This is a genomic window from Phenylobacterium sp. RIFCSPHIGHO2_01_FULL_69_31, from assembly GCF_001824475.1.
Taxonomy (GTDB): Bacteria; Pseudomonadota; Alphaproteobacteria; order Caulobacterales; family Caulobacteraceae; genus Phenylobacterium.
In genome coordinates, this window is the sequence record NZ_MHXN01000007.1 from 226,243 (window position 1) to 282,057 (window position 55,815).

54 protein-coding genes, 1 tRNA gene and 1 pseudogene (2 of these 56 cut by a window edge) are annotated in these 55,815 nt (G+C 70.0%); 33 read left to right on the forward strand and 23 right to left on the reverse strand.

What is annotated here, in order from left to right; translation table 11 throughout:
* From A2790_RS04965 to A2790_RS04980, 4 genes are all read left to right on the forward strand, one after another.
* Positions 1-381: the 3' portion of a fumarylacetoacetate hydrolase family protein gene (locus A2790_RS04965; RefSeq protein WP_293388312.1), read on the forward strand. Its footprint begins 300 nt before the window's first position; 381 of the gene's 681 nt are visible here — the last part of the coding sequence; the start codon falls outside the window, past its left edge; its stop codon occupies positions 379-381.
* A complete protein-coding gene (maiA, locus tag A2790_RS04970) occupies positions 381-1,025 on the forward strand; it encodes a maleylacetoacetate isomerase (protein WP_293388315.1) in 645 nt (214 codons plus the stop codon). Before A2790_RS04965 ends, maiA begins: the two co-directional genes overlap by 1 nt.
* Positions 1,025-1,651 carry a carbonic anhydrase gene (locus A2790_RS04975; protein ID WP_293388318.1) on the forward strand — a complete coding sequence of 209 codons (627 nt, stop codon included), beginning with the start codon at positions 1,025-1,027 and terminating at the stop codon, positions 1,649-1,651. The genes maiA and A2790_RS04975 overlap by 1 nt, the downstream gene beginning before the upstream one ends.
* A gap of 96 nt (positions 1,652-1,747) precedes the next feature.
* Entirely contained in the window at positions 1,748-3,544 is a 1,797-nt protein-coding gene (locus A2790_RS04980; protein ID WP_293388321.1) for a M2 family metallopeptidase, read from the forward strand.
* Positions 3,545-3,596: 52 nt separating this feature from the next.
* On the opposite strand, the gene A2790_RS04985 is transcribed toward A2790_RS04980, so the two are convergent.
* Together A2790_RS04985 and A2790_RS04990 are read right to left on the reverse strand one after the other, a co-directional pair.
* Positions 3,597-4,550 (reverse strand): 2-oxoglutarate and iron-dependent oxygenase domain-containing protein, encoded by a 954-nt coding sequence (locus A2790_RS04985; protein WP_293388324.1) that lies wholly within the window; start codon positions 4,548-4,550, stop codon positions 3,597-3,599.
* Positions 4,551-4,571: 21 nt separating this feature from the next.
* Positions 4,572-6,452: a monovalent cation:proton antiporter-2 (CPA2) family protein gene (locus tag A2790_RS04990; protein WP_293388327.1), complete on the reverse strand. Its 1,881-nt coding sequence runs from the start codon at positions 6,450-6,452 to the stop codon at positions 4,572-4,574.
* Positions 6,453-6,560: 108 nt separating this feature from the next.
* On the opposite strand from A2790_RS04990, the gene A2790_RS04995 reads away from it, so the two are divergent.
* Together A2790_RS04995 and A2790_RS05000 are read left to right on the forward strand one after the other, a co-directional pair.
* Positions 6,561-7,271, forward strand: coding sequence for a CoA transferase subunit A (locus A2790_RS04995; protein WP_293388330.1), 711 nt, complete (start codon positions 6,561-6,563; stop codon positions 7,269-7,271).
* The gene (locus A2790_RS05000; RefSeq protein WP_293388333.1) at positions 7,271-7,924 is read left to right on the forward strand and encodes a 3-oxoacid CoA-transferase subunit B; all 654 of its coding nucleotides are present in this window, start codon (positions 7,271-7,273) and stop codon (positions 7,922-7,924) included. The genes A2790_RS04995 and A2790_RS05000 overlap by 1 nt, the downstream gene beginning before the upstream one ends.
* Positions 7,925-7,931: 7 nt before the next feature.
* Here the strand turns inward: A2790_RS05000 and A2790_RS05005 are convergent, their stop codons facing one another.
* Complete coding sequence (locus tag A2790_RS05005) at positions 7,932-8,576, reverse strand: DUF1109 domain-containing protein (RefSeq protein WP_293388336.1); 645 nt, start codon at positions 8,574-8,576, stop codon at positions 7,932-7,934.
* Positions 8,566-9,117 carry a sigma-70 family RNA polymerase sigma factor gene (locus A2790_RS05010; protein WP_293388339.1) on the reverse strand — a complete coding sequence of 184 codons (552 nt, stop codon included), beginning with the start codon at positions 9,115-9,117 and terminating at the stop codon, positions 8,566-8,568. The genes A2790_RS05005 and A2790_RS05010 overlap by 11 nt, the downstream gene beginning before the upstream one ends.
* Before the next feature lie 153 nt (positions 9,118-9,270).
* On the opposite strand from A2790_RS05010, the gene A2790_RS05015 reads away from it, so the two are divergent.
* From A2790_RS05015 to msrA, 5 genes are all read left to right on the forward strand, one after another.
* Positions 9,271-9,552, forward strand: a complete 282-nt coding sequence (locus A2790_RS05015) for a DUF2282 domain-containing protein (protein ID WP_293388342.1) — start codon at positions 9,271-9,273, stop codon at positions 9,550-9,552.
* A gap of 24 nt (positions 9,553-9,576) precedes the next feature.
* The gene (locus A2790_RS05020) at positions 9,577-10,407 is read left to right on the forward strand and encodes a DUF692 domain-containing protein (protein WP_293388344.1); all 831 of its coding nucleotides are present in this window, start codon (positions 9,577-9,579) and stop codon (positions 10,405-10,407) included.
* Complete coding sequence (locus A2790_RS05025) at positions 10,400-11,161, forward strand: putative DNA-binding domain-containing protein (RefSeq protein WP_293388346.1); 762 nt, start codon at positions 10,400-10,402, stop codon at positions 11,159-11,161. The genes A2790_RS05020 and A2790_RS05025 overlap by 8 nt, the downstream gene beginning before the upstream one ends.
* A complete protein-coding gene (locus tag A2790_RS05030; RefSeq protein ID WP_293388348.1) occupies positions 11,158-11,619 on the forward strand; it encodes a DoxX family protein in 462 nt (153 codons plus the stop codon). The genes A2790_RS05025 and A2790_RS05030 overlap by 4 nt, the downstream gene beginning before the upstream one ends.
* 76 nt (positions 11,620-11,695) lie before the next feature.
* Positions 11,696-12,268 (forward strand): peptide-methionine (S)-S-oxide reductase MsrA, encoded by a 573-nt coding sequence (gene msrA / locus A2790_RS05035; RefSeq protein WP_293388594.1) that lies wholly within the window; start codon positions 11,696-11,698, stop codon positions 12,266-12,268.
* On the opposite strand, the gene A2790_RS05040 is transcribed toward msrA, so the two are convergent.
* On the reverse strand, positions 12,243-13,781 hold the full coding sequence (locus A2790_RS05040) for a glycosyltransferase family 39 protein (protein ID WP_293388350.1): 1,539 nt from the start codon (positions 13,779-13,781) through the stop codon (positions 12,243-12,245). The genes msrA and A2790_RS05040 overlap by 26 nt on opposite strands.
* A gap of 203 nt (positions 13,782-13,984) precedes the next feature.
* On the opposite strand from A2790_RS05040, the gene A2790_RS05045 reads away from it, so the two are divergent.
* The 4 genes from A2790_RS05045 to A2790_RS05060 all read left to right on the forward strand — a co-directional run bounded on the left by A2790_RS05045 (position 13,985) and on the right by A2790_RS05060 (position 18,896).
* Entirely contained in the window at positions 13,985-16,366 is a 2,382-nt protein-coding gene (locus A2790_RS05045) for a TonB-dependent receptor (RefSeq protein WP_293388352.1), read from the forward strand.
* Between the two features lie 132 nt (positions 16,367-16,498).
* The gene (locus A2790_RS05050; RefSeq protein WP_293388354.1) at positions 16,499-17,491 is read left to right on the forward strand and encodes an agmatine deiminase family protein; all 993 of its coding nucleotides are present in this window, start codon (positions 16,499-16,501) and stop codon (positions 17,489-17,491) included.
* The gene (gene aguB, locus A2790_RS05055; protein ID WP_293388356.1) at positions 17,491-18,369 is read left to right on the forward strand and encodes an N-carbamoylputrescine amidase; all 879 of its coding nucleotides are present in this window, start codon (positions 17,491-17,493) and stop codon (positions 18,367-18,369) included. The genes A2790_RS05050 and aguB overlap by 1 nt, the downstream gene beginning before the upstream one ends.
* Entirely contained in the window at positions 18,369-18,896 is a 528-nt protein-coding gene (locus A2790_RS05060; RefSeq protein ID WP_293388358.1) for a GNAT family N-acetyltransferase, read from the forward strand. The genes aguB and A2790_RS05060 overlap by 1 nt, the downstream gene beginning before the upstream one ends.
* Here A2790_RS05060 and A2790_RS05065 read toward each other — a convergent pair.
* Positions 18,893-19,672, reverse strand: coding sequence for a phosphatase PAP2 family protein (locus A2790_RS05065; protein ID WP_293388360.1), 780 nt, complete (start codon positions 19,670-19,672; stop codon positions 18,893-18,895). The two genes, A2790_RS05060 and A2790_RS05065, sit on opposite strands and share 4 nt — an antisense overlap.
* 13 nt (positions 19,673-19,685) lie before the next feature.
* A complete protein-coding gene (locus A2790_RS05070) occupies positions 19,686-20,561 on the reverse strand; it encodes a MaoC/PaaZ C-terminal domain-containing protein (RefSeq protein WP_293388363.1) in 876 nt (291 codons plus the stop codon).
* Between the two features lie 181 nt (positions 20,562-20,742).
* On the opposite strand from A2790_RS05070, the gene A2790_RS05075 reads away from it, so the two are divergent.
* Positions 20,743-21,540 (forward strand): SapC family protein, encoded by a 798-nt coding sequence (locus A2790_RS05075; protein WP_068877796.1) that lies wholly within the window; start codon positions 20,743-20,745, stop codon positions 21,538-21,540.
* A gap of 35 nt (positions 21,541-21,575) precedes the next feature.
* Here the strand turns inward: A2790_RS05075 and A2790_RS05080 are convergent, their stop codons facing one another.
* A complete protein-coding gene (locus A2790_RS05080) occupies positions 21,576-21,968 on the reverse strand; it encodes an acyl dehydratase (protein ID WP_293388365.1) in 393 nt (130 codons plus the stop codon).
* Positions 21,969-22,097: 129 nt separating this feature from the next.
* Between A2790_RS05080 and A2790_RS05085 the strand changes: the two genes are divergently transcribed.
* The 10 genes from A2790_RS05085 (at position 22,098) to trxA (ending at position 36,490) form a co-directional block, all read left to right on the forward strand.
* A complete protein-coding gene (locus A2790_RS05085; protein WP_293388367.1) occupies positions 22,098-24,221 on the forward strand; it encodes a protein-disulfide reductase DsbD domain-containing protein in 2,124 nt (707 codons plus the stop codon).
* Positions 24,222-24,248: 27 nt separating this feature from the next.
* Positions 24,249-24,860: a thioredoxin family protein gene (locus tag A2790_RS05090; RefSeq protein WP_293388369.1), complete on the forward strand. Its 612-nt coding sequence runs from the start codon at positions 24,249-24,251 to the stop codon at positions 24,858-24,860.
* 10 nt (positions 24,861-24,870) lie between these two features.
* Positions 24,871-26,487, forward strand: coding sequence for a glucose-6-phosphate isomerase (pgi, locus tag A2790_RS05095; protein ID WP_293388371.1), 1,617 nt, complete (start codon positions 24,871-24,873; stop codon positions 26,485-26,487).
* 37 nt (positions 26,488-26,524) lie between these two features.
* On the forward strand, positions 26,525-27,397 hold the full coding sequence (locus A2790_RS05100) for a 1-acyl-sn-glycerol-3-phosphate acyltransferase (RefSeq protein ID WP_293388373.1): 873 nt from the start codon (positions 26,525-26,527) through the stop codon (positions 27,395-27,397).
* Entirely contained in the window at positions 27,394-27,837 is a 444-nt protein-coding gene (gene tsaE / locus A2790_RS05105) for a tRNA (adenosine(37)-N6)-threonylcarbamoyltransferase complex ATPase subunit type 1 TsaE (RefSeq protein WP_293388375.1), read from the forward strand. The genes A2790_RS05100 and tsaE overlap by 4 nt, the downstream gene beginning before the upstream one ends.
* Positions 27,821-28,915 (forward strand): N-acetylmuramate/N-acetylglucosamine kinase AmgK, encoded by a 1,095-nt coding sequence (gene amgK / locus A2790_RS05110; RefSeq protein ID WP_293388377.1) that lies wholly within the window; start codon positions 27,821-27,823, stop codon positions 28,913-28,915. Before tsaE ends, amgK begins: the two co-directional genes overlap by 17 nt.
* The gene (locus A2790_RS05115; protein ID WP_293388379.1) at positions 28,912-29,643 is read left to right on the forward strand and encodes a nucleotidyltransferase family protein; all 732 of its coding nucleotides are present in this window, start codon (positions 28,912-28,914) and stop codon (positions 29,641-29,643) included. Before amgK ends, A2790_RS05115 begins: the two co-directional genes overlap by 4 nt.
* Positions 29,640-32,594, forward strand: a complete 2,955-nt coding sequence (addB, locus tag A2790_RS05120; protein WP_293388382.1) for a double-strand break repair protein AddB — start codon at positions 29,640-29,642, stop codon at positions 32,592-32,594. Before A2790_RS05115 ends, addB begins: the two co-directional genes overlap by 4 nt.
* Positions 32,591-36,082, forward strand: a complete 3,492-nt coding sequence (gene addA / locus A2790_RS05125; protein ID WP_293388384.1) for a double-strand break repair helicase AddA — start codon at positions 32,591-32,593, stop codon at positions 36,080-36,082. Before addB ends, addA begins: the two co-directional genes overlap by 4 nt.
* A gap of 78 nt (positions 36,083-36,160) precedes the next feature.
* Positions 36,161-36,490 (forward strand): thioredoxin, encoded by a 330-nt coding sequence (gene trxA / locus A2790_RS05130; RefSeq protein WP_068877787.1) that lies wholly within the window; start codon positions 36,161-36,163, stop codon positions 36,488-36,490.
* Positions 36,491-36,504: 14 nt separating this feature from the next.
* Here the strand turns inward: trxA and A2790_RS05135 are convergent, their stop codons facing one another.
* From A2790_RS05135 to aroA, 12 genes are all read right to left on the reverse strand, one after another.
* Positions 36,505-36,711 (reverse strand): hypothetical protein, encoded by a 207-nt coding sequence (locus A2790_RS05135; RefSeq protein WP_293388389.1) that lies wholly within the window; start codon positions 36,709-36,711, stop codon positions 36,505-36,507.
* 12 nt (positions 36,712-36,723) lie between these two features.
* On the reverse strand, positions 36,724-38,067 hold the full coding sequence (locus A2790_RS05140; protein ID WP_293388392.1) for a folylpolyglutamate synthase/dihydrofolate synthase family protein: 1,344 nt from the start codon (positions 38,065-38,067) through the stop codon (positions 36,724-36,726).
* 164 nt (positions 38,068-38,231) lie between these two features.
* Positions 38,232-39,152 carry an acetyl-CoA carboxylase, carboxyltransferase subunit beta gene (gene accD, locus A2790_RS05145; protein ID WP_293388394.1) on the reverse strand — a complete coding sequence of 307 codons (921 nt, stop codon included), beginning with the start codon at positions 39,150-39,152 and terminating at the stop codon, positions 38,232-38,234.
* Between the two features lie 5 nt (positions 39,153-39,157).
* On the reverse strand, positions 39,158-39,991 hold the full coding sequence (gene trpA / locus A2790_RS05150) for a tryptophan synthase subunit alpha (protein WP_293388396.1): 834 nt from the start codon (positions 39,989-39,991) through the stop codon (positions 39,158-39,160).
* A gap of 13 nt (positions 39,992-40,004) precedes the next feature.
* On the reverse strand, positions 40,005-41,225 hold the full coding sequence (trpB, locus tag A2790_RS05155) for a tryptophan synthase subunit beta (protein WP_293388398.1): 1,221 nt from the start codon (positions 41,223-41,225) through the stop codon (positions 40,005-40,007).
* A gap of 9 nt (positions 41,226-41,234) precedes the next feature.
* Complete coding sequence (locus A2790_RS05160; RefSeq protein WP_293388401.1) at positions 41,235-41,879, reverse strand: phosphoribosylanthranilate isomerase; 645 nt, start codon at positions 41,877-41,879, stop codon at positions 41,235-41,237.
* A 43-nt stretch (positions 41,880-41,922) separates the two neighbouring features.
* Entirely contained in the window at positions 41,923-42,339 is a 417-nt protein-coding gene (gene mscL / locus A2790_RS05165; RefSeq protein ID WP_293388404.1) for a large-conductance mechanosensitive channel protein MscL, read from the reverse strand.
* Positions 42,340-42,368: 29 nt separating this feature from the next.
* The gene (locus tag A2790_RS05170) at positions 42,369-42,659 is read right to left on the reverse strand and encodes an integration host factor subunit beta (RefSeq protein WP_068877780.1); all 291 of its coding nucleotides are present in this window, start codon (positions 42,657-42,659) and stop codon (positions 42,369-42,371) included.
* Positions 42,660-42,811: 152 nt separating this feature from the next.
* Positions 42,812-44,767, reverse strand: a complete 1,956-nt coding sequence (locus tag A2790_RS05175) for a DUF3857 domain-containing protein (protein ID WP_293388407.1) — start codon at positions 44,765-44,767, stop codon at positions 42,812-42,814.
* A gap of 130 nt (positions 44,768-44,897) precedes the next feature.
* Positions 44,898-46,604, reverse strand: coding sequence for a 30S ribosomal protein S1 (gene rpsA / locus A2790_RS05180; RefSeq protein ID WP_293388410.1), 1,707 nt, complete (start codon positions 46,602-46,604; stop codon positions 44,898-44,900).
* A gap of 164 nt (positions 46,605-46,768) precedes the next feature.
* Positions 46,769-47,443, reverse strand: a complete 675-nt coding sequence (cmk, locus tag A2790_RS05185) for a (d)CMP kinase (RefSeq protein WP_293388412.1) — start codon at positions 47,441-47,443, stop codon at positions 46,769-46,771.
* On the reverse strand, positions 47,443-48,786 hold the full coding sequence (gene aroA, locus A2790_RS05190; RefSeq protein ID WP_293388414.1) for a 3-phosphoshikimate 1-carboxyvinyltransferase: 1,344 nt from the start codon (positions 48,784-48,786) through the stop codon (positions 47,443-47,445). Before aroA ends, cmk begins: the two co-directional genes overlap by 1 nt.
* A 124-nt stretch (positions 48,787-48,910) precedes the next feature.
* Between aroA and A2790_RS05195 the strand changes: the two genes are divergently transcribed.
* The 6 genes and pseudogenes from A2790_RS05195 (at position 48,911) to A2790_RS24405 (ending at position 51,237) form a co-directional block, all read left to right on the forward strand.
* Entirely contained in the window at positions 48,911-49,366 is a 456-nt protein-coding gene (locus A2790_RS05195; protein WP_293388417.1) for a TIGR02300 family protein, read from the forward strand.
* Positions 49,367-49,482: 116 nt separating this feature from the next.
* Positions 49,483-49,558: transfer RNA gene (locus A2790_RS05200), tRNA-Ala, on the forward strand.
* A 287-nt stretch (positions 49,559-49,845) separates the two neighbouring features.
* The gene (locus A2790_RS05205) at positions 49,846-50,082 is read left to right on the forward strand and encodes a hypothetical protein (RefSeq protein WP_068879392.1); all 237 of its coding nucleotides are present in this window, start codon (positions 49,846-49,848) and stop codon (positions 50,080-50,082) included.
* Between the two features lie 210 nt (positions 50,083-50,292).
* Positions 50,293-50,508: pseudogene (locus A2790_RS24400) on the forward strand (hypothetical protein); the annotation flags it as partial.
* A 28-nt stretch (positions 50,509-50,536) separates the two neighbouring features.
* On the forward strand, positions 50,537-51,154 hold the full coding sequence (locus A2790_RS05210) for a Fic family protein (protein ID WP_293388418.1): 618 nt from the start codon (positions 50,537-50,539) through the stop codon (positions 51,152-51,154).
* Positions 51,145-51,237 (forward strand): hypothetical protein, encoded by a 93-nt coding sequence (locus tag A2790_RS24405; protein WP_363080452.1) that lies wholly within the window; start codon positions 51,145-51,147, stop codon positions 51,235-51,237. Before A2790_RS05210 ends, A2790_RS24405 begins: the two co-directional genes overlap by 10 nt.
* Before the next feature lie 216 nt (positions 51,238-51,453).
* On the opposite strand, the gene A2790_RS05215 is transcribed toward A2790_RS24405, so the two are convergent.
* The 3 genes from A2790_RS05215 to A2790_RS05225 form a co-directional block, all read right to left on the reverse strand.
* Positions 51,454-52,695, reverse strand: coding sequence for a DUF3363 domain-containing protein (locus A2790_RS05215; protein ID WP_293388419.1), 1,242 nt, complete (start codon positions 52,693-52,695; stop codon positions 51,454-51,456).
* 340 nt (positions 52,696-53,035) lie between these two features.
* Positions 53,036-53,968 (reverse strand): DUF2493 domain-containing protein, encoded by a 933-nt coding sequence (locus tag A2790_RS05220; RefSeq protein WP_068876738.1) that lies wholly within the window; start codon positions 53,966-53,968, stop codon positions 53,036-53,038.
* A 457-nt stretch (positions 53,969-54,425) separates the two neighbouring features.
* Positions 54,426-55,241: an alpha/beta hydrolase gene (locus A2790_RS05225; protein ID WP_082765360.1), complete on the reverse strand. Its 816-nt coding sequence runs from the start codon at positions 55,239-55,241 to the stop codon at positions 54,426-54,428.
* 162 nt (positions 55,242-55,403) lie between these two features.
* On the opposite strand from A2790_RS05225, the gene A2790_RS05230 reads away from it, so the two are divergent.
* Positions 55,404-55,815 carry the start of a hypothetical protein gene (locus A2790_RS05230; RefSeq protein WP_156696744.1) on the forward strand. Its footprint extends 653 nt past the window's final position, so 412 of the gene's 1,065 nt are visible here — the first part of the coding sequence; it begins with the start codon at positions 55,404-55,406; the stop codon falls past the right edge of the window.

Genomic DNA, 55,815 nt, shown 5'->3' on the forward strand with positions numbered 1-55,815 from the left:
TTGGTCTACGGCTATGCGGTGGGGGTCGACCTGACCCGCCGCGACCTGCAGAGCGCCGCGAAGGACAAGGGCCAACCCTGGGACGCGGCCAAAGGCTTCGACGAGTCCGCCCCGATCTCGGCCATCCGCCGCTGGCAGGGACCGCCGCCGCAGGGCCGCATCGCGATCTCCGTGAACGGCGTCGTGAAGCAGGACGCCAGCGTGGCCGACATGATCTGGAACGTGGCCGAGATCGTCGCCGAGGCATCGGCGCTGTGGGCGCTGGCGCCTGGCGACCTGATCTACACGGGAACGCCGGAGGGTGTGGGCCCCCTGGTCAGGGGCGACCGGGTCGAAGGCGAGATCGAGGGGGTGGGCCGGCTCACCTTCACGGTGGCCTGATGGGCTGGACGCTGCATTCCGCCTGGCGCGCCGGGGCCCCGTACCGCGTCCGCATCGGCCTGAAGCTGAAGGGCTGCGAGTACGACTACCACCCGATCGACCTCGTCGCGGGCGAGCAACGCGAACCCGGCTACCGGGCCGTGAACCCCCAGGGCCTGACCCCGGCCCTGGGCCTGGGCGATGGAACGGTGCTGGCGCAAAGCCTGGCGATCCTGGAGTGGCTGGAGGAGACCCGGCCCCATCCGCCCATCCTGCCGCGCGCCGCGCTGGACCGGGCCGTCGTGCGGCGGATGGCCGGCATCATCGCCTGCGATATCCACCCGCTGAACAACACCCGCGTGGGCCGCAAGCTCAGCCAGATGGGCGTCGAGCAGGCGGCGATCACCCAGTGGATCCACGGCTGGATCCGCGACGGCTTCGACGCTCTCGAACCGCTCATCGAGCAGCATGGCGGCCAGTACGCGTTCGGCGACAGCCCCACGATCGCCGACTGCTGCCTGGTGCCCCAGGTTTATTCGGCACGCCGGTTCGAGCTGGACGTTTCACCCTGGCCGAAGCTGGCGGCCGCCGCGGACCGCGCGGCGGAACACCCAGCCTTCATCGCCGCCCATCCCAATCAGCAACCGGACGCAAAGCCCCTCTGATGCCGAAGTCCCTGAACGATCTGAAGGCCAAGAACGCCGCCTGGGCCGCCGGCAAGGTCGCCGCCGACCCGGGCTTCTTCAAGCGCCTGGAAGGCCAGCAGGCGCCCGAGTACCTGTGGATCGGTTGCGCAGACAGCCGCGTCCCGGCCAACGAGATCGTCGGCCTGGATCCGGGCGAGCTGTTCGTCCACCGCAACGTGGCCAATCTGGCCCCGCCGCAGGACGCCAACTACCTGTCCGTCCTGCAGTTCGCCGTGGACGTGATCAAGGTGAAGCACATCCTGGTCGTGGGCCACTATGGCTGCGGCGGTGTGGCGGCGGCGGTCGACGGCCAGCGGCGCGGACTGGTCGACCACTGGCTGCATCCGATCCGCGAAGTGCACCACGAGCATCGCCACGAGCTGGACGCCCTGCCCGGCGAGAAGGAAAAGTGGGACCGGCTGGTCGAGCTGAACGTCATCCGTCAGGTCCGGAACGTGGCCTCGGACGTTTTCGTGCAGGACGCCTGGGCCCGCGGCCAATCGCTCAGCGTGCACGGCTGGGTCTACACCCTGGGCACCGGTATCGTCACCGACCTGAACGTCAGCGTGGCGGGCCTGGAAGACCTGGCGGAACTGCCGAGCTGAGTTCGTCGCGGCCGGGTTGACCGCACGGCCGCGCCTCGCTTGTCTCGGATCCAGAGGCGGCGGCAGGCCGCCAACGGAAACGACCAGGAACAGTCGATGAAAATGAAGCTCATGGCCGCGTGCGCGCTGGCCGTTCTTGCGTGCGCCGCGCCGGCCGCGGCCCAGCAGCCCACCGCCGCCGACGCGAAGGCCTTCGTCGAGAACGCGGAAGCCCAGCTCGACCGGGTCAACGCCTTCGCCAACCGCGCCCAGTGGGTGCGGGCCAACTTCATCACCGAAGACACCCAGTGGCTCGAGGCGAAGGCCAACGCCGAGCAGAACGAACTGGTCACCCGCCTGGCCACCGAGGCGGCCCGCTTCAACGGCGTGCAGGTCGATCCCGTGACCGCGCGCAAGCTGAAGCTGCTGAAGCTCTACCTGGTCTCGCCGGCGCCGAACCGACCGGGCGCAGCCGAGGAGCTGGCCGGTCTCGTGACCAAGCTGGACAGCACCTATTCGTCCGGCAAGTTCACGTTCAAGGGCAAGCAGATCACCCTGAACGACGCCGAGGACGTGCTGGCCAAGAGCCGCGATCCGTCCGAGCTCAAGGCCGCCTGGGAGGGCTGGCACGGCGTCGCCACGGTCATGAAGCCGGACTACGCCCGGTTCGCCGCGCTTTCCAACGAGGGCGCCAAGGGGCTGGGCTTCAAGGACACCGGGGCGCTCTGGCGCTCGAACTACGACATGGACCCCGACGCCTTCGCCGCCGAGACCGACCGGCTGTGGACCCAGGTGGCGCCGTTCTACCGCAACCTGCACTGCTACGTGCGCGGCCGGCTGAACGAACAGTACGGCGACGCCGTGCAGCCCAAGACCGGGCCGATCCGGGCCGACCTGCTGGGCAACATGTGGGCCCAGCAGTGGGGCAACATCTACGACATCGTCGCCCCGAAGACGGCGGCCTCAAGCTACGACCTCGACAAGCTGTTGGAGGCCAAGGGCTACGATGCCGTGCGGATGGTGAAGACCGGCGAGAACTTCTATTCGTCGCTCGGCTACACGCCCCTGCCCCAGACGTTCTGGGACCGCTCGCTGATCACCCGGCCCCGCGACCGCGAAGTGGTCTGCCACGCCTCGGCCTGGAACCTCGACGACAAGGACGACATCCGCATCAAGATGTGCACCAAGGTGAATGCGGACGACTTCCGGACCATCCACCACGAGCTCGGCCACAACTACTATCAGCGGGCGTACCAGAACCAGCCGACGCTGTTCCGCAACGGCGCCAACGACGGCTTCCATGAGGCGATCGGCGATTTCGCCGCGCTGTCGGCCTCGACGCCCACCTACCTCAATCAGATCGGCCTGCTTGAGACCGTGCCCGGAGCGGAAGAGGACATCCCGTTCCTGCTGAAGATGGCCCTCGACAAGATCGCCTTCCTGCCCTTCGGCCTGCTGGTCGACCGTTGGCGCTGGGAGGTGTTCTCGGGCGAAGTCGCGCCGGACAAGTACAACGACGCCTGGTGGGCGCTGCGGCTCAAGTACCAGGGCCTGGCCCCGCCGGCGGCCCGTCCGGCCGATGCGTTCGATCCGGGCGCTAAGTATCATGTGCCGGGCAACACGCCGTACACGCGCTACTTCCTAGCCCACATCTACCAGTTCCAGTTCCACCGGGCCGCCTGCCAGCAGGCCGGCTGGAAGGGCCCGCTGCATCGCTGCTCGGTCTACGGACAGAAGGCCGTGGGCGAGAAGTTCAACCGGATGATGGAGCTGGGGCAGTCGCAGCCATGGCCGCAGACCCTGGCGGTCTTCTCCGGCGAGACCCGGACGGACGCGAGCGCGGTCGCCGACTACTTCAAGCCGCTGGACGCCTGGCTGACCAAGCAGAACAAGGGCCGCCCCTGCGGCTGGTAGTGGCGTGAAGCTCCTCCCCCGTCCCGTCGAGGACGGGGGAGCGACGCCGGACCTAGGCCAGCTTGATCTCGCGCAGCCGTTCCTTGAGGTAGTCGTCGGCGGTGATGGGCTCGGGGTAGCGGTCCGGGTGCTCGGCGTCGACCGTGCCGGGCAGGGTGCGGATCAGGTAGTCCGAGTTGAAGTGCAGGAAGAACGGCGTCGAGTAGCGCGGGAAGCCGCGGCGCTCGGGCGCCGGGTTCACCACGCGGTGGGTAGTGGACGGCAGGCGGTGGTTCACCAGCCTTTGCAGCATGTCGCCGATGTTGCAGACGAGACTTCCGGCCGGCGGGTTGATGGCGATCCAGCGGCCGTCGTGATCCTTCACCTCCAGCCCCGCCTCTTCGGCGCCGAGCAGCAGGGTGATGACGTTGATGTCCTCGTGCGCACCGGCCCGGATATGCGGCCCGTCCTTAGGCACAGGCGGGTAGTGCAAGAGGCGCAGGATCGAATTGCCGACGTCGACCTTGTCGTCGAAGAAGTGGCGATCGAGCCCGAGGTAGGAGGAGATGGCCTCCAGGACCTTCAGACCCATGGCGTCCAGGGTGTCGTACAGCCACTGAACCTTCTCGCGGAACTCGGGCAGCTCCGCATCGGGCCAGACATTGTCGGCCATGTGGTCGCGGAAGGGATGCCCGGCCGGCAGGTTGCGGCCGACGTGCCAGAATTCCTTTAGGTCGTAGTGAGTGTGCCCCTTCGCCGTCTCAACGCCGAAGGGCGTGTAGCCGCGCTGGCCGGCCAGCGGCAGCTTGTACTTCAGCTTGGTCTCTTCCGGCAGGGCGAAGAACTTCTTCATCTGATCGATGGCCGCATCGATCTTGTCCTGCGGCATGCCGTGGTCGGCGATCACGGCGAAACCCCAGCGCGCGTAGCTGTCGCCCAGCTTCTGGGTGAAGGCTTGGAAATCCTTCGCGTAGAGGTCGAAGGATACGGGCTCGATGGAGTCCTGGATGTGAAGGGCTTGGCTCATCGGCCCCTAATACACCGCCAGCTATCCGGCCTCCAGCCGGCGCGCCGCGGCGGCGTCGTTGTCCGCCTCCTCGGCCTCCTCCTTGCGCAGGCGGCGCATCTCGGCGGCCAGCAGCTTCTCCATGGTGTCGCGGCTGTCGCGGACGGCCATGATGTAGCGTTCCTCCTCCCCGTAGACGGGAGCCAGGCGCTTCAGCAGGGCCTTGTCGTGGTCGCGGAACAGGCTGGCGGCCTTGGCGGCGCGGCGCTCCGACAGGCCCAGGCGCAGCAGGGCCTTCTTGCCGAAGGCCAGGGCGCTTTCGAACGTCTCGCGCTCGATCTCGTCGGCGCCCACACGGATCAGCTCGTAGGCGTGGCGACGGTCGAAGGCGCGGGCGATCACGGTCAGGTTGGGGAAGTACTCGGTGGCGGCCTTGGCGAGGTCGACGGCCTTATCCTTGTCGTCGATCGCGATCAGCAGCAGCTTGGCCTTGTCGGCGCCCGCCGCGCGCAGCAGGTCCAGCCGGCTGGCGTCGCCATAGTGCACCTGCCACCCGAAGCGCCGGATCAGGTCGATCTGCTCGATGGACGATTCCAGCATGGTGACCTTGAAGTCGTTGGCGGTCAGCAGGCGGGTGGCGATCTGGCCGAAGCGGCCGAAGCCGGCGACGATGGCGTCGGGCGCACCGTCGGCGAACGGCAGGGCCTCCGGCTCGGCGAGGTTGCCGGTCCGGTTGAGAACCAGCTTCTCGTAGAGCGCGAAGGCGACGGGCGTCAGCGCCATGGACAGCGCCACAACGGCTGTGGCCAGAGCCGCCTCCTCGGCGCTGAGCACGCGGGCGGTGAGCACGAAGCCGATCAGCACGAAGGCGAACTCGCCCCCCTGGGCCAGGGAAACCGCGATGGTGGCCGCGTCGCGCCGGCTGCGGCGGAAGGCCAGGCCCACCGCCCACATCGCCACAAACTTCGCCACCATCAGTCCGAGCGTCAGCGAGACGATCAGCACCGGCTGAGCGGCCACCAGGCCGAAGTTCAGGCCGGCGCCGACGCTGATGAAGAACAGGCCCAGCAGGAGGCCGCGGAACGGCTCGATGTCGGTCTCCAGCTCGCGGCGGAACTCACTTTCGGCCAGCACGACGCCGGCCAGGAAGGCGCCTAGGGCCGGCGACAGGCCCACCAGTTCCATCAGCGCCGCCACGGCCACGACCAGCAGCAGGGCCGAGGCGGTGAAGATTTCCCGCAGGCGGGCTGCGGCGATGAAGCGGAACATCGGCCGGGTGAGGTAGCGGCCGCCGATGACCACGCCGGCCACGGCGCCGAAGGTGGCCAGGATGCGCACCCATTCCGGCTGGCCGGCCAGGACGCTCGCGCCATGGCCGGAGGCCTCGGCGACCACGGGACCGCTGCCCACCGCCAGCAGCGGCAGGAAGGCGAACAGCGGGATCACCGCCAGGTCCTGGAACAGCAGGACGCCGAAAGCGGATTGGCCGATGGGGCCTTGCCGCAGTCCCTTTTCCTCCAGGCTCTGCAGGACGATGGCGGTGGAGGACATCGCCAGGATCAGCCCGGCCGCCAGGGCGATCCGCCAGTCGGCGCCCAGCAAAAGGACGACGGCGCCCATCAATGCGGCGCTCGCCAGCATCTGCGCCATGCCCAGCCCAAAGATCGAGGTGCGCATTTCCCACAGCAGGGCCGGCCGGACCTCGAGCCCGATCAGGAACAGCAGGATGACCACGCCGAACTCGGCGAAGGCCATGACGTCGCCCGGCTCGCCCACGAGGTCGAGCACGAACGGCCCCACCAGCGCGCCTGCGATGAGGTATCCCAATACCGAACCCAGCCCCAGCCGCTTGGCGATGGGTACGGAGACGACGCCAGCGGTCAGATAGACCAGCGCCTGGATCAGAAGGGTGTCGGCGTGCATTGGGGCTCCAGCTCAGCCTGACACGTGGGTGTGGCGCTCAAATCATCAATCGATGAATTTTTCGGGCGACCCGTTCCCAACCTGCGTTTTGCGGCGTATTGGGCGGCCATGGCGGACAAGGTTTGCAAGGACGCTGTCGAGGCGCTCGCGGGTCGGCTCTTCGACGGCATGACGATCATGGCCGGGGGCTTCGGTCTCTGCGGCATTCCGGAAAACCTGATCGCGGCGATCCGCGCGGCGGGGGTCAAGGACCTGACCGTCGTCTCGAACAACTGCGGCGTCGACGACTTCGGCCTGGGCGTGCTGCTGGCCGGGGGGCAGATCCGCAAGATGATCTCGTCCTACGTCGGCGAGAACAAGCTGTTCGCCGAGCTCTACCTGTCCGGCAAGCTGGAGCTGGAATTCAATCCCCAGGGCACCCTGGCCGAGCGCATCCGCGCCGGCGGCGCGGGGATCCCGGCCTTCTTCACCAAGACCGGCGTGGGCACCCTGGTGGCCGAAGGCAAGGAAGTCCGCGAGTTCGACGGCGAGCTCTACGTCATGGAGCGCGGCCTGACCGCCGACCTGTCGATCGTCAAGGCCTGGAAGGGCGACGAGGAAGGCAACCTGATCTACCGGATGACCGCGCGGAACTTCAATCCGATGATGGCGACGGCCGGCAAGGTCTGCGTCGCCGAGGTCGAGGAGATCGTCCAGACGGGCGCGCTGGATCCCGACAACATCCACACGCCGGGAATCTTCGTCGATCGCATCGTCGAGGGAATGCACGAGAAGCGCATCGAGCAGCGCACCGTCCGCAAGCTTGAGGGAGCCGCCTGATGGCCTGGGACCGCAACCAGATCGCCGCCCGCGCCGCGCAGGAACTGCGCGACGGCTTCTATGTGAACCTGGGCATCGGCATCCCGACCCTCGTGGCCAACTACATTCCGCCGGGCATGTCGGTGACGCTGCAGAGCGAGAACGGCATGCTGGGCATGGGTCCGTTCCCCTACGAGGGGGAAGAGGACGCCGATCTGATCAACGCCGGCAAGCAGACGATCACCGCCCTGCCGTCCTCGAGCTATTTCTCCTCGGCCGACTCGTTCGCCATGATCCGCGGCGGGCACATCGACCTCAGCATCCTGGGCGCCATGCAGGTGGCCCAGAACGGCGACCTGGCGAACTGGATGGTGCCTGGCAAGATGGTCAAGGGCATGGGCGGGGCCATGGACCTGGTGGCCGGCGTCAAGCGCGTGGTGGTGGTGATGGAGCACACCGAGAAGTCGGGCGCGCCCAAGCTGCTCAAGGCGTGCACCCTGCCCCTGACCGGCGCGGGTGTCGTGGACCTAGTGGTCACCGACCTGGGCGTTTTCGACGTCAGCCGGGGCAAGAAGCCGCTTACCCTGCTGGAGTGCGCCCCCGGCGTCGGCGTCGATGAGATCCGCGCCAAGACCGAGGCGGAATTCCAAGTGGCGCAGACCGCGGCGGCCTGAGGCCCCCCTACCGCCAGCGCAACGCCCAGGGGCCGACAAGGGCGCCCAGGCCGGCGCTGAGCGCCATGCCAAGGCTGTACCAGGTCGCCAGGAACATCGGCGAGGTCTCGGTGCAGTGCAGGCCATACACCGTCGCCCCGACGCCGCCGGCGAACAGGCCCGCGGCGGCGCCGGCCAGCCGCAGGCGGGTCGGCGCGAGACGCCGCATCGCCCAGAGCGCGGCCGCAAGGGTCGGCAGCGACAGCGCAAGGATGTTCACGGGGCAACGCCGCCAGGAATGGCCCAGCCAGACGGCCGCGCGCTCCGACGGTTCGGCGGCCATGAGGGTAGCCGCGCCCAGCCCGCCCATGACCATCAAGGCCAGCAGGCCCAGGGCCGCGGCGCGGCGCGGCGAGGCCGCAGGCCTGGCGAGGCGTTCGGCGCACCAGAACCCCGCGACGCCGAGCACGGCGGCGTAGCCGGCCTTCATCCAGAACATCGGCCCCGTCACAGCGGCTGCGAGATCTTGGCGCAGGCCCAGCCAAGACAGCACGACGACCAGCGCGACAGCCCCGCCGACGAGCGCCGTCAGGGCGATCCGCCGCGACACGACCCCCGGCGAGACCGGCCGCAGGTCGGCCGCTAGCCCCTCGATAAGCCGATCAGTCTCCACGGGCCCCCACCTTCGCCATGAGGGCCTTCAGCGCCCGGTGCAGCGAGACCTTGGCCGCGCCCTCGGTCATGCCGAACCGCGCGCCCGCCTCCGCCAGGCTCAACCCCTCGATCTTCACGCCGCGCACAAGCTGCTCCTGCCGGGCCGGCAGGTCGCCCAGCAGGCGATCCAGGTCGGCCGCGGCTTCGGCGCCGCCGTCCGCCTCGGCCCACAGTGTCTCCGCCACCTCATCCAACGGCACGTGGCGACGCACCCGGCGGCGGCGCCAGTGGTCGATCAGCTTGTAGCGCGCCACCGCATAGGCCCAGGCCGTGAACGGCTGGCTCGGGTCATAGGTCATGCGGCGGCCATGAACAGCCAAGAGGGTCTCCTGCACCAGGTCGTCCGCTTCGTCAGCGAGGTCTGCGCCGAGCCGGCGGCGGAAGTACACGGCCAGCCGGGCGCTCAACAGGGTCAGCAGCTCGCGCCACGCCTGGCCGTCCCCGGCCTGGGCGCGCAGCATCAGAGCCTTCAGCCGCTGTTCGACCTCGTGAAACGCCATGTCACCGCGTCGGAATGAGTTCGCGCCACGCGCGGAAAAGTTACATCGGGGCGGCGAAGAAAAAGAGTCGGCGAAAGCTGTAACCTGCGCCGCGCCGCCCGCGAACTAGCTCCTGACTGCGCCGCTGTGGCCGGTCGCAACGAGGAGCTCTTCATGAAGACCGTTCAAACGACCCTGGCCGCCGCCGCCGTTCTCGCCCTGATGAGCGGCGCCGCCATAGCCCAGGACAACATGGCCAAGAAGCCGGCCGCCACCGAGAAGTGCTACGGCGTCGCCAAGGCGGGCCAGAATGACTGCAAGGCCGGCGCCGGCACGACCTGTGCGGGCACCTCCAAGGTCAACTACGACGGTAAGGCGTTCAAGGAGGTGCCGGTCGGAACCTGCGTCACCATGAAGACGCCCAAGGGCACGGGCTCGCTGACGCCCAAGGCCTGACGTCGCGTCTCGCGGATGCGCCTCATGACCCAGTCCTTCACCGCGGGCGTCAGCCTGAAACCGCAGCACTATGCGGATGCCCTCGCCTGCCGGGCCGAGGGACTATGGTTCGAGGCGCATCCCGAGAACTACATGGCCGCTGGCGGGCCACGGCTCGCCTGGCTGGACGCCATCGCGCGCGACCGGCCGGTCTCCCTGCACGGGGTCGGCCTGTCGCTGGCGGCGGACGAGGCGCCGGACGAAGGCCACCTGGCGGCGTTGAAGCGCCTGGTCGACCGCTACCGCCCGGCCCTGGTGTCGGAGCATCTGGCCTGGTCGATGCGCCGCGGCGTCTATGCCCCCGACCTGTTGCCCTTCCCGCGCACGCTTCGAGCCCTGTCGCGGATCGCGGACAACGTCGACCGGATGCAGGAGGTCCTGGGGCGCCGCGTCCTGATCGAGAACCCGTCCCTCTACCTGCCGCTCGGGGGGCACGATCTTGGGGAGGTCGAGTTCCTGGCCGAGCTCAGCCGGCGAACCGGCTGCGGCCTGCTGGTCGATGTGAACAACGTCTTCGTCAGCGCGCACAACCTGGGCTATTCGGCCGAGGCGTACCTGGACGCCCTCCCCGCGGCGGCGATCGGCGAGATCCACCTGGCGGGCCATGCGCCGGACGCGCGCGCCGATCTGCTGATCGACACCCACGGCGCGCCGGTGGCCGAGGCCGTATGGTCGCTGTACGCAAGGCTCGTCGAACGGATCGGCCCGCGTCCGACCCTGATCGAGCGCGACGACGACATCCCAGCCTTCGATATGCTGATGGCCGAGCGCGAGCGTGCCCACGGCCTGCTCCTCCGCGAGCCCGTCGATGCGTGACGCCTTTCATGAGCGCTTCCTGGCGGCGGTCGCCGGTGATGCCGCAGCGCTCGCGCCTTGGTGCGCGCCCAACGCCGCCGAGGCGGGCCTCAGCGTCTATCGCAACACGGTCGGAAAGGGCTGCGCCGACGCCCTGGCGGCGCAGTTTCCGACGGTCGAGCGCGTGGTGGGCCCGGCGTGGCTGGCCGCCGCCGCGACCGCACATGCCACAGCCTGCCCGCCGCGCACGGCCAGCCTGCTGGCCTACGGCGAGGCCTTCCCGACCTGGCTGGCGGACTTCCCCCCGGCGGCGGACATGCCGTACCTCGCGGGACTCGCGCAGCTCGACTGGCTGTGGACCTGCGCCCACCTGGCCGCCGACGCGCGCCCGCTCGCGCCGGAGGCGGCGGCCGCCCTTTCGCCGGCGGCGTTCTCGACTCACGCCCTCGTCCTGCACCCCGCCACGCGGTTCGCGGACTTCGAGGACGGGACGCCATCGCTCTGGCGCGCCCTGCAGTCGCCGGACGCCCCGCCGAAGACCCTGGAACTGAACGACGCGCCCGAGGGCCTGCTGCTCGTCCGCCCCGGCCTCGACATCCGCCATCAACTCATCGGCCCCGGCGAGCTGATGTTCCTGGCCGCCTCCTCGGCCGGCGCCAGTCTCCTCGAAGCCGCCATGGCCGCCCTGGCGGCCGAGCCCGGCCTCGACCTCTCCACAGCGTTCGCCGGCCTTGTCGCCGCGGGCGCCTTCACCGCCCTGAGGAAACACCCATGAACACCCTGACCGCCCCGCTCGCCGGCGGCGCACGCCCTACCCGCGCCTTTGGCCGCCTGGCCGAGCGCCTGATCCCCGAGGACGCCATCGCGCTCGTCACGCGCCTGGGCGTGGCGGGGATCTTCTTCCAGTCGGCCAGGACCAAGGTGGACGGCCTGCTGCACATCACCGACGGGACGTACACCCTGTTCCGCGAGGAGTACCGGCTGCCGCTGATCCCGCCGGACGTCGCGGCCCACCTGGCCACCTGGTCCGAGCACCTGTTCTCCATCCTGCTTGTCCTGGGCCTGTTCACCCGGTTCTCGGCCCTGGCCCTCCTCGGCATGACGGCGGTGATCGAGATCTTCGTCTATCCAGACGCCTGGCCGACCCACCTCAGCTGGGCCGCGCTGCTGATCTATCTGGTCGGCCGCGGCGGCGGCGGTTGGAGCCTTGACCGGCTCTTCCGGTTGGACTGAGGCTGGCGTCCCTCCGCCCGGCCCCTACGTATTCGCAATGACCCCCGACCCCAGAAACCCGGCTTCACCCATGAAAATGCGCCTCGTCGCGGCCCTGGCCGCCACCACTGTCCTCATGACCGGCGCCCAGGCCTCGGCCGCCGCCACCAAGACCGCCGTGTTCGCCGGGGGCTGCTTCTGGTCGGTGGAGAAGTTCTTCGAAGCCACGCCGGGCGTACTGAAGGCGGTTTCGGGCTATTCCGGCGGCGCCTCGGCCAATCCGACCTATGAGAACCACGCCGGCCACATGGAGGCGGTGAAGGTCACCTACGATCCGGCCAAGATCAGCTACGCCCAGCTGGTGGATCGCTTCTATCGCAACATCGATCCCACCGATCCGAACGGCCAGATCTGCGACAAGGGGCCATCGTACCGTACCGCCATCTTCGCCGGATCCGCGGAGGAGCGGGCCGCCGCCGAGGCGGCGCGAGTCAAGTACGCCAAGCAGCTGGGCGCCAAGATCACCGTTGCGACGCGCAACGCCGCGCCCTTCTACAATGCGGAGGCCTATCACCAGGACTTCGCCAAGAAGAACCCGGGCCACTACGAACGCTACCGGATCGGCTGCGGCCGCGACCGGGCGCTCAAGGCGGTGTGGGGAGGCCGGTAGCGGCGTCTCGTGGGCGGGGTGCGAACCCCTCGCCCACGAACATCTCCACCTTGCGTTTGTGGCGGCGGTCCAGCCAGACGCTGGCGATCTCCAGGTCGCGCGAGGCGGCGAAATCGGCCTGCATTTCAGCCCGGCGCCAGCCCTCGTACGACACCATCAGCACACGGCGGCCGATGGCGGCCGTCAGGGGAGCGGTGGTCTCCGCCTGGTTGCGCGGCCCCTCCATCAGGAGCCAGCTCGCCAGGGGCGGCGCGCCGAAGCCCAGGCGGTCGCGGCCGTAGTAGCTCATGGCGTAGAACAGGAAGCGGTTGTTCACCGCGATGGCCGTGAGCCCCGGCTCCCGCGCGGCGCGGTCGAGGATCAGCTCGGTGGTCTGGGACCAGCCGCGCGCGCGCTTCAGCCCGTTGGCCAGGCCCGCCTTGTCGGCCAGCGCCGGCGACATCACTGCCGCCAGGAAGAAGGCAGCGACCGCGCCCTGTATCGCCACGGCTGCGATCAGCCACCGCCGCGCGCGCCAGCGCATCAGCCATGCGGCCACCAGGATCGCACCAGCCAGATAGCCCGCGCCGGACCAGTTGGCGTTGGCGCGGCTGATGAAGGCCTGGCCGGTGACGATGAGCAGCGGCGGCAAGGAGAAGCAGAGCAGGGTCAGGTCGTTCGCGGAGAGCTGGCGGCGCCGCGCGGCCAGCACGACCCCGATGAGGAGGACTGCGAGCGGGATCGGCCCGAAGACGCCGAACTGCGAGCCGACGAACGCGCCCATCTCGGTGACGTTGAACAGCTGCACGCCGCTCCAGGCGGCATTGGCGGCCGTGTGCTGGAAGGTGGCGAAGCCGTGGGTGGCGTTCCATGCCAGGTTAGGCGCCAGGACCGCCGCAAACGCCGCCAGCGCAGCCGCGGCGGCCGGCAGGGTCCAGGCGGCGCGCGCCGGCCGTGACAGCGCAAGGTGGACCGCCAGGCCCACGACGAAATAGACGGCCGCGTACTTCGACAGGAACGCCAGGCCGAGGGCCGCGCCCACGCCCGCCGCCAGCAACACGCGTCGCCGCCCGTCGGCCTCCAGGAGATTCACATAGGCCAGTATGGTCACGCCCAGGAAGAACAGCAGGGGCGCATCGGTCGCCGCGACCAGGGCCGAGAGCTGGATGCCGGGCATCAGGCCGTAGAGCGCCGCCGCGGCCAGGCCCGTCTGCGGTCCGTAGAGACGCCGCCCGATGAGGAAGACGACCAGCGTGGCGCCCGCCTGGAACAGGCAGGCCGAGAGGCGCACCCAGGCCTCGGCGTCGCCGCCGATCGCCGTGGTGGCCCAGATGGCCCAGGCGATCATCGGCGGCTTCGAATAGTAACCGAAGTCGAGCGTTCGCGACCAAAGCCAGTACTGGGCCTCGTCCGGATAGAGTTCCAGGGGCGTGCCGAACAGCGCGATCAGTCGCGCCACGGTCAGCGCCGCGACTAGCAGCAGCGCAGCGCGGAGCTCGCCGTCGGACCCTTGCGGGCTATGGCTTTGCGGCATTTCGACCCTCTGAGGCCGCGGAACGTAGAGTGCGCTGCCCGTTCTGCAAGCAAACTGATGCGTATTTGCCTCAGTGTGACAGTGACCGCTGCACCGTCGCAAAACAGTCACCAACCACCTGATTTTTGGCGCTATAGGGGCGACGAAGACTCAGGGGCGCCTCGGGGGGCCCCTCCGCTTGAGTCTGTGGAAGGGGTTACTGCATGAATATCAAACTGAGCCGCGCGCTTTGCGCGTCCACGGCGCTCGCCACCGGCCTGTTGCTCTCGGGCCAGGCGCTGGCGCAATCGACCGGCACCGCGATTGTCGAAGAGCTGGTCGTCACCGGCTCCACCGGGCCGCGCAACCTCGACGGCGTCATCGTCGCGGAAACCGCGCCCAAGTCGCGCGCTTCGATCACCGAAGAATTCATCACCCGCCAGGCGCCGGGCCAGACGATCCTGGACTCGATCAACCTGCTGCCGGGCGTGAACTTCAGCAACAACGACGCCTACGGCTCGGCCGGCGGTGATCTCGTGGTCCGCGGCTTCGACAGCCAGCGCGTGGCCCTGCTGCAGGACGGCGTTCCGCTGAACGACAGCGGCAACTACGCGATCTACCCGAACCAGCAGATGGATCCGGACCTGATCGCCCAGGCGACGGTCAACCTGGGCACGACCGACGTGGACAGCCCCACCGCGGCGGCCGCGGGCGGCACCATCAACTACATCACCCGCCGCGCCTCCAGCGAGTTCGGCGTCCGCGCCGAGGTCGGCTTCGGCAGCGACGACTTCCAGCGCTACTACGGCACCATCGAAACCGGCGAAGTGGGTCCGTTCGGAACCAAGGCCTGGTTCTCGATGACCTACACCCGCAACGACATCTTCAAGCCACATGACGCCACCGTCGATCCGGCCGGCCAGATCAAGAAGACCCAGTACAACGCGCGCATCGACCAGAGCTTCGGCGACGTCGGCGAAGCCAGCCTGATCTTCAACTACAACGAAAACCGCAACACCTTCATCAACCGCATCAGCCTGGCCAACTTCCGCGCCCGGATCGCGCCGGTGAACAACCAGGCGGCGGCCAACGTGAACGTGAACCCGTCGAACACGGGCAACATTCGCGGTCTGTCGAAGTGGAATATCAGCGACAGCCTGATCCTGACCGTCGACCCCTCCTTCCAGTACGTCCTGGCCAATGGCGGCGGCTCGCAGAACTTCGCCGAGACCGACGCGCAGCTGCGCGGCAACTCCAGCGCCCTCGGCGTCGACCTGAACGGCGATGGCGACCTCGCCGACACGGTCTCGCTGTACCGCCCGAACAACACCAACACCCGTCGCTATGGCGTGACGTCGTCGCTGATCTGGAAGTTCGCGGACAACCAGAGCATCCGCGCCGCCTACACCTTCGACCGCGCCAAGCACCGCCAGACCGGTGAAGTGGGCTTCTTCAACGCCGACGGCTCGCCCGAGAGCGTCTTCGCCGGCAAGGAAGGCCACGGCAAGCAGGTGGTCCTGCCCGACGGCACCATCCTGCGCCGCCGCGACCGTTACTCGGTGGCCCTGCTGAACCAGGTTTCGGTCGAGTACCGAGGCCGGTTCCTGGAGGACAAGCTGCTGCTGAACGCCGGGGTCCGGGCGCCCTTCTTCAAGCGCGACCTGAACCAGTACTGCTACCAGCGCGACACCTTCAACGCCTACTGCACCACGCAAGTCGGCACGCCGGTCGCCGGCACCAACGACGGTACGGGCAAGCCGCTGGTCACCTTCCCGGTCAGCGCGCTGAACCCCAGCGCGTCCAACCGTTACGGCCAGCCCCGTTCGTTCACGCGCAAGTATGACGACGTCCTGCCGAACCTGGGCGCCAGCTACGACATCAACGACGACCTGACCGTCTTCGCCAGCTACGCCGAGACCCTCTCGGCGCCGCGGACGGACGACCTTTACGACCGCGTGCTGGTCGACCCGGGCCCGGAAAAGGCCAAGACCTTCGACGTCGGCCTCCGCTACCAGAGCGGCCCGGTCATGGCGGCGGCTTCGGTGTGGCGGAACGAGTTCAGCAACCGCATCGAGCGCGTGTTCGACGAGCAGGCCGGCATCGCCTTCTCCGCGAACGTGGGCGACGTGGAACTGTGGGGCATCGACGGCCAGGTGGCCTTCAAGCCCACCGACCAGCTGAGCTTCTACGCCTCGGCCTCGTACATCGAATCCGAGATCCAGGACGACATCCCAGGGACCGGCGCGGGTCAAACCCTGCTGACCAAAGGCAAGTCGCTGTACGAGACCCCGAAGTTCCAGGGCGGCGTCCGGGCCCAGTGGGATCCGATGGAGGCCGTCAGCCTTGGCGTGCAGGGCAAGTTCGTCGGCGACCGCTGGACGAACCTGGTCAACACCGAGAAGTTCAACGGCTACACGCTGTGGGACCTCGACGCCCGCCTGAAGCTCGACCAGTTCGGCCTGAAGAACACCTATCTTCAGGGCAACATCCGGAACCTGTTCGACGAGCGTTACCTGGCCGACATCACGGCGAACCTGACCGGCACCGGCCTCGGCCAGCCGGGCTATCGCCGGACCTTCATCCTGACCCTGCACGTCGAGTACTAAGACGCGCAGGTCCGGGATCGGACTTCGGAATGGGGCGGCCGCAGCGATGCGGCCGCCCTTTCTCGTTCTGGGCGCGCTTGACGCGAGGGGCCGCGGGGGCCATCTGCGCCCGGCTTTGGAGATCAGCCTGAGATGAGCTTCGTCGTTCCCGCGGAATGGGCGCCCCACAAGGCCATGTGGCTGGGCTTTCCCAGCCATGCGGACCTGTGGGAGGACAACCTGGGGCCGGCCCAGGCGGAGGTGGCGGCGCTCGCGCGCGCCCTTGCCGGACCTGGCGGCGAGGTCGTCAAGCTGATGACCGGCCATCCGGACGGCGAGGCGGCCGCGCGCGAACTGCTGGGCGGCGTGCCGGGTATCGAGATCGTCCCCGGCGCGTTCGGCGACATCTGGCTGCGGGACACCGGGCCGATCTTTGCCGATGGCCGCGCGCACGGCTTCCGGTTCAACGGCTGGGGCGGCAAGTACGAGCTCGAGCACGACGACAAGGTGGCCGCCCAGATCGCCGCGGCTTCGGGCGCCGCGCTCGTTGCGAACGACTTCATCCTGGAAGGCGGGGCGGTGGACCACGACGGCGCGGGAACCGTGCTGACCACCGGCCAATGCCTGCTCAACCGCAACCGCAATCCCGGCTGGACCGAAGAGGTGGCGGCCGAGGCGCTGGGCAAGGCGCTGGGCGCGAAGAAGCTGCTGTGGCTGGGCGAGGGCCTGGTTAACGACCACACCGACGGCCACGTGGACAACCTGGCCCGCTTCGTCGCACCGGCGACGGTGGCCATCCCGGTGGCCTGGGGCAAGGGCGACCCGAACGCGCCCGCCTTCGACGACGCGGCCCGGCGGCTGGCCGAGATGACGGACGCGGAAGGGCGCAAGCTGAAGGTCGTGCGCATCCCCTCGCCCGGCTGGATCGACGGCGACGACGGCCGGCCCGTGCCCGCCAGCCACATGAACTTCCTGATCGCCAACCGGGCGGTGATCGTGCCCATCTACGCCGAGCAGCCCGGCCAGTTCGCGGTCGGCGCGCTGAACGAGGTGTTCCCGGACCGCGAGGTCATCGGCCTGCCGTCCACCGCCATCCTGAGCGGCGGCGGGTCCTTCCACTGCATCACCCAGCAGGAGCCGGCCTGATGTCGCGCAAGATCACCGTCGCCGCCCTGCAGACCTCGTACGGCGAGGACCTGGCGGCGAACATCGCCAAGACCGAGACGCTGATCCGCCAGGCGGCGGCAGAGGGCGCGCAGGTGATCCTGCCGTCCGAGCTGTTTCAGGGGCCCTACTTCTGCGTGGCCCAGGAAGAGCGCTGGTTCGCCACCGCCTATCCGTGGCGCGAGCATCCGTGCGTGACGGCCCTGGCGCCCCTGGCGGGCGAGCTGGGCGTGGTGCTGCCGATCTCGATCTTCGAGCGCGAGGGACCGCACTACTTCAACAGCCTGGTGATGGCGGACGCCGACGGCAGCCTGATGGGCGTTTATCGCAAGAGCCACATCCCCGACGGCCCCGGCTATATGGAGAAGTACTACTTCCGGCCGGGCGACACGGGCTTCAAGGTCTGGGACACGCGTTTCGGTCGGATCGGCGTCGGCATCTGCTGGGACCAGTGGTACCCGGAGTGCGCCCGGGCCATGGCCCTGATGGGCGCCGAGGTGCTGTTCTATCCCACCGCCATCGGCTCCGAGCCGCATGACCCGAGCCTGGACACCGCCGCCCCGTGGCGCCGGGCCATGCAGGGCCACGCCGTTTCGAACGTGATCCCCGTGGTGGGCGCCAACCGGACCGGTTTCGAGCCCTGGGACGGCTACCCCAACGGCGGCCAGCAGTTCTACGGCTCCAGCTTCATCGCCGACCACCGCGGCGACCTGGTCTCGGCGCTGGGCCGGGAGGACGAGGGCGTGGCGCACGCCACCTTCGACCTGGACTTCCTGCAGACCCACCGCGCGGCCTGGGGCTTCTTCCGCGACCGGCGGACCGATCTCTACGGCGCCTTGGCCAACCCGCGACCGGCCTGATGATCGAGACGGACCGCCTCATCCTGCGGGCCTTCCGGGAGGAGGATCGCGCGCCACTGGCCGCGATCAACGGCGACCCGCGCGTGGGCGAGTGGCTGGGCGGCGCCATCGATCGGACTGCGAGCGACGCCTTGCTGGACCGGCTGAACGCGGAGATCGCGCGCGACGGCTTCGGCTTCTTCGCAGCCGAGCGAAAGGCCGACAGCCGGCTGGTCGGCATGATCGGCATCCGGGCGCAGAAGGATGCGCCGCCGGCCCCATGCCTGGAGCTGGGCTGGCGTCTGGCCGTCGAGGCTCAGGGCCAGGGATACGCGACCGAGGGCGCCCGCGCGTTGCTCGACTGGGGGTTCGCCACGCAGGGGAACGACGAGATCCTCGCCTGGACCGCCGCCTCGAACCTGCGCTCCCAAGCGGTCATGCGTCGCATCGGCATGGACCCCGACCCCGCCCGCGACTTCGACCATCCGGCGCTGGCCGAAGACCATCCTCTCCGGCGACACGTGGTGTTTGTGGCCAAGCGGCCCTAGCTCGCGGCGCACCCCTCCGGCGCGGCCTTCGCGCCCGCCAGTTCCCGGCGCGCGGCCGCCATGTCGGCCATGAAGGTCGGGTCGGAGTGCAGGCGCGCGACCATCCCGGCGGCCAGGGTGCGGCCGGCCTCGACATCGGAGATGAAGTGCACGCCGCAGATCACGCGGCTCTCGCCCGACTCCCGCCCCAGGGTCAGCAGAGGGTCGGCCTTGGCCGGCGCCAACTCGGTGAGGATCAGGGCCCAGGACCAGGCCGTCATCGCGTGGCCCGAGGGGTAGGACGCGTTCGTCTTCATCCAGTCCTCGCGCGGCACGCAGACCGGCGCATCGTTGCCGATCAGGGGCCGCTGGCGGCCGTAGGCGTCCTTGGCCGGCGTGCCCACCGTGCGGACGTCGAGCTCGACGCGTTCCAGGATGCGCAGGGTGCGCGGCGTCTGCCGCGCGTCCAGGCTGACGCCCATGGCGCAGGAGAACCGCTTGATGGCGCCGCCGCCCCACAGGTCGTTGTCCTGGATCGCCGCCGTCCAGCGGGTCGAGCCCTCCAGCCTGCGGGTGTCCTCGAACATCGCCCGGTCGGCCTTGCCATGCGGAGAGTCCGCCGCCGGCGGAGGACCCAGGATCGCGCGGCCGTCCAGCGGATTGGAGCCGAAATAGCCTGTGAGCTTGGTCTCCCGCGGGCCCACCGACGCGTGGCCCGCCGCGCCGTCCGGCGTCGAGGCCGTGGCGCAGGCGGAAAGGGCGAGAACCGCCGCGGCGGTCAGGATATGGCGGATCAAAGCGGGGCCTCTCTCAGGTTCGAAGCACGGTCTTGCCGTTCTTGATGACGGTCGCGCCGCGCTCCTTAACCCGAGCCTCGAACGAGATCACGGGGCCATCGACCCAGAGATCGACGGTGATCGTATCCCCGGGGAAGACCGGCGCGGAGAACCGGGCCTCGTGGCTGGCGATCCGGTCGGAATCCCAGTCCACGATCTCCTGCAGCACCGCGCGGCAGGTGATTCCGTAGGTGCACAGGCCGTGCAGGATCGGCCGCGGAAAGCCCGAGCGTTTCGCGCTTTCCGGGTCGGAATGCAGCGGGTTCCGGTCGCCGTTCAGCCGGTAGAGCAGCGCCTGGTCCTCCCGGGTTGCGATGTCCACGGACTTATCGGGCGCCCGGGTGGGCGTCGGGTGCGGCTCGGGCGCCCCTTCCGCCGGGCCGCCGAACCCGCCGTCGGCGCGGCAGAAGCTGGAGCCGGTGAGGGTGGCGACCTTCTCGCCCGTCTCGTCGCGCCAGATGGTCTGGCTCACCAGGACCGCGCCCTTGTCCTTGCCCTTGTCGTAGGCGCCGATGGTGCGGCTCTCGGTGGTGAAGGCGCCCTCGGTCGGCAGCGGCCGGTGCAGCTCCACCTTCTGCTCGCCGTGCACCAGCATCAGATAGTTCGGCATACTGGGCCGATGCCCTTCGGGGGTGGGCAGCGGCTCGGACGTCCCGCGCCCGGCCAGCACGGTGGCGGCCGTAGGCACGACCTTCAGGCCCTTCTCGTAGACGAAGGCCAGTTCGGTCTCGTTCATAGGGTCGGCGCCCAGGCCGATGCCCAGGGCGTACAGCATCACGTCCTTGTCGCCGTAGCGGAAGGTCCGCGGCTTGGTCCCCTGGTCCAGGATGTCCGGATAGTAGATCGGCATGGCGTCTCCCCGTCCTCGTCTTCGCGTGGCTTGTTCTGCGGGCGGGATTGAACGGGCTGGCGGCCGGCGGCGCAAGCGCCGCACCGCATTTGCCCGGCGTAACGGGATCGGCTAGAGGAGGCGACCTCGGCGCGCGAGCCGAACGACGGCGCGCGCTGCTCCACGAATTCGAAGGTTCTACATGGCGACCCAACCGATGCCGCCCGGCCAGCTCTCCGGCAACGTCCTGTTCTATTCCAAGCCCGAGCCGCTGGCGAAGGAGCTGCACGGCAAGATCGGCGTGAAGCGGATGGACGGTCCGTTCAAGTTCGCCAAGACCGGCCACGCCATCCCGCTGACGGTGGGCGAGTTCCCGCTGGCCGCCGTGACCGGCCCGATCATCTTCGTCGGCGACGAGAAGCTGCCGATCGCCGTCATGGGCCTGAACGCCGGCGAGAACATGTTCGTCAAGGACGACGGCACGTTCGAGAGCGGCATCTACATCCCGGCCTATGTGCGCCGCTATCCGTTCGTGTTCGCCAACGACGAGGCGAACAACCAGATGGTCCTCTGCATCGACCGCAACGCCGAGTTCATCGTCGACAAGGGCTACGACATGGCCTTCTTCGACGAGAAGGGCGAGCCGACCGAGTACACGAAGAACTGCATCGAGTTCTGCAACAACTTCGAGGTCGAGCGCCAGCGTACGGTCAGCTTCGTCCAGATCCTCAAGGACCTGGACCTGTTCGAGACCAAGGAAGCCACCTTCACCCCGGCCAACCCGGACGGCACCGCCGGCGAGACCCAGAAGATCGCCGAGTACTTCGGCGTCTCCGAGGAGAAGCTGAACGCCCTGCCGAAGGACAAATTCATCGAGCTGCGCGACAACGGCGCCCTGGGCCAGATCTACGCCCACATGCACAGCCTGGTGGGCTGGGACCGCATGATCGCCCTGGCCCTCACCAAGGCCGCGCAGCAGCCGCAAGCGGCGAACGCGTAACGCCAAACTCTTCCCTCCCTTGATGGGGAGGGAAGCTATCTCTGGAACACGCTCCGGGTCAGGCAGCTGAAGACCAGCCGGCCCGCCTCGTCGAGCAGGTCGTGCTGGGCGATGACGATGCCCTTGTCGTCGCCCACCGGATCCTTGGCCATCACCGTCATCCGGCCACGGAGCAGCTCGCCCGCCGGAGGGTTGCGCATCCAGCGCAGCGCATCGACGCCCAGGCGCTTGGTCTGGGGCCACTCGGTGGCGGCGACGGCATCAAGCTTGGCCCAGATGGCATAGACCATGGCGTCCGGCGCCCCGCGGTCCAGGGTCCAGCCGGGGGTGAAGGCGGACACGAAGACCTCCAGCGCCGTGGGGTCGACGCCGCAAGCGCCCAGCGAGGCCACCTGGCCGATCTCGATGTCGTCGAACGAGGCGGGCACCTGGACTCCTTGCGTGAACGAACCTGATTCCCGATCATGGCCCGGGAGGCGCCGAAGTCGAGCCCGCTTTGCACGCGAGACACAAGCCGCCATATAGCGCCCACAAGACCGGCGCAGCTTGAGGTCATGATGCGGTTCCTGCTCGGCGGCCTGTTCGCCCTCGTCTTCTCGAGCCTGGCGGTCGCGCAGCCGGTGAACACCGGCCACCTGACCGCCGAGCTGGTCTCGGCGGCGCAGGGGATCGCCCCCGGACAGACGATCCACGTCGCCCTGCGCCAGAAGATCCAGCCGGGCTGGCATACCTACTGGCGCAACCCGGGGGACAGCGGCGAGGCCACCAAGATCGCCTGGACCCTGCCGGCCGGCTGGACCGCCTCCGGCTTCACCTGGCCCACGCCTCACCGGCTGCCGCTGGGGCCGCTGACCAACTACGGCTACAAGGACGAGGTGCTGCTGCCGGTGGCGCTGACGGCGCCCGCCAGCGCCCAGCCGGGCTCGACGGTGTCGCTGCAGGCCAAGGCCGACTTCCTCGTCTGCGCCGATATCTGCATCCCGGAAAGCGCCACGCTCGCCCTGTCCCTTCCGGTCACCGACGGCCCCGCGCCGACGGACGCGAAATGGGGGGCGGCGATCCAAAAGACCCTGGCTGAGGCGCCGAAGCCCGCAGGCCTCACGGCTGCGTTCGAAGCCCAGGGCCAGGCGGTGAAGCTGGCCGTCACGGGCGCGGCGCTGAGGGGCGCCGACATGGCCGACGCCTATTTCTTCCCCTTCTCCGGCACCGCCATCGACCACGCCAAGCCCCAGGCGATCGAGCGTGGCCCCGAGGGCCTGACCCTGTCGATCGTCGCCGGCTACGACTTCCAGTCTCCGACGCCGCCCAAGGACCTGGCGGGCGTGCTGGTCGTGGCCGAAAAGGCGTATGAGGTCACGGCCGCGCCGGGACCCCTGCCCGCCGCAGCCGCGGGCCTCGGGCCGCCGCCCGTGAAGCTGGCCGCGCCGGCCGGAGCGGCCAACCTCGGCCTCGCCTCCGCCGCCTTCTTCGCCCTGCTGGGCGGGCTGATCCTGAACTTGATGCCCTGCGTCTTCCCGGTGCTGGCCATGAAGGCGGCCTCGCTGGCGGGCCATGGCGGCGAGCAGGCCGAGGCGCGCCGGCAGGGCCTGGCGTTCGGCGCCGGGGTGCTGTTGACCTTCCTGGGCCTCGCCGCGATCCTGATCGCCCTGCGCGCCGCGGGCTCGGCCGTCGGCTGGGGCTTCCAGCTCCAGGACCCGCCGGTCGTCGCGACCCTGGCGCTCCTGATGCTGCTGGTCGGGCTGAACCTCTCCGGCGTCTTCGAGATCGGGACCTCGCTGCAGGGCGTCGGGACCGGCCTCGCATCCCGAGATGGCCTGGCCGGCTCGTTCTTCACAGGCGTCCTGGCCGTGGTGGTCGCCGCGCCCTGCACCGCGCCCTTCATGGGCCCGGCCTTGGGGTGGGCGCTGACCCAGCCGCCCGTGGCCGCCCTGGTCGTGTTCCTGGCCCTGGCCATCGGCTTCGCCCTGCCCTTCGTGGCGGTCGCTTTCGTCCCAGGGCTGCTGTCCCGCCTGCCCCGGCCCGGCCCCTGGATGGATGTCTTCAAGAAGGCCCTGGCCTTCCCGATGTACGGCGCCGTCGCCTGGCTGGTCTGGGTGCTGACGGTGCAGGTGGGACCGGACGCGGTGCCGCGGATCCTGGGCGCGGCGGTCCTGCTTGCCCTCGCCGCCTGGATCGCCGGGGCAGCCCAGCGCCAGCACGCCATCGGGGGCCGGCACGTCGGCCTGGCCGCCGCCGCGACCCTCGTGGGCGCCGTGGCGGTGGTCGGCGGCGCGCTCTGGCCCGCCTACGCCATCGCCGACGCCGCGCAATCGTCGGGCGAGGCCAAGCTGGACGACGAGACCTACACCCCCGAGCGTCTGGCCGCCCTGCAGGCCGAGGGCCGCCCGGTGCTGGTCAACTACACCGCCGCCTGGTGCGTGAGTTGCCAGGTGAACGACCGCACCGCGCTCTCCACCAAGGCCGTCGCCGAGGCGCTGGCGCGCAACAACGCCGTCTACCTGAAGGCCGACTGGACCAAGCGCGACGCGGTCATCGCCGCCGAGCTCGCCAGGTTCGGCCGGGCGGGCGTGCCGCTCTACCTCGTGTATGGCGCGAAGGGCGGCGAGCCGGCTATCCTGCCCTCGCTCCTGACCGAGGGCGTGGTGGTCAAGGCCCTGGACGCCGCCGGCAGGACCAGCTGACCCTTTCCCCCCGAAGGAGCCGCACCCATGACCCGCTTCCTCCTCGTCTTCACCGCCGCCGCGGCGCTCGCAGCGCCCGCCGTCGCCGCGCCGGTCCTCGGCCAGCCGGCGCCCGCGTTCCAAGCGGTCGACGCCTCGGGCAAGACCCGCTCGCTCTCGGAGTTCCGCGGCAAGACCGTGGTGCTGGAGTGGACAAACAATGGCTGCCCCTATGTTCAGAAACACTACAACGCGGGCGCCATGCAGCGCCTGCAGGGCCAGGCCGCCAAGGACGGGGTGGTCTGGCTGGCGGTCATCTCGTCGGCGCCGGGCATGCAGGGCCATCTGACCGGCACGCAGGCTATGCAGTGGAAAACAAAGGAGAAAGCGGCGCCGGCCGAGGTGCTGCTGGACCCTGCGGGGACCATGGGCCGCGCCTATGACGCCAAGACCACGCCGCACATGTACGTGGTCGATAAGACCGGCAAGCTGATCTATATGGGCGGCATCGACGACAAGCCGTCGTCCGACCCCGAGAGCCTGAAGGGCGCCACCAACTATGTGGCGGCCGCGCTCGCCGACGTGAAGGCCGGCCGCCCTGTGGCCCAGGCCGCCACCCGGCCCTACGGTTGCAGCGTGAAATACGGCTCCGCCGACTAGAGAGGTATCCTTGTCCAAGTCCGACGCCGCCTGGGCGGCCCTTTCCAAGGCCGCCGAGGCCGCGCGCGACCGGCGCATCGCAGGCCTGTTCACGGCCGAACCCGACCGGCTGGCGCGGCTGACCCTGTCCGCCGCCGGGCTCGAGCTGGACCTGTCGAAGCACCCGTGGTCGCTGGCCGACCTCCAGACCATGCTGTCCCTGGCCGAAGCGTCGGGCATCGAGGCCGCCCGCGGGCGGCTGTTCGCCGGGGAGATCGTCAACGCCTCGGAGGGGCGCCCGGCCCTGCACATGGCGCTGCGCGCGCCGCAGGGCGCCGATTTCCGGGCCGACGGCCAGCCGGTGTCCGCGGACGTCGAGACCACCCGCGCCGCCATGGCCGCCTTCGCCGACGCCGTCCGATCGGGCGCGAAGACGGGCGCCACGGGCAAGCCGTTCCGGGCCATCGTCCATATCGGCATCGGCGGCTCGGACCTGGGGCCGCGGCTGGTGTGGGAGGCGCTCAAGCCGCTGGACCCGCAGATCGAGCTGCGGTTCGTGGCCAACGTCGACCCGGCCGAGCTGGCTCAGGCGCTGGTGGGGCTGGACCCCGCGGAGACGATGATCGTCACCGTCTCCAAGACTTTCACCACCCTGGAGACCCTGACCAACGCCGAGGCCGCCCGCGCCTGGCTGCGCGCCAGCCTGGGAACGGCCTCGGACAGCCACCTGGTGGCCGTCTCCGCCGCGCCCGAGAGGGCGCAGGCCTTCGGCGTGCCGGCCGACCAGGTGTTCGGTTTCTGGGACTGGGTGGGCGGCCGCTATTCGATCTGGTCGTCGGTAGGCCTCTCCTGCGCCGTGGCCCTGGGCTACGACGTCTTCGCCCGCATGCTGGCCGGCGCCCGGGCCATGGACGAGCACTTCCAGACCGCCCCGCTAGCCGCCAACGCGCCGGTGCTGCTGGCCCTGGCCCACGTGTTCAACCGCAACGGCCTGGGCCGTTCGATCCGGGCGGTCGTGCCCTACGCCCAGCGGCTGCGCCTGTTCGCGGCCTTCCTGCAGCAGTTGGAGATGGAATCGAACGGCAAGCGGGTGACCGCAACTGGCCAGCCAGTGGCCCATCCCACCGCCGCCAGCGTGTTCGGCGATGCGGGCACCAACGGCCAGCATGCGTTCTTCCAGCTCCTGCACCAGGGCACCGACGTGGTGCCTGTGGACATCCTGGCGGTGGCCCAGGGCTCCGAGGGCGATCCCGCCGCCCAGACCAAGCTGCTGGCCAATGCGGTGGCGCAGGCCGAGGCGCTGCTGGTGGGCCGCACCGAGGCCGACGTCCGCGCCGAACTGACCGCCGCGGGCAAGTCCGCCGCCGAGATCGACGCCCTGGCGCCCCAGCGCACCTTCCCGGGCGACCGGCCCTCCAGCTTCATCCTGCTGGACCGGCTGGACCCGGAGCGGCTGGGCGCGTTGGTCGCCCTCTACGAGCACAAGACCTTCGTCGAGGGGGTGCTGTGGGGGATCAACAGTTTCGACCAGTGGGGCGTGGAGCTGGGCAAGACCCTGGCGACCCGCGTGCTGGGCGAACTGGAAGGCGGCCCGGCCGGCGCGCACGACCCGTCCACGGCGGCCCTGATCGCCCGGCTGCGCGCCTGACTTGCTCGCGTCGGGCGCAGCGGTCCATCCTGACGCGATGACGCTCGCCACCCCGGCCGGTGCGGTCCGCGCTGCGGGACGCCACGACCACATCGTCGACACCCTGATCGCCGAGCGGGCGCCGAAGCTGGCCGCCAGTCCGGTGTGGCCGGTCGCCCGGCCGCTGCTGTACGCGATGCTGGACTACGCCAAGGCCGTGCGGATGGCCGACGCCATCGCGCCCCTGCCCGGTCGCGCGGCGCTGGACCACGTGTCCGACCTGCTGGCGCTGAAGGTCTCGGCCAACGGCCTGGACCGCACGCCCGCCACCGGACGCTGTGTGGTGGTCTGCAACCATCCTACCGGGATCGCGGACGGGGTCGCGGTGTTCGACGCCCTGAAGGCCCTGCGCCCGGATATCTGCTTCTATGCCAACAGCGACGCGCACCGGGTCGCGCCGCGCTTCGACGAGGTGCTGATCCCCGTGGAGTGGGTCGAGGCCAAGCGCACCCGCGAGCGCATGCGCACCACCCTGGTGCAGACCCGCGAGGCCATGGCCGCGGAGCGCTGCCTGGTGATCTTCCCCGCCGGCCGCCTGGCGCGCAAACAGCCAGACGGCTCGCTGGCCGATCCCGAGTGGATGGCGTCGGCGGTCTCGATCGCGGCGCGGCACGACGCGCCGATCGTGCCCATCCACCTGAGCGGGCCTTGGTCGGCGATGTTCCACTTCTTCCACGGGTTCTCGAACGAACTTCGGGACATCACCCTCTTCCACGAGCTGCTGAACAAGCGCGGACGCCGCTTCGAGCTCACCATCGGCCAGCCGATCCCGCCCGCGGCGCTGGACGGCGACGCCGCCACGGTCACCGCGCAACTCAAGGCCTACGTCGAGCGCGAGCTGCCGGCCGACCCGGAGCGGGCGTTCGCATGAACCTGCCGGACGAAGCGGCCACCGCGCGCCTGGGCGCGGCCATCGCAGCGGCCCTGCGACCGGGTGAAGCGGTGTGCCTGTCGGGCCCCCTGGGGGCGGGCAAGTCCACCCTCGCGCGGGCCCTGGTGCGCGCCCTGACCACGCCGGACGAAGAGGTGCCCTCGCCCACCTTCACCCTGGTGCAGTTCTACGAAGGCCCCCGCCTGCCGGTCGCCCACTTCGACCTGTACCGCCTCACCGATCCGGACGAGGCCTACGAGATCGGGCTGGACGAGGCGCTGGACGCCGGCGCGGCGGTGATCGAATGGCCGCAGCGGCTGGAGGGCCGGCTGCCGCCCGACCGACTCGACGTAGAGATCGAACTGACCGAAGACGCAGGCGCGCGCCGCGCGCGGCTCACCCCGCACGGCGCCTGGGAAGGACGTGGACTTGAGCTCTGAGCGCGAGGCGGAGAAGGCGGCGTTCCTGCAGGCCGCAGGCCTGGGGTCGGTGCGGCGCGAGCCGCTGACCGGCGACGCCTCCACGCGGCGCTACGAACGGCTGCACCTGGCCGACCGCAGGCTGATCTTCATGGACCAGCCCCCGTCGGTGGAAACCTCGCCCTGCCCGCCGGGCGCCACCCCCGCGGAGCGCGCGGCGCTGGGCTACAACGCCCTAGCCCGGCTCGCGGCGGGCCGGGTCGACGCCTTCATCGCCACGGCCGGCTGGCTGCGCGAACAGGGCCTCTCGGCGCCTGCGATCCTGCACGCCGACGCCGCCCGCGGCCTGGCCGTGCTGGAGGATCTGGGCGACGACCTCTACGCCCGCCTGATCGAACGGGGACAGGACGAAGCGCCGCTCTACGACGACGCCATCAGCGCCCTGGTCCGGATGCACCAGGTCGAGCCGCCGCCGGTGCTGACCTATGACGGCGCCAGTTGGCCGCTGCTGACCTACGACGACCTGGCGCTGAAGACCGGCGGCGAGATCATCCTGGAATGGCTGCCCAAGCTGAAGCCGGAGCTGTCGTTCGACGCCGAGGCGGCCGCGGCCTGGGAGGCGATCTGGGCGCCCATTCGCCGCCGCGGCGAGGACGGCGCCCGGGTGTTCTGCCACCGGGACTATCACGCCGAGAACCTGATCTGGCTGCCGGACCGCGAGGGCGCCGCCCGGGTGGGCCTGCTGGACTTCCAGGACGCGCTCAAGGCCCATCCGGCCTGGGACATGTCGATGCTGCTGCACGACGCGCGCCGGGACGTCTCGGCGGCGATCGAAGCGCGGTCGCTGGACCGCTACTTCGCCCTGCGGCCCGAGGCGGACCGGGCGCAGTTCCTGGCCGACTACCACGCGCTGGGCGCGCTGAACGTCTCCCGGATCATCGGCATCTTCGCCCGGCTGGTGACGCGTGACGCAAAACCCCGCTACGCCGCCTTCATGCCGCGCCTGTGGACCTACCTCGACCGCTGCCTCGCCGATCCGGCGCTGGGCGAACTGAAGGCCTGGTTCGACCGCCATGTGCCGGCGGGATCGCGCACATGAGCGCCGCGCCCAAGACGGCGATGGTGCTGGCCGCGGGGCTGGGCACCCGCATGCGCCCGCTGACCGACAGCATGCCCAAGGCCCTGGTTCCGGTGGCCGGCAAGGCGCTGATCGACCATGTGCTGGACCGCCTCCGCGACGCCGGGGTCGAGCACGCCGTGGTCAACGTCCACCACTTCGCCGACCAGATGGAAGCGCACCTGGAGGGCCGCCGGGACCTTGAGATCCTGATCTCCGACGAGCGCGCCGCCCTGCTGGATTCCGGCGGCGGCATCCGGCATGCGGCGGACAAGCTGGGCCGCGACCCCATCTTCGTCGCCAACATCGACAGCCTCTGGATCGAAGGTCGCACGCCGGCGCTGGAGACTCTGAAGCAGGCGTGGGACCCGGCCGCCATGGACATCCTGCTGCTGCTGGTGAAGCGCGGCCAAGGGATCGGCTTCGAGGGCCCGCAAGGCTTCTTCCGCGACGAGGCGGGGCGGCTGACCCATTCGACGGCGGCGGCGCCCCCCACCCCGTTCGCCAACATCGGCTTTGCGATCCTCAAGCCGCAGGTGCTCGACGACCACCCCGAGGGCGCCTTCTCCATCATTCCCACCTGGCACAGGCTGCAGGCCGAGGGCCGCCTCTACGGCGTGCCCATGGACGCCTTCTGGATGCACGTGGGCGATCCGGCGGCCCGCGACCAGGCCGAGGCCCGCATCCTGAGCGAAGCGCAGCTCTCATGACCCAGGCCTTCTTCGAGCAGCCGGGCTCGCGCTGGTTCAACATCCCGGCGCACCGGCCGTTCGCGGAAGACCTGGCCCAGGGCCTCTACGACGCCCTGGCGCCGCGCGGCCCGGAGGCGCTCGCCGACGCCGTGGTCCTCACCCCCACCCGCCGCGGAGCCCGCGCCCTCGCCGACGCCTTCATCAAGGCCTCGGGCGGCCAGGCGGTGCTGCCGCCGCAGATGCGACCCCTGGGCGACCTGGAGGCCGGCGAGCCGCCCTTCGAACCCGGGGACCTCGCGCTCGATCTGCCCGCCGCGATCGATCCCCTGCGCCGGCGTTTCGAGCTCACCCGGCTGGTCTCGGAACTGGCCGAGCACATCCCCGGCGGCCTGGTCAGCGCGGGCGCGGCCCTGGAGCTGGCCGACGCCCTGGGCGGCTTCCTGGACGGGCTGCAGATCGAGGAGGTCGACGTCGGTGACCGGCTGGCCAGCCTGGTGGGCGCGGAACTGGCCGAGCACTGGGAGGTCTCGCGCACCTTCCTGGAGAAGGCCCTGGCGCTATGGCCCGAACGGCTGCGCGCCCTGGGCGTCGCCGACGTCAGCGAGCGCCGCGTGCGCCTCCTGCGCCGCCTGGCCGAGGTCTGGACCCAGTCGCCGCCGAAAGGCGTGCTGGTGGCGGCCGGCTCCACCGGCACGGCCCCCGCCACCCGCGCCCTGCTGATCGCCGTCGCCGCCGCGCCGAGGGGCGCCGTGGTGCTTCCGGGCCTGGACCAGGATCTCGCCGACAAGGCCTGGGCCAAGGTGGACGTGCAGCATCCCCAGGGCGCGCTGAAGCGCCTGCTGGACGAGGCCCGCGTGGGCAAGCGCGACGTCTCGCTGTGGCCGGCCTCGATCCGCGCCGAGAGCGCCGGGCGCTGGCGCCGGCGGATCGTCAACGAGGCCCTGCGTCCGGCCGAGGAGACCGCCGACTGGCTGGCCGTGATCGCGGGCCTCAGGGCCGAGCATCCCGACGCCATCGCCGAAGGCCTCACCGGCCTGTCGCTGGTCAACGCCCGGACCGAGGAGGAGGCGGCGACCGCCACCGCGCTCCTGCTGCGCGAGGCGCTGGAAACGCCCGGGCGGACGGCGGCGCTGGTGACCCCGGACCAGGTGCTGGCGCGGCGGGTGACCGCCCGGCTGGCGCGGTGGGGCGTGGTCCCGGACTCCTCGGCGGGCGAGAGCCTGGCGGGCAGCCGCTGCGGCGTACTGGCCGCCTTGGTGGCGCGCGCCGCGGTCGATCCGACAGACCCGGTCACCCTGCTGGGCCTGCTGAAGCACCCGTTCACCCGGCTCGGCGACAGCGCGGCCCTGGAGCGCGCCGCGCTTCGCGGGCCGCGGGCGCGGGACTGGGACGAGCTGAGGACCAAGGCCAAGGACGCCGCGCCGCTCGCCGGGCGGCTGGAGGCGGTCGTGGCGGGTCTGGCCTGGGACGCCGAGGCCGACAGCCCCGCCGTGGCCGCCCGGCGCACCGTGGAGGCGATGGAAGCCCTGGCCGCGGACGAGGGCGGCGGCACGGGCGAGCTCTGGGCCGGGCACGGCGGCGAGGCCATGGCGCGGCTGCTGGGCGCGCTGGTGCGCGAGGGCGACGCCCTGCCCCGGGTCACGCCGCGCCAGTTCGCGGACCTGCTGCAGCGGCTGATGGACGGCGAGACGGTGCGCAGCGGCGGGGCGACCCATCCGCGCCTGCGAATCCTGGGCGCCATCGAGGCGCGGCTGGTGCGCGCGGACCGGCTGGTGGTGGCGGGCCTGGAGGAGGGCGTCTGGCCGGGCGGCGCGCCGCTGGATCCGTTCCTGTCGCGGCCCATGCGCGAGATGCTGGGCCTGCCCTCGCCCGAGCGGCGGATCGGCCTGGCCGCCCACGACTTCGCCCAGGCCGCCTGCGCGCCCGAGGTGATCCTGCTGCACACCGAGCGCCGGGAGGGCGCGCCTTCGGTGAAGTCGCGGTGGCTGTGGCGGCTGGAGACCCTGGCGCGCGGCGCCGGGCTGGCCATACCCGGTAGGGCCGAGGTGCTGGACTGGGCGCGGGCCCTGGACGCGCCGGGCGGCTACGACCCGGTGAAACGGCCCGCGCCGGTCCCGCCGGTGGCGCACCGACCCCGGGAGCTGGCGGTCACCCGCGTGGAAAGCCTGACCCGCGATCCCTATGCGGTCTGGGCGCGCGACATCCTGCGGCTCTATCCCCTGGACCGGCCGGACGAGCAGGCCGACGCCCGCGCCCGGGGCACGGCGATCCACGCCGCCTTCGAACGTTTCGCCGAAACCTATCCGGGCGAGCTGCCCGCCGACGCGGCGGCGACGTTCCAGACCCTCTACCTCGACGAACTGCTGAAAGCCGGCCTGCCGCACGAGGCCATGGCGCGGGAGGCCGCCCTGGCCGCCGAAGCGGCCGCCTGGGTCGCCGACCTGGAGCGGGAACGACGCGACGGGCGGCGGATCACCGTCGAACTGAAGGGGGAGCGGACGATCCAGGCCCCGGCCGGGCCGTTCAAGGTCACCGCCCGCGCCGACCGGATCGAGGTCACCGCCGACGGCCATGGCCACATCCTGGACTACAAGACCGGCAAGGCGCCTTCGAAGAAGGAGGTGCAGACCGGCTTCTCGCCCCAGCTCACCCTCACCGCCGCCATCCTTGAGGCGGGTGGCTTTCCGGACCTGGGCCCGTTGAAGCCCGGCGACCTGACCTACCTGGAGATCACCGGCCGCAGGCCCGCCGGCAAGGTCGAGACCCGCGCCGCCGCGGGCGACGAGAGCGCCGAGGCCGCCGCCCGGGCCCTGGAGGGGCTGCACAAGCTGGTCGGCCGGTTCGACGATCCCGCCCAGCCCTATCTTTCCCGCGTGGCGCCCCAGTTCGTGAAGGCGCGGATGAGCGACTACGACCACCTGGCGCGGGTGTTCGAATGGTCCACCAGCGGCGAGGAGGGCGAGGAATGAGCAACGTCATCTCCTTCCCCGCCAAGGAGAAGACCGAGGGCGTCGACCCGCAGAAGCTGGCCGCGGACCCCGGCCTATCGGCCTTCGTCACCGCCAACGCCGGCTCGGGCAAGACCAAGACCCTGATCGACCGGGTGGCGCGCCTGCTGCTCGCGGGGGCCGAGCCCGAGACCATCCTCTGCGTCACCTACACCAAGGCGGCGGCGGCCGAGATGCAGCGGCGGCTGTTCCAGGTGCTGGGCGACTGGTCGGTGCTGCCGGACGCCGAGCTGGCCGGGAAGCTTGCGGCCCTGCAGGACCGTCCGTTCGACGACCTGTCCCGCGCCCGCAGCCTGTTCGCCCGGGCCCTGGAAACGCCGGGCGGCCTGAAGATCCAGACCATCCACGCCTTCTGCGAGAAGCTGTTGCGGCGCTTCCCGCTGGAGGCGGGGATCTCGCCCGGCTTCCGGGTGATGGACGATGCGGCCTCCGCGGCGGTGGCCCAGGCGGCGCGGAAGCTGGTGGCGCGGCACGCCATCTCGGCCGGGGACGAGGTGGCCGAGGCCTACGCCCGCTTCTCGGTGGCGCTCGACTTCCAGAGCTTCCAGGCGATGTTCGCCGACTTCGAGGCCCGCCGCGGCGCGCTGTCGGCCTTCCTGGAGCGCGAGGGCGGGCTGGAGGGCGCCAAGGGCTGGGTGTGGCGAGCCGTGGACGTGCCGCGCGGGTCGGAACCCGAGAGCCTCGCCGCCGAGGCCATGGCGCGGATGGACCGGGAGCTGTGGCGGGGCGTCGCCGAGGTGCTGCGCCAGGGCGGGGTCACGGACCAGAAGTGTGCGGCGCAGATGGCGGCCGTGGCCGACGATCCGGACGCCGGCTTCGAACAGGCGCTCGCCGTCCTCTTCACCGAGAAGGGCGAGGGCGACGGCGTCAAATGGGTGGGCAAGACCAGCGGCCTGAAGGCGCACGAGGGCCTGCGGGTCCGGCTGCTGGCCGAACAGGCCCGGCTGCACGAGGCCCGGCAGCGTTACCGCGCCGCCCAGGTCGCGGCCGACAGCATCGGCGCCCTGACGCTCGCCAACGCCTACCTCGAGGCCTATCGCATCGAGAAGAAGGCGGCCGGCGCGCTCGACTTCGCGGACCTGATCGAGAAGGCCTGCCACCTGCTGCGCGACCGGCCGGCGGCGGCCTGGGTGCTCTACAAGCTGGACGGCGGGATCGACCACATCCTGGTGGACGAGGCGCAGGACACCGCGCCGGACCAGTGGACGATCGTCGATGCGCTGTCCGAGGAGTTCTTCGCCGGCGCGGGCGTGCAGGGCGAGAGCCGGGAGCGGCGGCTGTTCGTCGTGGGCGACGAGAAGCAGTCGATCTATTCGTTCCAGGGGGCGCAACCCGAGCTGCTGCTGCGCAAGTTCGAGTTCCATCGCGACCGGGCGGTGGGCGCGGGCTACCGGTTCGAGCGGGTCGACCTGCTGACCTCCTGGCGGTCCACGCCGCAGGTGCTTTCGTTCGTGGACGCGGTCTTCTCGCCGCCGGAGCTGTCGAAGGCGATCCAGCCGCGCGAGACGCCCGAGGAGGTGAAGCACGAGCCCACGCGGCGGGACCTCGGCTGCGTCGACGTCTGGCCGCTGGAGGTGGACCGCAAGGGCGAGGAGCGCGAGGCCTGGGACGCGCCGCTGGACGCCGAGCCCGAGGACAGCGCCAACCGCCGCCTGGCCCGCCGGATTGCCGCCGAGATCGGCGCCCTGATCGCCCGCGGCGACGCCGTCTACGACAAGGACCTGAAGCGCGAGCGCCCGGCGCATGCGGGGGACGTGCTGATCCTGGTGCGCCGCCGCCGGGCCCTGTTCGAGGAGATCCTGCGGGCGCTGAAGCACGCGGGGATCCCGGTGGCCGGGGCGGACCGGCTGGCGCTGTCCGAGCACATCGTCTTCGACGACCTGGTCGCGCTGGCGCGGTTCCTGCTGTTCCCGGGCGACGAGCTGACCCTGGCGGCCCTGCTGAAGAGCCCGTTCTGCGGCCTGACCGACGACAGCCTCTACGCCCTGGCGCACGGGCGGGCCAAGGAGCCGCTGTGGGACCGGCTGCAGCGGCGGGCGGGCGAGCAGGCGGACTGGGGCGCGGCCTGCGCCTTCCTCGCCCACGCCCTGGCGGAGGCCAAGGTGCGGCAGCCGTTCGAGCTCTACGCGCGCCTCCTGGGCTACATCAACGCTGAGGGGCTTTCGATGCGCCAGCGGCTGCTGGGGCGGCTGGGGGCGGAGGCGGAGGACGCCCTGGACGAGTTCCTGGGCCAGGTGCTGGCCGCCGAGGCGCGGGGCATCCACGATATGGAAAGCCTCGCCGCCGAACTGGCCGGCCTGGACATCACCGTGAAGCGCGAGATGGAGGCCGAGCGGCGCGAAGTCCGCGTGATGACCGCCCACGGCGCCAAGGGCCTGGAAGCGCCGATCGTGTTCCTGCCCGAGACCACCCTCACCCAGAACGCCCGCGGCTCGCCGCTGCTGCGGGTCCGGCACGACGGCGTGGACGGGTTCCTGTGGTGCTCGTCCTCGGCCCGCGACTGCGAGGCGACGGCGGGCGCCCGGGAGCAGCGGGCGGCGCGGGAGGAGGCCGAGGCCTACCGCCTGCTGTACGTCGCCCTGACCCGGGCTCGCGACCGGCTGGTCCTGTGCGGCCGGGTGGCCGAGCGGACCGACCAGGCCAAGCTGCGCGGCTGGTGGGGCGCGATCCGCGACGCCCTGGCCCACGCCGACGTCGCCGAGGGCGTACGCACGGTGCGGGCCGGCGAGCTGACCTTCGACCGCTATGGCGCCGACCCGCGGCCGCTGGGGGGCGGCGCGGCGGTCGAGGCCGAAACCTCGGCGCTCCCCGCCTGGGCCGCCGCCATGGCCGCGCCGGAGGCGTACGCCCGCTACGCCTCGCCGTCGGACCTGGGCGAAGGCGCCGCCGTGCCCGCGCCGTCGCCGCTGGCGGCGGCCCAGGGCCTGGGGCGGTTCCGGCGCGGCGACCTGATCCACCGGCTGCTGCAGCTGCTGCCCGAGCTGCCGCCGGCCGAGCGGGCGGCGGGGGCGGCGGCCCTGCTGGCCCGCGAGGCCGACCTGACCGACAGCCAGCGCGCCGAGATGGCCGAGGCGGCCCTCTCCGTCCTGAACGACGCCCGTTTCGCCGAGGTGTTCGGCCCGGGCTCGCGCGGCGAGATCGCCGTGGCGGGGACGGCCGCCGCCCTCCCGCCGGGCCTTCGGATCTCGGGCCGGATCGACCGCCTCGTCGTCCTGCCGGACCGGGTGCTGGTGGTGGACTTCAAGACCAACCGGCCCTCCCCCGACGCGGTGGAGGACGCCGACCCGGCCTACCTGCGCCAGATGGCGCTCTACTCGGCCGTGCTCGCCGACATCTTCCCCGGCCGGCGCGTCGAGGCCGCCATCGTATGGACCGACGGGCCGAAGCTGATGCCGGTTCCAGAAAAGCTGGTGATCCAAACGCTTGCCGAGCTCCGCCGTGACGGTTGATACAGGGTCAGGGGCCGCCTACATCGCGGATCGAGAGGCCGTGGCGGCGCATTCCACCGCGGCATAGGAGTTTTTCAGATGAGCACCGTGAAGGTCACCGACGACACCTTCCAGACCGACGTCCTGGGGTCCGAAACCCCCGTGCTGGTCGACTTCTGGGCCGAGTGGTGCGGCCCCTGCAAGCAGATCGCCCCCGCCCTGGAGCAGCTCTCGGAAGAGCTGGCCGGCAAGGTGACCATCGCCAAGCTCGACATCGAGCAGAGCCCGACCACCCCCTCGCGCTATGGCGTCCGCGGCATCCCCACGATGATGCTGTTCAAGGGCGGCCAGATGGCTTCGATGAAGGTCGGCGCCATGCCCAAGCAGAAGATCCTCGAGTGGCTCGCCGAGGCCGGCGTCGCCGCCTGAGTTGACGACCCTCGTCAGTCGCCGCTGCGCTTCGGCCGGCGGCGGCTGACGATGTAGTTCACGAGCCGGCTGGCCAGGAGCCAGCCGATGAGCCAGCCGAACATCACCGTCGGGCCGCGCCCGTAGAGGTGGATCAGCACCGCGAGCACCACCAGAGCCACGGCCAGGGTGACCAGCCACGGGATCGGCAGCGCCAGGCGCCAGGTGCGCTTTCCGAACATCAAGAGACCTCTCTAGGTCGGCCAGGTCTCGGGGCTCATGGCCAGGACCTCGCCGGCGAAATGCAGCCCGCCGCAGATGAGGACGTGGGGCGCGGGGCCGTCGGTTTCCAGAGCCCGGGCGACCGCGTCGGAGACGTTGGCTGAGGTCTCGGGCGCCAGGCCCGCCCGCACGCCTGCCTCGACCAGGTCGTCCGTCGTGGCCGCGATGGGGCTGTCGAAGCCGGTGACGATCACCCGGGGCCGCATCTCGGCGAAGGGCCGGAAGAAGCCCTCGGCGTCCTTGCGAGCGAACATGCCGATCACCAGCACCAGGGGCCGCGGGTCGCGGTCGATGAGGCGACTGGCAGCTTCTGCCAGGGCCCTGCCGGCGTGGGGATTGTGGCCGCCGTCCAGCCAGAGATCGGCCCCGCGCGCCCTCGCCAGCTCGGCCAGTGGGCCGGCGGTCAGGCGCTGCATGCGGGCGGGCCAGACGGTGGAGGTCAGACCCCGTCCAAGGTCCTCGTCGCTCAGGTCGCGGTCGAAGGTCAGGGCCGCGGCGACGGCGAGACCCGCGTTGGCGAACTGGTAGCCGCCGAACAGGCTGGGCGCCGGCAGGTCGAGGAGCCGCTCGGGCATCTGCACCAAGAGCCGGCCGCGCTCCTCCCAGGCGTCGAAATCGCGGCCCATCAGCAGCATGGGCGCCATGCGGTCGTCAGCCTCGCGCTCGATCATCTCCAGCGCCTCGTCGGACTGACGAGCGACCACCACGGGGCGGCCGTGCTTGATGATCCCGGCCTTCTCCCAGGCGATCTTGGGCAAGCCGGGGCCCAGCATCTCCAGATGGTCGTAGTCGACGGGGGTGATCACGCTGACCGCGGGGGCGTCGAAGACGTTGGTGGCGTCGAACCGGCCGCCCAGCCCGACCTCGACGATGCACAGGTCTGCGGGGGTCTCGGCGAAGGCGAGGAACGCCAGCACCGTGGTGATCTCGAAGAAGCTGATCGGCTCGCCGGCGTTGGCGGCCTCCAGCCGGTCGGTGAGATCGGTGAGCTGGGCGTCGGTGATCAGCGCGCCGGCGAGGCGGATCCGCTCGGCGAACCGCACCAGGTGCGGCGAGGTCAGGGCGTGGACCCGCAGGCCCGCGGCCTCGGCGATGGCGCGCAGGTAGGCGACTGTCGAGCCCTTGCCGTTGGTGCCGGCCACATGGATCACCGGCGGCAGCTTCCGGTGCGGATCGCCCACCGCCGCCAGCAGCCGCTCGACCCGGCCGGTCGACAGGTCGATCAGGGTGGGGTGGTTGGCGCGCAGCCGCTGGATCACTGCGTCCGAGGCGCGGATCGGGTCGTGTCCGGGGTCGGGGGGAAGGGGCGCGGCCATTCTAGAACGTTCTCTCCTCACCCGTAGGGGGAGGGGGGCGGCGGAACGCGGTGGAGGGGGAAGACCTCCACGCCCGACGCTCCCGGCATGCCCCCTCCACCATGCTGCGCATGGTCCCCCTCCCCCTACGGGTGAGGAGAATTGGCGGCGGGCTCACGAGAAGCTCAGGCGGCGGAGGAAAGGCGCTCACGCCCCATCATAAGCGTCTTCAGGATCGAGCTCAGCTTTTCCGGAAGATCGGCGCGCTTCACCACCTGGTCGACCATGCCGTGCTCGACGAGGAACTCCGAGCGCTGGAAGCCGGGCGGCAGGGTCTCGCGGATGGTCTGCTCGATCACCCGGCGGCCCGAGAAGCCGATGGTCGCGTTCGGCTCGGCGAGGTGAACGTCGCCCAGCATGGCGTAGGAGGCGGTGACGCCGCCCGTGGTCGGGTCGGTCAGCACCACGATGTAGGGCAGGCCCGCGGCCTTGACCTCGTTCAGCGCCAGGGTCGTACGGGCCATCTGCATCAGGGAGAGCGTGCCCTCCTGCATGCGCGCGCCGCCCGAGGCGGTGAAGATCACCAGCGGGACCTCGCGCTTCACCGCTTCCTTGGCCGCGACGACGAAGGTCTCGCCCGCCGCCATGCCCAGCGAGCCGCCCATGAAGGTGAAGTCCTGGACGATCACGACGGCCGGCTGGCCCATGATGTGGCCGTAGCCGACGGCCATGGAATCCTGCTCGCCGGTGGCCTTGCGGGCCGCCTTCAGGCGCTCGGGATAGGGCTTGTCGTCCGGGAACTGCAGGGGATCGTCGGCGACGATCGGGGTCGCGATGCGCTCGTACTTGGCGTCGTCGAACGTGTAGTCGAGCCGCAGCTTGGAGCCGATGCGCATGTGGTTGCCGGACGGCGTGACCCACATGGCGGCCTCGAGGTCGGGCCGATACAGCATCTCGCCCGTATCGGGGTCCTTGACCCAGAGGTTCTCGGGCGTGTCCTTCTTGGTGAGGCCGCGGACGCCGGGCGCGATCCGCGAAAGCCAGCCTCGGCGCCGTTCGGCCGGAGGACGGCCCGGTTTGTCGTTACGCTGTTCAGCCATCGCCATGGTTTTCAGACCGCCGTGAGGCCCCGACGCGCGAAGCGCACAGCCTTAGCTAGAGAATCCACTTTGGAAAGAACTCGCCGGGTCACGTCTTCGTTCAAATCCACTGCTTCGGCCACTTCGTCCACAAGGGCGGATCCCACGACCACGGCGTCGGCGACCTGGGCTATAGCCGAAGCGCGCTCCGGTGTCTTGATGCCGAAGCCCACCGCGACCGGAAGGCCCGCAGCCTTGCGGATCCGCTCGACGTTCGGCGCCACGGCGGCCGCGTCGGCTTCCTTGACCCCCGTCACCCCGGCGACCGACACGTAGTAGACGAAGCCGGAGGCGCGGCGGATCACCGTCGGCAGGCGCTTGCCGTCCGTGGTCGGCGTCGTCAGGAAGATCAGCGCCAGGCCATTGGCCTCCAGCGCATCGGCAAGCGGATCGGCCTCCTCCGGCGGGCAGTCGACGACGATAACCCCGTCCACGCCGGCGGCGGCCGCGTCGCGCGCGAAGGCCTCGAAGCCCCAGGTCACCAGGGGGTTCATGTAGCCCATCAGGATCACGGGGGTCGTCTGGTCGTCCGCGCGGAAGCTGCGGATGAGGTCCAGCGTGCCCGTCAGCGTCATGCCCTTGGCCAGGGCCCGCTGGGCCGCGCGCTGGATCGGCGGACCTTCCGCCATGGGGTCCGAGAAGGGAAAGCCCACCTCGATAAGGTCGGCGCCGGCCTGCGGCAGGCCCTTGAGGATCGCGAGCGCGGTCGCCGCGTCCGGGTCGCCGGCCATCACATAGGGGACGAAGGCGGCCCGGCCCTCGGCCTTGAGGGCCGCGAACCGCGCGTCGATACGGGTCTTGGTCAAAATCCGGCGTCCCTCAGATCTGGCGGCCAAGGTGCGCCGCGACCGTGCCGACGTCCTTGTCGCCGCGCCCGGACAGGTTCAGGACGACGATACCGTCCTTGCCGACGTCGCGGGCGACGTCCCCGACGCGGGCCAGGGCGTGCGCCGACTCGATGGCCGGCAGGATGCCCTCCAGCTTGGAGAGCAGCATGAAGGCGTCCAGGGATTCCGCATCGGTGGCGGTGAGATAGGTCGCCCGGCCCACGTCGTGGAGCCAGGAGTGTTCGGGCCCGATGCCGGGGTAGTCGAGGCCGGCCGAGATCGAGTGCGCCTCGGTAATCTGACCCTCACGGTCCTGCAGCAGGTAGGTCATGTTGCCGTGCAGGACGCCGGGGCGCCCGCCGTTGATGGCCGCGGCGTGGCGCTCGGTATCCATGCCTTCGCCCGCGGCCTCGACGCCGATCAGCTTCACGCCCTCGTCGTTGAGGAACGGGTGGAAGATGCCGATGGCGTTGGATCCGCCGCCGACGCAGGCCACGACCGCGTCCGGAAGCCGGCCCTCGACCTCGAGGATCTGCTCGCGCGTCTCGCGGCCGATCACCGCCTGGAAGTCGCGGACCATCTCCGGATAGGGGTGCATGCCGGCGGCGGTGCCGATCAGGTAGTAGGTGTCGTGGACGTTGGTGACCCAGTCGCGCAGGGCCTCGTTCATGGCGTCCTTGAGCGTGGCCGAGCCGGACGTCACCGGCCGGACTTCCGCGCCCAGCAGGTTCATCCGGAACACGTTCGGCTTCTGCCGCTCGACGTCGACCGCGCCCATGTAGACGATGCAGGGCAGGCCGAAACGGGCGCAGACGGTGGCGGTGGCCACGCCGTGCTGGCCGGCGCCGGTCTCGGCGATGATCCGGGTCTTGCCCATCCGCATGGCCAGCAGGATCTGGCCCATGCAGTTGTTGATCTTGTGCGAGCCGGTGTGGTTCAGCTCTTCGCGCTTCAGATAGATCTTGGCCCCGCCGAAGTGCTCGGTCAGCCGCGCGGCGAAATAGAGGGGGCTGGGGCGGCCGACATAGTGCGTCAGGTAGCCGGCCAGCTCGGCCTGGAACGCCGGATCGGCCTTGGCCGCCGCATAGGCCGCGTCCAGGTCGTGGACCAGCGGCATCAACGTCTCGGGGACGTACTGGCCGCCGTAGTCGCCGAAACGCCCTTTGTCGTCGGGATAGGCGGTGTAGTCGTTGGGTCGGGCTGGGGCGTCCAAGGCAGGCCTCTACGCGCGGCGAACAGCGTCGAGGAACGCCGTGATCAAGGCCGGGTCCTTTAGTCCCGGACCGCGTTCCACGCCAGAGGAAACGTCCACCAACGGGGCCTTGGCGGCGCCGATCGCGCCCGACACGTTCCAGGGATCGAGGCCGCCCGCCAGGAACCACGGCCGCTGGAAGCGGCGCCCCTGCAGCAGCGTCCAGTCGAAGGCGACACCCAGCCCGCCCGGCCTGTCGGCGTCCTTGGGCGGCTTGGTCTCGAACATCAGGTGCTCGACCAACGGCTCGTAGGCCGCCGCCGCGGTGAAGTCCGAGGCCTCCGAGACCGGCACGACCTTGACGATCCCGCGGCCCGACCGCTGGGCGATCTCACGCACCCGCGTCGGGGTCTCCTTGCCATGAAGCTGGATCAGGTCGGGATCGAGGCCGGTCACGATGGCGTCGATCTCGTTGTCGGACGGGTCGACCACGACGGCCACGATCTTCACGCCGCGCGCACGCGCGGGCGGGGTCAGCCGCGCCGCCGCCCCGGGGGCGATGTTGCGGGGGCTCTTCGGGAAGAACATGAAGCCCAGATAGGCCGCATCGCCGTCCACGGCGGCGCGCACCGCCTCGGGGGTCGATACGCCGCAAATCTTCGCCTTGGCTGCCATAAGGCGGATTAGGGGCGCCGAAGCGCCCGGCGCAAGGCCCCGGTCAGGCTCGCGTCTTCAAGAGGTCGCGGATCTCGGCCAGCAGCGCTTCCTGCGGCGTCGGCGCCGGCGGCGCCTCGGGCGGCTTGGCGGCCTCCTGGCGGCGCAGCGTATTGACCGCCTTCACCAGCAGGAACACCACCCAGGCAACGATCAGGAACTTGATGCCGGCGTTGATCAGGGCGCCGTACTGGATCGCCACCAGTTCGCTGGCCTCGGTCGCCGGGTCGTCGGGCTTCAGCACCACCGCCAGCTTCGAGAAATCGACGCCGGACATCAGCATGCCGATGGGCGGCATGACCACCTGGTCCACCAGGACCTTGACGATGTCGTTGAAGGCCGCGCCGATGATCACGCCGACCGCGAGGTCGACGACATTGCCGCGCTGGATGAACTCGCGGAACTCGGAGAAGATTCCCATGGCGCGCTCCCCTGCCGGAGGGCCGTTGATCAGCCCTCGTCGTCGGCGTTCAGTCGTTCCCGCAGCTCTTTGCCGCTCTTGAAGAAGGGGACGTGTTTGGCGCGGACGTCAACCGGCTCGCCCGTGCGGGGGTTGCGGCCGGCCCGGGCGTCGCGCGAGCGGACGGACAGCGCGCCGAAGCCACGCAGCTCGACGCGGCCACCCTCTTCCAGGGCCTCGATCATGCGCTCCAGGATCACGCCCACCACGCGCTCGATGTCGCGTTGCGTGAGATGCGGATTCTCCTCCGCAAGTTTCGCGATCAGCTCGGACTTGATCATACGCGCCCCTCGAACCGGCGCGACCATGGCGGACCCCGACACGGGGATCAAGGCGCAAAAAGCGTGTTTACTGTACTCCATGGCCAAGCTTGGCGACCGGGCGGGCGCCACAACCCCTGCGCGACGCCCCCCTTGGCCACGCGGCTCCGCGCCTAGAGGGGCGCGCGGATCAGGCTGTCTTCCCCGGCGATCCGGCGAAGCGTGCGGGTCGCCGCCTCGGCGTCGGCTGCCGAAATCTCAGGCGCCAGCGAGCGCATGTCGGTCGTGAAGCGGGCGACGCCGCCGGCGATCGTCGAGCCGCGGCTGAGCTCCATCGCCCCGATGGTCTCCTTGCCGCTGGGCCCGCGCACGGTGAAGCCCTTGCCGCCGCCCGGAAGCACCACCTCGGTGGTCGAGCGGACATAGATCGGGAACGGCACGGCGTAGGGCGCGTCGCGGTTCGGCCCAGGTTCCCGGCGCGGGAAGCCCGGCGCGCTCGTCGTGGAGGCCGTCACCTTGTATTCCAGCATCCCGAGGTCCGGGTTCTTGCGCCAGTCGAGGTCGGCCACGCCCGCCATGCGCACCTCGAAGGCGTCGTTGGCCACGTCGTCCTTCCACTCCACCTTCTGCACCTCGACCCAGCTCATGTTGCCCGACATCTGCTGGCGGAAGTTGCGCTCCAGGTCGGCGCGCGGGACCGCCGCCACCATCTGGCGCAGCCCGTTGGCCGCATCGCCCCGGAAACGGCTGACCATCTCCATCGGCGCCGGCGCATCCAGGCCCTTGGAGGCGTCGAAGCGGGTGGTCGCCTCGACGAACGGCTCGCTGAGCGGCGGGACGACGATCTCGACGAGGTCGGCGCCGTCTGCGCGGATCGGCAGGGCCCAGCGGTGCGGGGGCGGGCGCAGGGCGTCCAGGCCGCTGCGGTCGCCGGTCCGCGTGCCGTCGAGCCAGTAGGTCTTGCCCTCGATCTCGGTCCGCACGATCACGTGGTTGAACGCCGCCAGCGACGGCAGCCGCTCGTTCATGCCATCGCCGCCGCCCAAGCTGACCAGGGCGGGTTCGGCGGGGACCTTCAGCTCCGCCAGGATCGCCAGGAGCAGGGCCGTCTTGCCCTTGCAGTCGCCGAACTTCCGCCGCCAGGTCTCGTCGGCCGAGGCCGGCACATAGCCCCCGTCGCCGATCCCGATGAAGAAGTAGCGGGTCTTCTCCTCCACCAGCCGAAGCGCCTCGAAGGCGCGGACCTTGGGATCGGTCGACTTGGCGGCGATGGCGTCGATCTCGGCGCGCAGGTCCGAGCCGGGCGAGATCGACGTCGCCCGGGCGTACAGCGGCGCCATGATGCGCGAGATCTCGTTCCAGCTCTCGAAGCTGGAGGTCTCCATGAAGCCCAGGCGGCGGAAGCGCGGCGGCGCGCCCACCGGCGGCTTGGGCGCCTGGACGCCGGCCGCGTCCAGCACGAGGTAGGTCCAGTCGCCATCCTGGCTCAGCTTCGGCTCGCCGAAGCCCTCGGTGGTCCGGTAGCGGATCGGGGCGCCGGTCGGCCATGACAGTCGCGCCCGATAGCGGCTGGCCACGCCGGGGAAGGACAGGCCTTCCATGTCGTACGAGCGATTGCCGGCCACGGGGTCCCGGCCCGAGTGGGTCCAGGACGCATCCAGGATGTCGCCCACCTGCAGGCCCTCGATCTGCTGGGTGGCGCTCATGCGGCCGTCCAGCATGGCCTTTTCCAGGTCCTGCTCGCGGCGCAGGACCAGCATCTGCCGCCCCTTGCCCAACAGGTCGATGGTGCGGCCGCCGCGCAGGATGCGCAGGGTGTGGATCGTGACCACCTCGTCCTGCGGGTCCCAGGTGACGCCGAAGGTGGTCAGGGCCGGGAGGCCCTCGGCCTTCAGGACCTTGCGGACACGGCGGTTGTAGTAGGTGTCCCCCTGGGGCGTGAGCCGGCTCTGGTTGTCGTCCAGCAGGGTCTGGACGGCGGGCGCGCCCTCGGACGGCGGCGGCTCGGGCACGGGCGCCACGTCGACCCACTTGGGCGGCGGGCCGAAGACCGGCTTGGGCGCGGCATGCACGGGAGCTGAGAGCAGCAGGGCCGCGGCGAGGCCGGCGGCGAGACGGGCGAAACGCACTTTTGAGGCGACCCTTCGAAAACCAGGGACGCACGATAGAGCGAGCGCCACAAAACGAAAACGGCGGACCGGTTTCCCGATCCGCCGTTCGATGTTCAAGCCATCAGGCCCGAAGCTTTTCCCAGGGGGACTATTCCTTCTGGGCCTTCTCGCGGAGCGCCGCACCCAGGATGTCGCCCAGCGAAGCGCCGGAGTCCGACGAGCCGAACTGCTCGATGGCTTCCTTTTCTTCCGCCATCTCCAGGGCCTTCACCGACAGCGAGATGCGGCGGGCGGCCTTGTCGACGTTGGTGACCTGAGCGTCCAGGCGGTCGCCGACGGCGAAACGCTCGGGGCGCTGGTCGGCGCGGTCGCGGGACAGGTCCGACTTGCGGATGAACGCCGTCATCGGGGCTTCCTCGTCGCCGAACTTCACCTCGATGCCGCCCGAGGTGATCTCGGTGACGGTGCAGGTGACGGTCTGGCCCTTGCGGAAGGTGTCGCCTTGCAGCGGGTCACCCGACAGTTGCTTGATGCCGAGCGAGATGCGCTCCTTCTCGACGTCGACGTCCAGGACGCGGGCCTTCACGGTCTCGCCCTTCTGGTACTTGGCGATGGCTTCCTCGCCGGGCGTGGCCCAGTCCAGGTCGCTCAGGTGCACCATGCCGTCGATGTCGTTTTCCAAGCCGATGAACAGGCCGAACTCGGTGGCGTTCTTGACCTCGCCCTCGACGACCGTGCCGATCGGGTGGGCCGCGATGAAGGCTTCCCACGGATTGGCCAGGGCCTGCTTGAGACCCAGGGAGACGCGGCGCTTGGACGGATCGACGTCCAGCACGACCACATCCACTTCCTGCGAGGTGGAGACGATCTTGCCGGGGTGGACGTTCTTCTTGGTCCACGACATTTCCGACACGTGCACCAGGCCTTCGACGCCGGCTTCCAGCTCCACGAAGGCGCCGTAGTCGGTGATGTTGGTGATGCGGCCGGTGAACTTGGCGCCCACCGGGTACTTGGCTTCCACGCCGTCCCACGGGTCGGACTGGAGCTGCTTCATGCCGAGCGAGATGCGCTGGGTGTCCGGGTTGATCTTGACGATCTGGACCTTCACCGTGTCGCCGACCGCGAGCACCTGGCTCGGGTGGTTGACGCGCTTCCAGCTCATGTCGGTGACGTGCAGCAGGCCGTCGATGCCGCCGAGGTCCACGAACGCACCGTAGTCGGTGATGTTCTTGACCACGCCTTCGCGGACTTCACCCTCTTGCAGCTGGCTGACCAGCTCGGTGCGCTGCTCGGCGCGGGCTTCTTCCAGGATGGCGCGGCGCGAGACGACGATGTTGCCGCGCGGACGGTCCATCTTGAGGATCGCGAACGGCTGCTCGCGGCCCATGAGCGGGCCGACGTCGCGCACCGGGCGGATGTCGACTTGGCTGCCGGGCAGGAACGCCGAGGCGCCGCCCAGGTCGACGGTGAAGCCGCCCTTCACGCGGCCGACGATGGAGCCCATCACCGGCTCGTTCTTCTCGTAGACGCCTTCCAGGCGCGTCCAGGCTTCCTCGCGGCGGGCCTTTTCGCGGCTGATCACCGCCTCGCCCATGGCGTTCTCGACGCGCTCCAGGAACACCTCGACGGTGTCGCCGGCCTTCAGCGCCGGACGGCCTTCGTCCATGCCGAATTCCTTCAGCGGAACGCGGCCTTCGGTCTTCAGACCGACGTCGATGATGGCGAAGTCCTTCTCGACGGCCACCACGAGACCGTGGACCACTTGGCCTTCCATGAAGTCGCGCCCGCCGAGGGACTCGTCGAGCAGCGCGGCGAAGTCGTCGCGCGAGGGGTTGAGGCTCAGATCGTCAGCCATGTGTACTTTCGTCTTCAAATGACCAATGGGCCCGCACACCGGATGGTGTCGGACGGACTCCCGCTGGTCGGGTTAAGGGTTGCAACCGAAGGCGCGAAGCGGACCCCGCGCCGTGAAAATTGCCCGCAGCCGTGCGAGGGAAAGGCGCGGTTGGATTTGTCCGGCTAGTCGGCCGGTTGACCGGCTTCCCAGCGGACGCGCGCCGCCTCGACGATACGGCGGGCCGCATCGGCGGCCTGCTCTATAGTCATTTGCGTCGTATCGAGCAAGTTCGCGTCGGGCGCGGCCACCATGGGCGCGGCGTCGCGGCCGCCGTCCCGGGCGTCGCGCTTGCGGATGTCGGTGAGCACGTCCTCGTACGACACCTCCTCGCCCTGGCCGAAGAGCTGCTTCCAGCGCCGCTCCGCCCGCACCTCGGGGGTGGCGGTGACGAACAGCTTGGCCGGCGCCTCCGGGCAGATCACGGTGCCGATGTCGCGGCCGTCCAGAACCGCCCCGCCCTCCTGGCGCGCAAAGGTGCGCTGGAAGTCCAGCAGGGCGTCGCGCACCCGCCGGTGCACCGCCACCCGGCTCGCCAGCTCGCCCGCCGCGCGGGTGCGCAGCTGCGGGTCGCCCAGCAGGTCCGAGGTGAGCGTCGCCGCCGCCGCCGCCGCCGCGCCCTCGTCGTCCAGGGACAGCCCCGCCCGATCCATCAGGACGCCCACGGCCCGGTACAGGAGGCCGGTGTCCAGCATGGGCAGGCCCAGGTCGTGCGCCAGCCGCGCCGCGATCGTGCCCTTGCCCGACGCCGCCGGCCCATCGACCGCGACGATGAACGTCCCCCGCACAGGTTTGCCCATCACACCGTCGCCGGCAGATCTTCGCCGATCTCCGCGCCCAGACCGCGCATCATCTGGACGAAGCCCGGGAAGCTGGTGGCGATCATGCCGGGTTCGTCCACAGTCACCGGCTCTTCCGCCGCCATCCCGAGGATCAGATGCGACATGGCGATCCGGTGGTCGCCATGAGTGGTCACGCCAGCGCCGCCGGCCACGAGGTGATTCCCCCGCTTGGCGCCGACGACGGTAAGGGCCTCTGGCTCTTCCTCGACGCCGATGCCGCAGGCGGCGAGGCCCGCGGCCATCAGCGCGATCCGATCGCTCTCCTTCACCCGCATCTCGCCGATGCCGCGCATGGTGGTCTTGCCCGAGGCGAAGGCCGCGGCCACGGCCAGGATCGGATATTCGTCGATCATGGAGGGCGCCCGCTCGGGCGGAACCTCCACGCCCTCCAGCTCGGAGTGGCGGGCGGTGACGTCGGCGACGGTTTCGCCGCCCTCGTCGCGCACATTGGTCACCGAGATGTCGGCGCCCATGTCGCCCAGCGTCTCCAGCAAGCCAATTCGCAGCGGGTTCAGCAGCATCCCTTGCACGGTGACCTCGGACCCCGGCGTCACCAGGGCCGCCACCAGCGGGAAGGCCGCCGAGGAGGGATCGCCCGGCACGTGGATGCGGGTCCCGCGCAGCGTCTGCCCGCCGGGCAGAACGATGTGGCGTCCGGCCCCCGCCTCGCGCACCTCGATCTCGGCGCCGAAGCCCCGCAGCATGCGCTCGGTGTGGTCGCGAGTGGCCTCGGGCTCGATCACCTCGGCGCCGCCGTCGGCGTGCAGGCCGGCCAGCAGCACCGCCGACTTCACCTGCGCCGAGGGCTCGGGCAGGGTGTAGGCGATGCGGCGCAGGTTCCCGCCCCTCAGCGTCAGCGGCAGGCGTCCGCCCTGGCGGCAGATCCAGCTGGCGCCCATCTCGCCCAGCGGCTTCAGCACCCGGTTCATCGGCCGTCCGCGCAGCGAGGCGTCGCCGGTGAAGGTGGCGGCCATGTCGAAGCCCGCCGCCGCGCCCATGATCAGGCGCACGCCGGTGCCCGCATTGCCGCAGTCGATCACGTCGGCCGCCTCGGAGAAGCCGCCGCGGCCCTCCACGCGCCACTTGCCCTCGCCCAGCCGTTCCACGCCGGCGCCGAACGCGGCCATGGCCGCGGCCGTGCGCTTGACGTCGTCGCCTTCGAGCAGGCCCTCGATCTCGGTGAGGCCGCTGGCCAGGGCGCCCAGGATGAGCGCACGATGGCTGATGGATTTGTCCCCCGGAGCACGCACCACGCCCCGAAGGGGGCCTGCGCGCCTGGCGGTCAGGTTCGCCGCCGTCATGTGTCGAAAACTCGCCTCCGAATGTGGGCTCTGGTCGTGCGGGGGATTGCTTTGACAGCCGTCCCCCTGCGTGGCAAGGGACGCCGCCTTATCGCAAAATCGCTATTTATGAGGGTCGCCGCCTTTGGCCAATCCCGAGCTGGGCACCAAGCAAATCTGCCCCAACTGCCAGGCTAAGTTCTACGATCTGAGCAAGCGTCCCGCGCACTGCCCAAAGTGCCAGACCGAGTTCGATCCCGACGAAGCCGTCCGCAACCGCCGCGTCCGCGCCCGCACCATCGTGCCTGAAGACGATCAGGTCGAAGATCAGGTCGCCGAGAAGGAAGCCGACGAGGACGAAGAAGAGGAAGAGGCGGTCACGCCCGAACTCGACGAAGTCGCCGACGAGCCGCCGCTGGTCACCGACGACGACGACGCCGACGAGCCGGCGCCGGTGTCCGAGGACCTCGGTGAATTCACGGACGAGGACGAGGTCGAGGAAGACGACGCGGACGTTCCGTTCCTCGAAGACGAGGACGAGGACGACTTCGACGAGTCCGAGATCGAAGGCCTTCCGGACGAGGGCGACGACGACCGGTAGGGACCCCTCCGGCGCCTGCGACGAAAAAAGCCTGAAAGCGGGCTTGATCGCGGGAACCGGTTTGAATAGGTTCCGCGCCTTCCCGGGGGGCCAGCCTCCCGGGAAGACCCGACCTCGGGGCTATAGCTCAGTTGGTAGAGCGCTTGAATGGCATTCAAGAGGTCAGCGGTTCGACTCCGCTTAGCTCCACCACGGAGGCCCCCAGTAACCCACTGGGGGCCTTCACCATTTTCAGGCAAGCGCCTGAGCGCGCATACCAATCCTACGAAAGCCGAGCCGGGCTGGGTACCACCGGGGTACCACTTGCAGTCTGCCACTGCCCGGCGTTTCGCCGCGTTCCACGCAGCGTCAGGTGTTTCGCCGGCGCCACGCCAAAGACTGGCCTGCCCGAAGCGCAGCCTGGCGGAAGGGGGGTAAGGTTACGTATCGACGGACGATCGTGATCGCGGCGATGATGTCGCCGGCACGGAGACCCGTAGATGGCTAATGCCTCAGCGTCCGATATCGAGTCCGCAAAGCGGCTCTACAGCAATCTCGTCAGGGCCGTTCTTGATCTTGCCGCGGACTGTCCCGAGAGCCGCCACGTCGTCGCGCTCGCCATCATCGTCGACGCTTTCCACGACGACATTCTGCGCCCGCTCGAATGTGGGCGCCGGGCGGGACGGCCGACCCTGGTCGAGACCGACCATGTAACGGGTGACCGCAAGCTCCACTGACGGCGGGTCTGCGGCATGCGTCTGCGGAGTTCTCGGCGAACCGAGGCGGTCTCCCGGCTCTCGGCGCGGGAAGTCTACCGGCAATGTGCTTAGGTCGGCGGCTTTTCCAGACATGTGAGACGCACATTGCATAGGAAGCGGCGACTCTTGACGCGTCCAGCCGGCATGTAAGGAACTTCGACGAGGTCTATACACGTCCTCCGATCATGTATGGAAAATCGCCAAATCCTATGCAGATCGGTTCCGAATGGCCTTGGTCGCCAGCCACGTCCCACCGCTCCTGCCACTGTCCGTGGACCTGGAGACCAAGCGGGTCCTCAAGAAGCTCGCCACTGCACACCGCGCCTTGGCGGAGCTGAAGGGCGCGGCCGGATCAACACGCTCTCGCTGCAGGAGGCGAAGGACAGCTCGGCGATCGAGAACATCATCACGACCCACGACGACCTCTATCGCAGTGACGACATGGCCAACCCGGTTCACGAGCGTCGCGGCGAAGGAGGTCTACGCCTGCGCGCGCGCGATGAGGGAAGGCTTCGACACGGTCCGCGCGACGGGACTGATCACCATCAACGACATCCTGGCCATGCAGGCGACCCTGGAGCGCAATCAGGCAGGCTTTCGCCGCCTCCCCGGCACCGCCCTGAAGAACGACAAGACCGGGGAAGTGGTCTTTACGCCGCCCCAGAGCTACGAAGAGATCGCGCCGCTGATGGCGAACCTCGAGCGCTTCATCAACGGCGAGGACACGCTCGACCTCGATCCTCTCGTGAAGATGGCCGTGATCCATCACCAGTTCGAGACCATCCATCCCTTCTACGACGGGAATGGCCGGACCGGACGGATCCTGAACATCCTATCTGGTGAAGGAGGACCTGCTGGGCACGCCGGTGCTCTACCTCTCGCGCTACATCAACCAGCACAAGGCCGACTACTATCGCCTGTTGCAGGCGGTCCGTCCCGATGGCGTCTGGGAAGAATGGCTCATCTACATGCTGGACGGGGTCGGGCAGATGGCCGGCCAGACGACGCGGCTCGACACGCTACCTCGACGAACTTACGCGGATCGGCCTGATGCGAAAGCACAAGATCGGCCGCGAGAGCTACTACATGAACCGGGCGCTGCTGGACCTCCTGGGGAATATCCAAGCCGTCTAAGCCCAGAGCCCGACCCAAGGCTCACATTTCGACGGGTCTATTCCGCGCGCCTCTCGCGAGCACGGAAGCGAACGACAAGCGCTTGCGGCTGAGATGGACTTGACCTTGATCTGCGCACCCTGAGGCGTCGGCATAGCTCGACACGCAACCTCTGAGGGCAGCCAACTTCGCGCGAAGCCTCCACCGACGACAGTGCATATGGCAGGCGGTTGGGACTTAGCGCTCGAGACCGCTGGATCGAACCGACGTCCCGATCTGGGCGCCCCTCGGCCCCGCGGCCAGGTCGATCGTCTTGCCGAGCTCCGGGAGCTGCTGCGCGAACGCGAGACGCGCGTAGTGCTCGACCCCGTCCCGGTCGCGCACGATGACCCACGCCGCCCCGCCCAGCTCATCGTGCGCGCCACGGCCGACAACCCGGCCGCGCACCCGCCCAGCGCCAAGTTCCCGGACGGTGCGGCCCGTCTCGAGACGCCGTTGGTGGAGCGTGCGGATGATGTCCTGGCGCAGCTGAAGGCCGCGCAGGCGCGGCTCCATCTCGTCATGCAGTCGATACCGCTGCCCGACCCGCGTCGCGAGGCCCAACGCCTCCAGTTTGCGGAGCCGGCCGCGCGTCAGGGCCGCCCAGGCATCGCTTCCGCCGACACCGTCATCGACCATCCGCTGCGCGTCGGCGGCCTGCTCCAGTCGGCGGTCGAAACCAGTAAAGCGATCGGCTTGGGTCTCGCGCCAGATGCGGCGCTCCGCTTCGGCCCGGGACAGATCGCCCAGCCGCTCGTGGGCGATTTCCTGGGCCCGAGCCCGGAAGCCGTAGCCCATGTAGTCCCGGGGAATTACGAGGTCGCGGCCATTGGCCTTGCGGCCCCGCACGACGACGTGGGCATGCGGCTGGTCGGTGTCGAAGTGGCAGGTCCCCACCCAGGCCAAGTCCGGCTGGCCGAGATCCGCGCTCACCCGGCGCATGACCTCGCGCGTGTAGTCGCGAAGGTCGGCGATCCGGTCGCCGTGCTCCGGCGAAATGATGAAACGGAAGTGGTGGCGGTCGGTGCCCCAGCCGTCCGTGATCTGCGCAGCGTCGACGCCGTCCTCGGCGCGGTCGAAGAACTCCGGACGCTCCCCGTCGGCCCCGGCGCCGGCGCGGCCGAGATAGGCCAGGTGCTTGCTCAAGGCCTCGCCGCGCAGGGCGCCCTGTCTGGTGTGCCGGGAGACCAGACCCTTGACGATGACGCGCTGGCGCACATCCAGACGGAAGGCACGGCCTGACCGTTTCTGAGCCGTCCTGAGCACGCCGGCGCGGTCGCCGAGCGCGAAGAGGCGCGACGCGGCGAGACGCTTCATCATGCCGAGCCGGACGCCGTTGCGATCCGCCTTCAGGGTCCGCGGCAGGCGTGCGATCCGGCCGCGATGCTCACAACCGTCATGCGTCTCGAGACGCGCCTGCATCGCCTGACGGACCGTCATCGGAAGACCTCGACCTTCATTCTGAGGCCGCGCGTCACCGCAAGTCGTCCGGTCGCGTTGCCGCGCTGCTAACCATCTGAACAAATACCGGAAAGAAGAACGCCAAAATACCCTTTTATCTTGCCCTCCCGACCAAAAACGCCCGCCACATCAACAACGATCAATAGCAAACAACCTGAGACAATCAGTATCCGCAACCCCGGACTCCTGGCTGATGTACGCCGAGTTGGGTCGGTACTGTCGTCTGGCCTTCGGTCCCGATCCCCCTCAACCCGACGACCAAACGAAGAAAAGCCCGCCCGGCCGAAGCCAAGCGGGCAAGGGAGAAGAGAGGTTGGGTCTAGGCCGCCTTGGCCAGGATCGCCACGTGCCGGACGCCGCGCGCCGTGGCCTGCTGCGCCAGATTCAGCGCGGGTCCGAACGGATGCGAGCGTTCCGCCCGGCCGAGCTCCAGCGACTGCGCCAGGGTCAGGCAGCAGGTTGGCTCCAGGGCCAGCAGGTCATCGTTGGCTCGGAACGGCGCCGCCTTCCCGTGCCGATCGAAGTCCGCCCGCGCGAGCACGAGCGTCACCGACTTCTGCTGCGCCCAGCGTATGGCGATCCGCTCCGCGCCCTTGGCTCCGGTCGTGGCCAGCGCCATGTCCGGCCACTCCGACTTCGCCCAGTTCAGGGCGTCGAAGATCCGCTGCGCATCCTCCGCGCTGTCGGCGAACGGCGCCGCCCGGAAGGCGACCACGGGCCCACCCGGGTCCGCCTCGCCCCGACGCCGGCGCTCCACGGCCCGGATCGCCGCCTTAGCCTCCAGCTGCGCCGCGGTCATCCGCGTGCCGCGCCGGCTGCCGCGCCACGCCGTCCAGACCTCGCCGGTCTGGGTCGTGTAGACCTCGGCTGCGGCATCGCGGACCAGCTCGGCCGCCGCCTGCGCCACGTCCGCTGCGCGCGTCACCCGCGTCGCCTCCTGCAGCTCGGTGTCGGCCAGCTCGGAACCGTCGAAGTCCCGCTCCAGCAGCCGCATCCGGTCTCGCGCCCGGTCCCCGTCGCGTTCGATCCGGCCGGCCGCCGAATGGAAGGCGCCGATCAGGCTCTCGCACAGGATGGTCTGCATATCTTCCAGGGCCGTGTCGCCGATGAGGTCGATGAGTTCGGTCATCAGCACATGGCCGAGCTGAACCAGCGCGTCCTCCGTCGGATGCGGACGGACGTCTTCCAGGGCCGCGGCCTGGACATCGAAACGGGTGTCGGACGCCGAGAAGGCATGAAGGGAGAAGGTCATGACGATGACTCCAAGATGAGGTGAAGGATCGCCGTCGCGCCTTGCGCAACGACCTTTCCCCCCGCCACGTCGGGCCCCGGGGGAGTCACCGGAGCGCAGCCCAAAGGGCGGAGCGGAGGGGAACGGCCGCAGGCCGTTGACGCCCTGGGTGACGTGATACGGTTGGAGGTCGTTGTGTGGTGTGCCCCCTCAGTAGCCGAGCTTGCGAAGGCGGGCCCGCCATGCGTGAGGGATCGTCACCCGAATGGGCGGAGACCCGGAACGGGGCTCCGGGAGCCGCAGGCGACTAGAGCCCGACCCGGCCGCAGGCCGGGGCACGCCAAACCTCTTGTCAGCCTGGGCCCGGTCCGCCAGACCGCGCGTCCGCGAAGGAGCCTGCCCGGATGACCGCCCTTGCCGATATGGAAGAGCCGCTGGCCTCGATCAGCAACGAAAGGCAGCCCTGCGCCCGGGTCGTTCAGGCGACGTTAGCCTCAAGGATCTCGTAGAACTCATCCCGCGCGTGGCGCTCGAGCCAGGGCGTATGGCCGCAGTTCTTAAGCACCAGGAACTCGAAGGGCGTCTTCAGTACGCGCGCCAAGGGTTCGCGCACGCCCTCCACTGGAGACGGATCGTAGTCGCCATGGATGGCCAGCACCGGGCATTGCACCAGCGACGCCTGCCGCAGCAGGTCGCCGCTGGACCGCATGGCCGCCGCCTCGGTCCACACGTGGTTGAAGATCGCCGGATCGGTCTCGAATGGTTCTTGCGCCTCAGGTTCGACGTCATAGTTCTCGATCTTGTCGAACAGATAGCCGTAGCGACTGAAAAGGGCACCCTTGTCCGGAACGTCCGGATCGTCGAGCAAGCCCGTCAGCTTGGCCATTTCAGACCGTTCAATTTCCGTCAACCTGGCCGACTGAGTTGCTCGCAGAACCTCGGCGTATCGGTCCTCCAGCACGCCACTGCTGATCAGAATGAGCCGCTCGGCCATATCGGGATGGTGCGCGGCGAAAAGCAGGCAGAGCCACGCGCCCCAGGAATGGCCGACGATGACCGCGGGCGTTTGCGCATGCGCCGCGATCTGGTCGCGAAGTTCTTCGATCAACGCTTGGATGGAGAGCTTGGTCTGCATCGCTTCGACCACCGGCATGCACTGACTCAGTCGTCGCGCCAGCGGCGACATCTCTCCCGCGCCGCCGGGCCCCCCGTGCACCAGAACAACGCGATACGGCGGCCGACCGTAGAGACGAACTGTGTTGTTCATCGCTCTCTGCCCGTACTTGGTTTTCATTTTCAACCGGGATTGGACGGTCCGCAACGATCACGCCGTCTGGCAAGGCGCCTGTGGTCACCAGCCGCCAGAAAGCGATGAGGAGCTTGCGAGCGAGCGCGACGATCATCGTCCGACTTGGAGGCCGCCTGCGGCGAAGGCTATGGCTGGCCCATGACGGCCATGGCCGATGATCCCGTTCAGGACGACGCCATCGTGGGCGAGGATGGGCGCATCCTGCTGTTCAGCTGCGCGCGCTTCGTGCGCGATATCTGCGAGGGCGATTGCTGTTTCATCTGTGGCGCGCCGCACCGTGAAGACTTCAACGACGAGCACATCGTTCCGCGCTGGATCCTGCGGCGCTATGGGCTCTTCGACAAGGAGATCACGCTGCCGACCGGCGAGCGCCGCAAGTACGGCGGCTACCGCGTGCCGTGCTGCGAGCCCTGCAACACGCTGCTCGGCCGAACGGTCGAAGACCCGGTCTCGCAACTGCTGGACGGCGACGCCGCCACCGTGGCGTCGCGCCTCGACGACAAGGGCCGCGAGCTGCTGTTCGTGTGGCTCTGCCTGCTGTTCCTGAAGGTGCACCTCA

Coding starts and splice junctions, on each gene's coding strand:
- maiA (WP_293388315.1), top strand. CDS start 381: ATGGGCTGGACGCTGCATTCCGCCTGGCGCGCCGGGGCCCCGTACCGC.
- A2790_RS04975 (WP_293388318.1), top strand. CDS start 1,025: ATGCCGAAGTCCCTGAACGATCTGAAGGCCAAGAACGCCGCCTGGGCC.
- A2790_RS04980 (WP_293388321.1), top strand. CDS start 1,748: ATGAAAATGAAGCTCATGGCCGCGTGCGCGCTGGCCGTTCTTGCGTGC.
- A2790_RS04985 (WP_293388324.1), bottom strand. CDS start 4,550: ATGAGCCAAGCCCTTCACATCCAGGACTCCATCGAGCCCGTATCCTTC.
- A2790_RS04990 (WP_293388327.1), bottom strand. CDS start 6,452: ATGCACGCCGACACCCTTCTGATCCAGGCGCTGGTCTATCTGACCGCT.
- A2790_RS04995 (WP_293388330.1), top strand. CDS start 6,561: ATGGCGGACAAGGTTTGCAAGGACGCTGTCGAGGCGCTCGCGGGTCGG.
- A2790_RS05000 (WP_293388333.1), top strand. CDS start 7,271: ATGGCCTGGGACCGCAACCAGATCGCCGCCCGCGCCGCGCAGGAACTG.
- A2790_RS05010 (WP_293388339.1), bottom strand. CDS start 9,117: ATGGCGTTTCACGAGGTCGAACAGCGGCTGAAGGCTCTGATGCTGCGC.
- A2790_RS05015 (WP_293388342.1), top strand. CDS start 9,271: ATGAAGACCGTTCAAACGACCCTGGCCGCCGCCGCCGTTCTCGCCCTG.
- A2790_RS05020 (WP_293388344.1), top strand. CDS start 9,577: ATGACCCAGTCCTTCACCGCGGGCGTCAGCCTGAAACCGCAGCACTAT.
- A2790_RS05025 (WP_293388346.1), top strand. CDS start 10,400: ATGCGTGACGCCTTTCATGAGCGCTTCCTGGCGGCGGTCGCCGGTGAT.
- A2790_RS05030 (WP_293388348.1), top strand. CDS start 11,158: ATGAACACCCTGACCGCCCCGCTCGCCGGCGGCGCACGCCCTACCCGC.
- msrA (WP_293388594.1), top strand. CDS start 11,696: ATGCGCCTCGTCGCGGCCCTGGCCGCCACCACTGTCCTCATGACCGGC.
- A2790_RS05040 (WP_293388350.1), bottom strand. CDS start 13,781: ATGCCGCAAAGCCATAGCCCGCAAGGGTCCGACGGCGAGCTCCGCGCT.
- A2790_RS05045 (WP_293388352.1), top strand. CDS start 13,985: ATGAATATCAAACTGAGCCGCGCGCTTTGCGCGTCCACGGCGCTCGCC.
- A2790_RS05050 (WP_293388354.1), top strand. CDS start 16,499: ATGAGCTTCGTCGTTCCCGCGGAATGGGCGCCCCACAAGGCCATGTGG.
- aguB (WP_293388356.1), top strand. CDS start 17,491: ATGTCGCGCAAGATCACCGTCGCCGCCCTGCAGACCTCGTACGGCGAG.
- A2790_RS05060 (WP_293388358.1), top strand. CDS start 18,369: ATGATCGAGACGGACCGCCTCATCCTGCGGGCCTTCCGGGAGGAGGAT.
- A2790_RS05070 (WP_293388363.1), bottom strand. CDS start 20,561: ATGCCGATCTACTATCCGGACATCCTGGACCAGGGGACCAAGCCGCGG.
- A2790_RS05075 (WP_068877796.1), top strand. CDS start 20,743: ATGGCGACCCAACCGATGCCGCCCGGCCAGCTCTCCGGCAACGTCCTG.
- A2790_RS05085 (WP_293388367.1), top strand. CDS start 22,098: ATGCGGTTCCTGCTCGGCGGCCTGTTCGCCCTCGTCTTCTCGAGCCTG.
- A2790_RS05090 (WP_293388369.1), top strand. CDS start 24,249: ATGACCCGCTTCCTCCTCGTCTTCACCGCCGCCGCGGCGCTCGCAGCG.
- A2790_RS05100 (WP_293388373.1), top strand. CDS start 26,525: ATGACGCTCGCCACCCCGGCCGGTGCGGTCCGCGCTGCGGGACGCCAC.
- tsaE (WP_293388375.1), top strand. CDS start 27,394: ATGAACCTGCCGGACGAAGCGGCCACCGCGCGCCTGGGCGCGGCCATC.
- A2790_RS05115 (WP_293388379.1), top strand. CDS start 28,912: ATGAGCGCCGCGCCCAAGACGGCGATGGTGCTGGCCGCGGGGCTGGGC.
- addB (WP_293388382.1), top strand. CDS start 29,640: ATGACCCAGGCCTTCTTCGAGCAGCCGGGCTCGCGCTGGTTCAACATC.
- addA (WP_293388384.1), top strand. CDS start 32,591: ATGAGCAACGTCATCTCCTTCCCCGCCAAGGAGAAGACCGAGGGCGTC.
- trxA (WP_068877787.1), top strand. CDS start 36,161: ATGAGCACCGTGAAGGTCACCGACGACACCTTCCAGACCGACGTCCTG.
- A2790_RS05135 (WP_293388389.1), bottom strand. CDS start 36,711: ATGTTCGGAAAGCGCACCTGGCGCCTGGCGCTGCCGATCCCGTGGCTG.
- A2790_RS05140 (WP_293388392.1), bottom strand. CDS start 38,067: ATGGCCGCGCCCCTTCCCCCCGACCCCGGACACGACCCGATCCGCGCC.
- accD (WP_293388394.1), bottom strand. CDS start 39,152: ATGGCGATGGCTGAACAGCGTAACGACAAACCGGGCCGTCCTCCGGCC.
- A2790_RS05160 (WP_293388401.1), bottom strand. CDS start 41,879: ATGGCAGCCAAGGCGAAGATTTGCGGCGTATCGACCCCCGAGGCGGTG.
- mscL (WP_293388404.1), bottom strand. CDS start 42,339: ATGGGAATCTTCTCCGAGTTCCGCGAGTTCATCCAGCGCGGCAATGTC.
- A2790_RS05170 (WP_068877780.1), bottom strand. CDS start 42,659: ATGATCAAGTCCGAGCTGATCGCGAAACTTGCGGAGGAGAATCCGCAT.
- rpsA (WP_293388410.1), bottom strand. CDS start 46,604: ATGGCTGACGATCTGAGCCTCAACCCCTCGCGCGACGACTTCGCCGCG.
- cmk (WP_293388412.1), bottom strand. CDS start 47,443: ATGGGCAAACCTGTGCGGGGGACGTTCATCGTCGCGGTCGATGGGCCG.
- aroA (WP_293388414.1), bottom strand. CDS start 48,786: ATGACGGCGGCGAACCTGACCGCCAGGCGCGCAGGCCCCCTTCGGGGC.
- A2790_RS05205 (WP_068879392.1), top strand. CDS start 49,846: ATGGCTAATGCCTCAGCGTCCGATATCGAGTCCGCAAAGCGGCTCTAC.
- A2790_RS05215 (WP_293388419.1), bottom strand. CDS start 52,695: ATGACGGTCCGTCAGGCGATGCAGGCGCGTCTCGAGACGCATGACGGT.
- A2790_RS05220 (WP_068876738.1), bottom strand. CDS start 53,968: ATGACCTTCTCCCTTCATGCCTTCTCGGCGTCCGACACCCGTTTCGAT.
- A2790_RS05225 (WP_082765360.1), bottom strand. CDS start 55,241: ATGAAAACCAAGTACGGGCAGAGAGCGATGAACAACACAGTTCGTCTC.